Annotated in this window: 61 protein-coding genes (1 of these 61 only partly in view); 13 read left to right on the top strand and 48 right to left on the bottom strand. The window is 67.5% G+C overall.

What is annotated here, in order from left to right:
* The 24 genes from EU513_RS07165 to EU513_RS07050 all read right to left on the bottom strand — a co-directional run.
* Positions 1–378, bottom strand: partial view of a TlpA disulfide reductase family protein gene (locus EU513_RS07165; RefSeq protein ID WP_129625213.1) — the 5' portion only. It extends 222 nt beyond the left edge of the window; the window shows 378 of its 600 coding nt (coding positions 1–378); the start codon lies at positions 376–378; its stop codon lies beyond the left edge, outside the window.
* Positions 375–1016, bottom strand: a complete 642-nt coding sequence (locus EU513_RS07160; RefSeq protein ID WP_129625212.1) for a histidine phosphatase family protein — start codon at positions 1014–1016, stop codon at positions 375–377. The genes EU513_RS07165 and EU513_RS07160 overlap by 4 nt, the downstream gene beginning before the upstream one ends.
* Positions 1016–2332, bottom strand: coding sequence for a glutamate-1-semialdehyde 2,1-aminomutase (gene hemL / locus EU513_RS07155; RefSeq protein ID WP_129625211.1), 1317 nt, complete (start codon positions 2330–2332; stop codon positions 1016–1018). The genes EU513_RS07160 and hemL overlap by 1 nt, the downstream gene beginning before the upstream one ends.
* A 73-nt stretch (positions 2333–2405) precedes the next feature.
* Positions 2406–2861, bottom strand: a complete 456-nt coding sequence (locus EU513_RS07150; RefSeq protein WP_129625210.1) for a MarR family winged helix-turn-helix transcriptional regulator — start codon at positions 2859–2861, stop codon at positions 2406–2408.
* Between the two features lie 72 nt (positions 2862–2933).
* The gene (locus tag EU513_RS07145; RefSeq protein ID WP_240795959.1) at positions 2934–3845 is read right to left on the bottom strand and encodes a M15 family metallopeptidase; all 912 of its coding nucleotides are present in this window, start codon (positions 3843–3845) and stop codon (positions 2934–2936) included.
* Positions 3846–3902: 57 nt separating this feature from the next.
* On the bottom strand, positions 3903–4874 hold the full coding sequence (hemB, locus tag EU513_RS07140) for a porphobilinogen synthase (RefSeq protein ID WP_129625209.1): 972 nt from the start codon (positions 4872–4874) through the stop codon (positions 3903–3905).
* Between the two features lie 111 nt (positions 4875–4985).
* Complete coding sequence (locus tag EU513_RS07135; protein WP_129625208.1) at positions 4986–6608, bottom strand: bifunctional uroporphyrinogen-III C-methyltransferase/uroporphyrinogen-III synthase; 1623 nt, start codon at positions 6606–6608, stop codon at positions 4986–4988.
* A 3-nt stretch (positions 6609–6611) separates the two neighbouring features.
* The gene (hemC, locus tag EU513_RS07130) at positions 6612–7727 is read right to left on the bottom strand and encodes a hydroxymethylbilane synthase (protein ID WP_129625207.1); all 1116 of its coding nucleotides are present in this window, start codon (positions 7725–7727) and stop codon (positions 6612–6614) included.
* The gene (locus EU513_RS07125; protein WP_129625206.1) at positions 7724–9013 is read right to left on the bottom strand and encodes a glutamyl-tRNA reductase; all 1290 of its coding nucleotides are present in this window, start codon (positions 9011–9013) and stop codon (positions 7724–7726) included. The genes hemC and EU513_RS07125 overlap by 4 nt, the downstream gene beginning before the upstream one ends.
* Positions 9010–9681 (bottom strand): redox-sensing transcriptional repressor Rex, encoded by a 672-nt coding sequence (locus tag EU513_RS07120; protein ID WP_129625205.1) that lies wholly within the window; start codon positions 9679–9681, stop codon positions 9010–9012. The genes EU513_RS07125 and EU513_RS07120 overlap by 4 nt, the downstream gene beginning before the upstream one ends.
* 173 nt (positions 9682–9854) lie before the next feature.
* Positions 9855–10091, bottom strand: coding sequence for a glutaredoxin family protein (locus EU513_RS07115; protein WP_129625204.1), 237 nt, complete (start codon positions 10089–10091; stop codon positions 9855–9857).
* The gene (locus EU513_RS07110; RefSeq protein WP_129625203.1) at positions 10091–11323 is read right to left on the bottom strand and encodes a lysophospholipid acyltransferase family protein; all 1233 of its coding nucleotides are present in this window, start codon (positions 11321–11323) and stop codon (positions 10091–10093) included. The genes EU513_RS07115 and EU513_RS07110 overlap by 1 nt, the downstream gene beginning before the upstream one ends.
* Positions 11316–12296, bottom strand: a complete 981-nt coding sequence (locus EU513_RS07105) for an NAD-dependent epimerase/dehydratase family protein (protein ID WP_129625202.1) — start codon at positions 12294–12296, stop codon at positions 11316–11318. Before EU513_RS07105 ends, EU513_RS07110 begins: the two co-directional genes overlap by 8 nt.
* Positions 12297–12391: 95 nt before the next feature.
* Entirely contained in the window at positions 12392–12490 is a 99-nt protein-coding gene (locus EU513_RS07100) for a 30S ribosomal protein bS22 (protein WP_003792170.1), read from the bottom strand.
* 97 nt (positions 12491–12587) lie between these two features.
* Positions 12588–12788: a helix-turn-helix domain-containing protein gene (locus EU513_RS07095; protein ID WP_129625201.1), complete on the bottom strand. Its 201-nt coding sequence runs from the start codon at positions 12786–12788 to the stop codon at positions 12588–12590.
* 214 nt (positions 12789–13002) lie between these two features.
* Positions 13003–14214, bottom strand: a complete 1212-nt coding sequence (locus EU513_RS07090) for an acetoin utilization protein AcuC (protein WP_129625200.1) — start codon at positions 14212–14214, stop codon at positions 13003–13005.
* A gap of 53 nt (positions 14215–14267) precedes the next feature.
* On the bottom strand, positions 14268–14807 hold the full coding sequence (locus EU513_RS07085; RefSeq protein WP_129625199.1) for a GNAT family N-acetyltransferase: 540 nt from the start codon (positions 14805–14807) through the stop codon (positions 14268–14270).
* Positions 14808–14913: 106 nt separating this feature from the next.
* On the bottom strand, positions 14914–15744 hold the full coding sequence (proC, locus tag EU513_RS07080) for a pyrroline-5-carboxylate reductase (protein WP_255407428.1): 831 nt from the start codon (positions 15742–15744) through the stop codon (positions 14914–14916).
* 29 nt (positions 15745–15773) lie between these two features.
* Positions 15774–16727 carry a proline dehydrogenase family protein gene (locus tag EU513_RS07075; RefSeq protein WP_205744694.1) on the bottom strand — a complete coding sequence of 318 codons (954 nt, stop codon included), beginning with the start codon at positions 16725–16727 and terminating at the stop codon, positions 15774–15776.
* Positions 16728–16753: 26 nt separating this feature from the next.
* The gene (locus tag EU513_RS07070; protein ID WP_129625198.1) at positions 16754–17593 is read right to left on the bottom strand and encodes a transglutaminase family protein; all 840 of its coding nucleotides are present in this window, start codon (positions 17591–17593) and stop codon (positions 16754–16756) included.
* A gap of 2 nt (positions 17594–17595) precedes the next feature.
* Positions 17596–18522, bottom strand: a complete 927-nt coding sequence (locus tag EU513_RS07065) for an alpha-E domain-containing protein (protein WP_129625197.1) — start codon at positions 18520–18522, stop codon at positions 17596–17598.
* Positions 18523–18525: 3 nt separating this feature from the next.
* The gene (locus EU513_RS07060; protein ID WP_129625332.1) at positions 18526–20292 is read right to left on the bottom strand and encodes a circularly permuted type 2 ATP-grasp protein; all 1767 of its coding nucleotides are present in this window, start codon (positions 20290–20292) and stop codon (positions 18526–18528) included.
* A gap of 137 nt (positions 20293–20429) precedes the next feature.
* The gene (locus EU513_RS07055; RefSeq protein ID WP_129625196.1) at positions 20430–21233 is read right to left on the bottom strand and encodes a sugar phosphate isomerase/epimerase; all 804 of its coding nucleotides are present in this window, start codon (positions 21231–21233) and stop codon (positions 20430–20432) included.
* The gene (locus EU513_RS07050) at positions 21234–22160 is read right to left on the bottom strand and encodes a Ppx/GppA phosphatase family protein (protein ID WP_129625195.1); all 927 of its coding nucleotides are present in this window, start codon (positions 22158–22160) and stop codon (positions 21234–21236) included.
* A 33-nt stretch (positions 22161–22193) separates the two neighbouring features.
* On the opposite strand from EU513_RS07050, the gene EU513_RS07045 reads away from it, so the two are divergent.
* Both EU513_RS07045 and EU513_RS07040 read left to right on the top strand, forming a co-directional pair.
* Positions 22194–22997, top strand: coding sequence for a hypothetical protein (locus EU513_RS07045; RefSeq protein ID WP_129625194.1), 804 nt, complete (start codon positions 22194–22196; stop codon positions 22995–22997).
* 2 nt (positions 22998–22999) lie between these two features.
* The gene (locus tag EU513_RS07040; RefSeq protein ID WP_168990179.1) at positions 23000–23692 is read left to right on the top strand and encodes a class I SAM-dependent methyltransferase; all 693 of its coding nucleotides are present in this window, start codon (positions 23000–23002) and stop codon (positions 23690–23692) included.
* Positions 23693–23698: 6 nt separating this feature from the next.
* Here EU513_RS07040 and EU513_RS07035 read toward each other — a convergent pair whose 3' ends face one another.
* Entirely contained in the window at positions 23699–25426 is a 1728-nt protein-coding gene (locus EU513_RS07035) for a potassium channel protein (RefSeq protein ID WP_129625192.1), read from the bottom strand.
* Between the two features lie 26 nt (positions 25427–25452).
* Positions 25453–25839, bottom strand: coding sequence for a DUF6394 family protein (locus EU513_RS07030; protein WP_129625191.1), 387 nt, complete (start codon positions 25837–25839; stop codon positions 25453–25455).
* 87 nt (positions 25840–25926) lie between these two features.
* On the opposite strand from EU513_RS07030, the gene radA reads away from it, so the two are divergent.
* The 5 genes from radA to EU513_RS07005 all read left to right on the top strand — a co-directional run bounded on the left by radA (position 25927) and on the right by EU513_RS07005 (position 30624).
* Positions 25927–27351: a DNA repair protein RadA gene (gene radA, locus EU513_RS07025; protein ID WP_129625190.1), complete on the top strand. Its 1425-nt coding sequence runs from the start codon at positions 25927–25929 to the stop codon at positions 27349–27351.
* Positions 27352–27585: 234 nt separating this feature from the next.
* Positions 27586–28662: a DNA integrity scanning diadenylate cyclase DisA gene (disA, locus tag EU513_RS07020; RefSeq protein ID WP_129625189.1), complete on the top strand. Its 1077-nt coding sequence runs from the start codon at positions 27586–27588 to the stop codon at positions 28660–28662.
* A 14-nt stretch (positions 28663–28676) separates the two neighbouring features.
* Positions 28677–29561 carry an A/G-specific adenine glycosylase gene (locus EU513_RS07015; RefSeq protein WP_370447350.1) on the top strand — a complete coding sequence of 295 codons (885 nt, stop codon included), beginning with the start codon at positions 28677–28679 and terminating at the stop codon, positions 29559–29561.
* Positions 29562–29593: 32 nt separating this feature from the next.
* Complete coding sequence (locus EU513_RS07010; protein ID WP_370447349.1) at positions 29594–30271, top strand: hypothetical protein; 678 nt, start codon at positions 29594–29596, stop codon at positions 30269–30271.
* Positions 30268–30624 (top strand): MGMT family protein, encoded by a 357-nt coding sequence (locus tag EU513_RS07005; RefSeq protein ID WP_129625188.1) that lies wholly within the window; start codon positions 30268–30270, stop codon positions 30622–30624. The genes EU513_RS07010 and EU513_RS07005 overlap by 4 nt, the downstream gene beginning before the upstream one ends.
* Before the next feature lie 33 nt (positions 30625–30657).
* Here the strand turns inward: EU513_RS07005 and EU513_RS07000 are convergent, their stop codons facing one another.
* The 4 genes from EU513_RS07000 to EU513_RS06985 form a co-directional block, all read right to left on the bottom strand.
* Positions 30658–30987, bottom strand: a complete 330-nt coding sequence (locus tag EU513_RS07000) for a type II toxin-antitoxin system PemK/MazF family toxin (RefSeq protein WP_240795958.1) — start codon at positions 30985–30987, stop codon at positions 30658–30660.
* Between the two features lie 19 nt (positions 30988–31006).
* Entirely contained in the window at positions 31007–31234 is a 228-nt protein-coding gene (locus EU513_RS06995) for a toxin-antitoxin system protein (RefSeq protein WP_129625186.1), read from the bottom strand.
* A 49-nt stretch (positions 31235–31283) separates the two neighbouring features.
* The gene (locus EU513_RS06990; RefSeq protein WP_239702477.1) at positions 31284–31790 is read right to left on the bottom strand and encodes an amino-acid N-acetyltransferase; all 507 of its coding nucleotides are present in this window, start codon (positions 31788–31790) and stop codon (positions 31284–31286) included.
* A 111-nt stretch (positions 31791–31901) separates the two neighbouring features.
* Positions 31902–34448, bottom strand: a complete 2547-nt coding sequence (locus EU513_RS06985) for an ATP-dependent Clp protease ATP-binding subunit (protein WP_129625184.1) — start codon at positions 34446–34448, stop codon at positions 31902–31904.
* Between the two features lie 230 nt (positions 34449–34678).
* On the opposite strand from EU513_RS06985, the gene EU513_RS06980 reads away from it, so the two are divergent.
* A complete protein-coding gene (locus tag EU513_RS06980; protein ID WP_129625183.1) occupies positions 34679–35791 on the top strand; it encodes a PqqD family protein in 1113 nt (370 codons plus the stop codon).
* Here the strand turns inward: EU513_RS06980 and EU513_RS06975 are convergent.
* Positions 35772–36263, bottom strand: a complete 492-nt coding sequence (locus EU513_RS06975; protein ID WP_168990184.1) for a hypothetical protein — start codon at positions 36261–36263, stop codon at positions 35772–35774. The genes EU513_RS06980 and EU513_RS06975 overlap by 20 nt on opposite strands.
* A gap of 32 nt (positions 36264–36295) precedes the next feature.
* The gene (locus EU513_RS06970) at positions 36296–37090 is read right to left on the bottom strand and encodes a Ku protein (protein WP_129625181.1); all 795 of its coding nucleotides are present in this window, start codon (positions 37088–37090) and stop codon (positions 36296–36298) included.
* Between the two features lie 16 nt (positions 37091–37106).
* On the opposite strand from EU513_RS06970, the gene EU513_RS06965 reads away from it, so the two are divergent.
* Together EU513_RS06965 and ligD are read left to right on the top strand one after the other, a co-directional pair.
* Complete coding sequence (locus tag EU513_RS06965; RefSeq protein ID WP_168990183.1) at positions 37107–38066, top strand: DNA ligase; 960 nt, start codon at positions 37107–37109, stop codon at positions 38064–38066.
* A complete protein-coding gene (ligD, locus tag EU513_RS06960) occupies positions 38066–38974 on the top strand; it encodes a non-homologous end-joining DNA ligase (RefSeq protein WP_129625180.1) in 909 nt (302 codons plus the stop codon). The genes EU513_RS06965 and ligD overlap by 1 nt, the downstream gene beginning before the upstream one ends.
* 4 nt (positions 38975–38978) lie before the next feature.
* Here the strand turns inward: ligD and EU513_RS06955 are convergent, their stop codons facing one another.
* The 4 genes from EU513_RS06955 to EU513_RS06945 all read right to left on the bottom strand — a co-directional run bounded on the left by EU513_RS06955 (position 38979) and on the right by EU513_RS06945 (position 41388).
* Positions 38979–39302: an Lsr2 family protein gene (locus tag EU513_RS06955; RefSeq protein ID WP_129625179.1), complete on the bottom strand. Its 324-nt coding sequence runs from the start codon at positions 39300–39302 to the stop codon at positions 38979–38981.
* A gap of 100 nt (positions 39303–39402) precedes the next feature.
* Positions 39403–39564, bottom strand: coding sequence for a hypothetical protein (locus EU513_RS15805; protein ID WP_168990178.1), 162 nt, complete (start codon positions 39562–39564; stop codon positions 39403–39405).
* A 73-nt stretch (positions 39565–39637) separates the two neighbouring features.
* Positions 39638–40519: a pantoate--beta-alanine ligase gene (panC, locus tag EU513_RS06950; RefSeq protein WP_129625178.1), complete on the bottom strand. Its 882-nt coding sequence runs from the start codon at positions 40517–40519 to the stop codon at positions 39638–39640.
* Positions 40516–41388: a Rossmann-like and DUF2520 domain-containing protein gene (locus EU513_RS06945; protein ID WP_129625177.1), complete on the bottom strand. Its 873-nt coding sequence runs from the start codon at positions 41386–41388 to the stop codon at positions 40516–40518. Before EU513_RS06945 ends, panC begins: the two co-directional genes overlap by 4 nt.
* Positions 41389–41442: 54 nt before the next feature.
* On the opposite strand from EU513_RS06945, the gene EU513_RS06940 reads away from it, so the two are divergent.
* The gene (locus EU513_RS06940; protein WP_168990182.1) at positions 41443–42408 is read left to right on the top strand and encodes an SAM-dependent methyltransferase; all 966 of its coding nucleotides are present in this window, start codon (positions 41443–41445) and stop codon (positions 42406–42408) included.
* On the opposite strand, the gene EU513_RS06935 is transcribed toward EU513_RS06940, so the two are convergent.
* Positions 42383–43321, bottom strand: a complete 939-nt coding sequence (locus EU513_RS06935; protein WP_129625175.1) for a hypothetical protein — start codon at positions 43319–43321, stop codon at positions 42383–42385. The genes EU513_RS06940 and EU513_RS06935 overlap by 26 nt on opposite strands.
* A gap of 188 nt (positions 43322–43509) precedes the next feature.
* Here EU513_RS06935 and EU513_RS06930 point away from each other — a divergent pair, with 188 nt between their 5' ends.
* Positions 43510–44613 carry an NADH-quinone oxidoreductase subunit D gene (locus tag EU513_RS06930; protein WP_240795970.1) on the top strand — a complete coding sequence of 368 codons (1104 nt, stop codon included), beginning with the start codon at positions 43510–43512 and terminating at the stop codon, positions 44611–44613.
* 86 nt (positions 44614–44699) lie between these two features.
* On the opposite strand, the gene EU513_RS06925 is transcribed toward EU513_RS06930, so the two are convergent.
* The 10 genes from EU513_RS06925 to EU513_RS06880 form a co-directional block, all read right to left on the bottom strand.
* Complete coding sequence (locus EU513_RS06925) at positions 44700–45182, bottom strand: DUF3180 domain-containing protein (protein WP_129625173.1); 483 nt, start codon at positions 45180–45182, stop codon at positions 44700–44702.
* Positions 45182–46063 carry a 2-amino-4-hydroxy-6-hydroxymethyldihydropteridine diphosphokinase gene (gene folK / locus EU513_RS06920; protein ID WP_129625172.1) on the bottom strand — a complete coding sequence of 294 codons (882 nt, stop codon included), beginning with the start codon at positions 46061–46063 and terminating at the stop codon, positions 45182–45184. The genes EU513_RS06925 and folK overlap by 1 nt, the downstream gene beginning before the upstream one ends.
* Positions 46060–46899 carry a dihydropteroate synthase gene (folP, locus tag EU513_RS06915; RefSeq protein WP_168990181.1) on the bottom strand — a complete coding sequence of 280 codons (840 nt, stop codon included), beginning with the start codon at positions 46897–46899 and terminating at the stop codon, positions 46060–46062. The genes folK and folP overlap by 4 nt, the downstream gene beginning before the upstream one ends.
* Positions 46896–47489: a GTP cyclohydrolase I FolE gene (gene folE, locus EU513_RS06910; protein ID WP_129625171.1), complete on the bottom strand. Its 594-nt coding sequence runs from the start codon at positions 47487–47489 to the stop codon at positions 46896–46898. Before folE ends, folP begins: the two co-directional genes overlap by 4 nt.
* The gene (gene ftsH / locus EU513_RS06905; protein ID WP_129625170.1) at positions 47461–49476 is read right to left on the bottom strand and encodes an ATP-dependent zinc metalloprotease FtsH; all 2016 of its coding nucleotides are present in this window, start codon (positions 49474–49476) and stop codon (positions 47461–47463) included. Before ftsH ends, folE begins: the two co-directional genes overlap by 29 nt.
* A gap of 247 nt (positions 49477–49723) precedes the next feature.
* Positions 49724–50275, bottom strand: a complete 552-nt coding sequence (gene hpt / locus EU513_RS06900) for a hypoxanthine phosphoribosyltransferase (RefSeq protein WP_129625169.1) — start codon at positions 50273–50275, stop codon at positions 49724–49726.
* Between the two features lie 4 nt (positions 50276–50279).
* A complete protein-coding gene (gene tilS / locus EU513_RS06895) occupies positions 50280–51254 on the bottom strand; it encodes a tRNA lysidine(34) synthetase TilS (RefSeq protein WP_129625168.1) in 975 nt (324 codons plus the stop codon).
* Between the two features lie 14 nt (positions 51255–51268).
* A complete protein-coding gene (locus EU513_RS06890; protein ID WP_129625167.1) occupies positions 51269–52306 on the bottom strand; it encodes a zinc-dependent metalloprotease in 1038 nt (345 codons plus the stop codon).
* A gap of 26 nt (positions 52307–52332) precedes the next feature.
* Positions 52333–53736 carry a D-alanyl-D-alanine carboxypeptidase/D-alanyl-D-alanine-endopeptidase gene (dacB, locus tag EU513_RS06885; RefSeq protein ID WP_129625166.1) on the bottom strand — a complete coding sequence of 468 codons (1404 nt, stop codon included), beginning with the start codon at positions 53734–53736 and terminating at the stop codon, positions 52333–52335.
* A 55-nt stretch (positions 53737–53791) separates the two neighbouring features.
* Positions 53792–55108 carry a nitrate/nitrite transporter gene (locus tag EU513_RS06880; RefSeq protein ID WP_129625165.1) on the bottom strand — a complete coding sequence of 439 codons (1317 nt, stop codon included), beginning with the start codon at positions 55106–55108 and terminating at the stop codon, positions 53792–53794.
* 41 nt (positions 55109–55149) lie between these two features.
* Between EU513_RS06880 and EU513_RS06875 the strand changes: the two genes are divergently transcribed.
* Positions 55150–56007, top strand: coding sequence for an alpha/beta fold hydrolase (locus tag EU513_RS06875; RefSeq protein ID WP_129625164.1), 858 nt, complete (start codon positions 55150–55152; stop codon positions 56005–56007).
* Between the two features lie 155 nt (positions 56008–56162).
* Here EU513_RS06875 and EU513_RS06870 read toward each other — a convergent pair.
* A partial coding sequence (locus EU513_RS06870; RefSeq protein WP_205744693.1) for a hypothetical protein occupies positions 56163–56430 on the bottom strand: 268 nt, incomplete at its 5' end.

Here is a 56430-nt window from a genome sequence, read left to right as displayed (position 1 = left end):
GTCACGCTGGTTGATACCGAGCATCACCACCGGCTTGCCGGAGTCCTGCCAACCGGTCCACGCCTTCTGCAGGTGCGGAAGTTCTTCCTGGCACGGCGGGCACCAGGCTCCCCACACGTTGAGGACGACGACCTTGCCGGTCGCTTGGTCACTGCTCCACTGCGTGCCGTCGAGCAGCTTGCCGGACAGGCTCACCGGCTTGCCCCGCTCACCCGAACCGATCTGTTCGATGGTGCCGTCACCGGCGACGTACCCCTTGGAATCGCCCTTGTTGGCCTGCGCGCCGATCGAATTGGGGTCGTCCGAACATGCAGCCAACGACCCGGCCAACAGAACGGCAACAGCACCTGCGGTCAGACGACGAAACACTGGGGTCATGCTCCGGGCACCTTGGACGCGCGCGCCAGCAACTCACCGGCCGGCTCGGAGTACTGGATGCTCAACAGTTCGTCACCGGCGAACGTGAGGCTGGTGACGGACGCGAGCGCACACTCGCGCTTACGCGGGTCGTGCCACAGGCGGCGTCCCTCGAAGGACAACCGCGCCGTCCAGACCGGCAACTGGTGGCTGACGATCACGGCTTCGTGACCGGAGGCGGCCACCCGGGCGTCGTGGATCGCAGCGCGCATCCGGGTCGCGATCTGCTCGTAGTGCTCGCCCCAGGACGGCTGGATGGGGTTGACCAGTTTGGGCCACAGGCGCGGGTTGAGCAGCTGTTTGGGGTTCGAACCGACGGTCATGCCCTCGAAGTCGTTGGCCGCCTCGACGACGCGATCGTCGAGGGTGACCTCCTGGCGCAGCGTCTCGGCCAGCGGCTCCATCGTCTCCTGGGCGCGCTCCAGTGGAGAGCTCACCAGGTGGGTCACGTCGTGCGACTGGAGGTACTCCCCCACCCGTACGGCCATCTCGCGACCGAGCTGCGAGAGATGGAAGTCGGGCATCCGTCCGTACAGCAGCGCCTCGGGGTTCTCGACCTCGCCGTGACGGACCAGGTGGACGACGGTACGAGCAGCCATCAGCGGCTTCCTTCCGTGACGGCGCGGACCGCGCCCGGCAACGCCTCGATCACCTTGGACACTGCGGCGTCGTCGTGGGACGCGCTGACGAACCAGGCTTCGTACGCGCTCGGCGGCAAATGGACGCCCTGGTCGAGCATCCCGTGGAAGAACCGTCCGAACGCCTCGGTGTCCTGGGCCTTGGCGTCGTCATAGTTGCGCACCGGGCGGTCGCGGAAGAAGACGCTGAACATCGACCCGGCCCACTGCACGACGTGCGGCACTCCGGCCTTGTCGAGTTCCTCGCTCGCGGCTGCGGCGATCGCACGGGCGGCCACCTCCAGACGTCCGTAGACGTCGGGGGTGCAGCCCCGCAAAGTAGCCAGTCCGGCCGCCGTGGCAACCGGGTTACCCGACAAGGTGCCGGCCTGGTAGACGGGGCCGTCGGGAGCCAGGCGGCTCATGATGTCGGCGCGACCACCGAACGCGGCGGCCGGGAAGCCACCGCCCATCACCTTGCCGAACGTGAACAGGTCGGGCACGCCCTCGCCCTGCGGACCTTCCAGGCCGAACCAGCCCGCCTGCGAGCAACGGAAGCCGGTCATGACCTCGTCGCTGATCAGCAGCGCGCCGTGGTCGCGGGTGACGCGACGCAGCGCGGCGGTGAAGCCCTCGGCCGGCGGGACGACGCCCATGTTTCCCGGGCTCGCCTCGGTGATGACGCAGGCGATCTCGTCACCGTGCTCGACGAACGCAGCCTGGAGCGCAGGAATGTCGTTGTAGGGCAACACGATCGTGTCGTGCGCATTCGATTCGGGGACACCCGCGGAGTCGGGCAGCGCGAACGTCGCGACACCGGAACCGGCCTGGGCGAGCAGAGCGTCGACGTGTCCGTGGTAGCAACCGGCGAACTTCACGACCTTCGTCCGGCCGGTGAATCCGCGCGCCAGCCGCAGCGCGCTCATCGTCGCCTCGGTGCCGCTGCTGACCAGGCGCACCTGCTCGACGGGCTCGACCCGGCGGACGATCTCCTCGGCGAGCGCGACCTCGTTCTCGCTCGGCGTGCCGAAGGAGAACCCCTTCGCCGCAGCCTCGCTCACCGCACGCTCTACGTCGCGGTGGGCGTGGCCGAGGATCATCGGGCCCCAGGAGCAGATGAGATCGACGTACTCGTTGCCGTCGACATCGGTCAGCCACGGACCCTTCGCCGAGGCGATGAAGCGGGGCGTGCCACCGACGCCACGGAACGCGCGGACCGGGGAGTTCACACCGCCGGGCGTGACCCGGCGGGCTCGGTCGAGCAGAGCAGCGGAAGCCGATGTCGAAGCGGTGGACATGAGGCCAGTGTCCCAGGTGGGAGCGGTCAACCGAAATCCGCCCCCACGACGTCAGCCCGGGTTCACAGTCGGTTCACAGCGACGCGCGAACCTTCATCATCGCGGCACCGAGCTCCACCAACTCCAGGCGCTCCAGCACGTCGATTAGATGCCGGCGAACACTCATCACGTGCACCTGGGCGGCGACCACGACGGCCTCCATCCCGGCTTCGGTGAGGACCAGCTCGACGCCGCGGCCGTCGTCGGCGGCAGCACGCCGTTCGACCCAGCCCCGGCGTGCCAGACGGTTGGCGGTGTGCGTGACCCGGCTGCGTGATTGGACGATGAGTTCGGCGAGGGTGCTCATCCGCAGCGCCCGGTCAGGTGCCTCCGACAGCATCGAGAGCAATTCGAACTCCGACAGCGACATGCCTGCCTCGGTCTGTACCTCGTTGTCGAGCACAGTCTCCAACGCACGTGAACCGCGGATGTAGTGCCGCCACGCGAGCTGTTGTTCGTCGTCAAGCCACTCGACCCCAGAGCCACTCATGCAGATAACTTACGCGCAGGCCGGCCCTCAGGGGTCTCGGCCCTACAACGATCAACTGGACATCGGTGCTGGTCAGGCCACGGGTCGGGGGTAGTCGGCTGCATCGTCGAGGTCGAACGCTTCCTCGAGGGTGGCGGTGCCGGAGTCCTGCAGGTAGATCGCCAGCCAACGTCCGACGTAGCGCAGGTGCCACGGTTCGTACCGGTAGCCGGTGACCTTGTCGCTGCCACGGGTGTACCGGACGACGAAACCGTGCTCGGCCGCGTGCTTGGAGGCCCAGCGTCCGGCCGCGGTCTCGGCGAAACAGCGTTCGAGATTGCAGACGCCGTTCGCGATGTCGATCACCAGGCCGGTCTGGTGCTCGCTGTGGCCAGGACGGGCCGAGTAGGTATCGGCCTTCTCGGCGCCGTCGCGCCGGACGTAACCCTCGTACAGCTGCTTCTGTCGCTCCGCGGAGCGGTAGCTGCTCGCCACCCAGAAACCGGATCCGTCCTTGCCGGCGGCCTTCGCCATCGGCCGATAGGCATCGAGAGCACGAACGTCGAGACGCCCGCCCTCGAACTCCTTCAGCTTCTTCGGTACGTACCTGGCGGCGCCGTGTCGCTTGTTGACCACGAACCACGGGCTGCGCTTCAGGTCGCCGGTGTCGAGGGCGATCGTGACGGTCCTGCGGTGGTCGCCGACCACGACGGCGATCGAGCGGGGCGCGGATTCTGCTCGAAGCGTGTGCTGGATCGGCACAACGGCCTTCCCCTTCGCGACTTCGCCGGTGCCGACCAACCGTCCGCGGTCGTACGCCTTCACCGCCGTGTCATCGGCGGCGTGCTTCACCTCCACACCGAGCGCGACGCGATCAGCGGTGACGGGCACAGGGACGACGCGGGTCAGCTTCGGCGCCGCTCCAGGAGCAGCCACGGCGGAGCCGGCAACTGTGAGCATGCTTGCTGCCGCGGTGGCACCGGCGGCGATGGAGAGCAGTCTCATCGGGTGGCCTCCCAATCGAAGGTTCGAGCGGACTCTTCCAGGTCGAGGGTACGCGGGTCAGCCCAGACGGCGCGCGACCTCGGCGGCGTAGTACGTCAGGATGATCTGCGCACCCGCACGCTTGATCGCGGTCAACTGCTCGGTCACCATCCGGTCGCGGTCGATCCACCCGTTCGCGGCAGCGGCCTCGATCATCGCCATCTCGCCACTGACGTGGTACGCGGCGACCGGCACGTCGGACGTCTGCTTCACCGCGGCGATGACGTCGAGGTAGAGAGTCGCCGGCTTCACCATCACGATATCGGCGCCCTGTTCGATGTCGAGGCGTACTTCGCGCAACGACTCGGTGAGATTGCCCGGGTCCTGCTGGTAGGTCGCACGGTCACCCTGCAGCGCGGAGTCGACGGCCTCGCGGAAGGGTCCGTAGGCGGCGGACGCGTACTTGGCGGCGTACGCCAGCACAATCACGTCGGTGAAGCCCGCGTCGTCGAGTGCGGCCCGCACGACCTCGACCTGGCCGTCCATCATGCCGCTCGGGCCGACGACGTGAGCGCCGGCTCGTGCCTGCGCAACCGCCATCCGTCCGTAGATCTCCAGCGTCGCGTCGTTGTCGACGGCACCGGTCTCGGTGAGCACACCGCAGTGTCCGTGCGAGGTGAACTCGTCCAGGCACAGGTCGGCCATGAGCACCGTCGACGCACCGAATTCGTCCCGCAAGCGACGCAGCGCGACATTGAGAATACCGTCCGGATCCGTTGCGCCCGAACCGATCTCGTCACGCTCGGCCGGAACGCCGAACACCATCAGGCCACCGACGCCGGCGTCGATCGCCTCGCGTGCGGCCTCCACCAGCGAGTCGAGCGTGTGCTGCACGACTCCCGGCATCGACGAGATCGGCGCCGGCTCGCTGATGCCCTCCTTCACGAAGAGCGGGAGCACCAGGTCAGCCGGGTGCAGACGCGTCTGCGACACCCACCGGCGCACAGCCGCACTCTGCCGCAGACGGCGCGGACGGACGATCGGGTTCACGGCTTCTCCTTGCTCTGTCGGACAAACGCCGAGTGGCCGGGCTATGAACGGGCGGCCGGGCCATAGCTCGGCCACTGGTTCATAGCCCGGCCACTCGGTGAAGGTTTCGGATCAGGCCTTGGCCTTGCGGCGCGAGGTGGTGCGCCGCTCGCTCGGGCGACGGACCGCCTCACCGGCCTCGGCGGCCGACAGGGCGAGGCTTCGACCGAAGTCGGCCAGCGCGTCCACCAGTGCTTCGGCGGACGGCTCCGGCGACATGACGTCGACGCGCAGGCCGTGCTCCTCGGCGGTCTTGGCGGTGGCCGGACCGATGCACGCGACGATGGTCGTGGCGTGCGGTTTGCCCGCGATGCCGACCAGGTTGCGCACGGTCGAGGACGAGGTGAAGCAGACCGCATCGAACTTGCCGGTCTTGATCGCCTCACGCACCTCGGGGGCCGGCGGCGCGGCGCGCACGGTGCGGTACGCGGTCACGTCGTCGACCTCCCAGCCGATCTCCTGCAGACCGGCCACAAGGGTGTCGGTCGCGATGTCGGCGCGCGGCAGGAAGACCCGGTTGATCGGGTCGAGCAACTCGTCGAACTCCGGCCATTCCTCCAGCAGGCCCTTGGCCGACTGCTCGCCGGACGGGACCAGGTCGGGCTGAAGGCCCCACTCGCGCAACGCTTCTGCGGTCACGCCACCGACAGCGGCGATCTTCAGACCGGCGAACGCCCGGGCGTCGAGACCGAACTCATCGAACTTCTCGCGCACGGCCCGAACCGCGTTCTGGGAGGTGAAGCCGATCCACTCGTAGCGGCCGGTCACCAAACCCTTGATCGCGCGCTCCATCTGCTGCGGGGTGCGCGGCGGCTCGACGCTGATCGTCGGAACGACGTCACTGGACGCCCCGAAGTCGCCGAGGCGCTCGGTCATCGGACCGGCCTGGTCCTTGGTGCGCGGCACCAGGACGTTCCACCCGAACAGCGGCTTGTTCTCCCACCACGACAACGTCTCGCGGTAGTCGACCGGTGAACCGACGACGGCGACCAGTTGGGCATCGTCGGCGAGCAACTTCAGGCCGGCGTCGACGGTGTCGAGGGTGAAGGTGTGCGTCTTCTGGTGGATGGTCGTGCCGTCGACGGTCACCGCGACCGCGGTCTCGGCGTCCCGTCCGGCTTCGAGGAGTCGGGCGAAGCTGGTGCGCAGGGTGTCCACGGTGCCGAACAGCACGACGGTCGTGTCAGCTGCGACCGACTTGGCGTAGTCGACCTTGGAGTCGCCCGGCGAGAGCAGGTGCACCGCGCGAGAACCGTTGTGCGTCAGCGGAATACCTGCGTATGTCGGCACTGCGGACGCAGCGCTGACACCGGGGACGATCTCGAACGGCACCGCAGCCTTGTGCAGCGCGGACGCCTCCTCGGCGAGACCGTTGAAGGTGGCGGGGTCGCCGTCCATGAGGCGGACGACAAGAGCGTCCTTGCCCAGCTTGGCCGCGGCCTTGGCCGTCTTCACGACGAGCTTGGCACGCGAGGCGGTGGTGAGAGCCTGGCCGGCCTCGCCGTGGCCGGCGTCGACGATCTCGGTGTCCTCGCGGACGAACTTCGCGACGAAGTCCTCGCGAGCCACCCGGTCGAGGACGACGACGTCGGCGCGGCGCAGCAGGCTGGCGGCTCGCACGGTCAGCAGACCCGGGTCGCCGGGGCCGGAGCCCACGAAGGCGACTGCTGCAGGCGTCTTGGCGGTGGTGGTCACTTGTCACGCTCCATGGCGTCGGTGTTTGTTGTTCGGACTTTCGGGGCCGCCGGCCGAGCCGGCGTTGGTTGGTCGCCCGGGAGGGGGTTCGCACGCGTCGGCGACGATTTCGTACGCCCCGTGATGCTGCGCCTGTGCTTTCTGCCGGTGCTCCTCCTCGGTGCCGGCTCGCACGCTCCCCGCCACCGCATCGTCACCACCGGCGTCGGCGATGATCCGGTCCGCCCCGTCCTCCAGCAGCATCTGTGCCAGGTCGAGGCCCAGTTGTTCGGCCTTGTCGAACGGGCCGGTGATCGAGCGGCGCAGGTCATCGCTGCCGTCGGGTGCTCCGACGAACGCCCGAAGCGAGATCTCCAGGCTGCCGTCGACGTCCTCGACGACTTCGGCGAGCGCACCGACGGGTGCCGAGCACCCTGCCTTGAGTCCGAGCAGAACGGCTCGTTCGGCGGTCACGGCGGCGCGGGTGTCGGCGTCGTCGAGTGCGCCGACGATGTCGATCATCCGCCGGTCGTCCGCGCGCACCTCGATGGCGAGTGCACCCTGCCCCGGGGCCGGCAGCATCTGCAGCGGGTCGATCGCCTCGGTGATGCGGTCCTGCCGTCCGATCCGGCGAAGCCCGGAGCAGGCCAGGATGATCGCGTCCAGTTCGCCGTCGCTGACCCGCGCCAAGCGGGAGTCGACATTGCCGCGCAGCGGCCGCACCTCGAAGCCGAGGCCGAGCGCGTTCAACGCTGCGACGCGGCGCGGCGAGCCGGTGCCGATGCTCGAGCCGGGAGGAAGTTCGCCGAGGGTCAGTCCGTCGCGGGCTACCAAGGCGTCACGCGGGTCCTCTCGTCGCGGGATACCGGCGACCGTGAGGCCGGGGTGCCCCGCAGCAGGGAGGTCCTTGAGCGAGTGCACCGCGAGGTCGACCTCGCCCTGCAGCAGCGCTTCGCGCAGGGCGGCTGCGAAGACTCCCGTGCCACCGATCTGGGTCAGCGGGGCGCGGTTGGTGTCGCCCTCGGTGACGATCTCGACCAGTTCGACCTCGTGACCGAGCGCACGCAGCGCGTCGGCGACATGACCGGACTGGGTCATCGCCAGGTGGGACCGGCGGGTGCCGAGCCGAAGTGCGCTCATGAGTCGCCTCCTACCTGTCGCGGGATGGACGACACCTTCGAGACGAAGGGGTCGATGTCGAAGAGCGTGCGCAGCAGGGAGGTGTACTCACTGCCGTCCTCGGAGCCCGCGAGTTCTTTCATCCGCACGGTCGGGGTGTGCAACAACTTCTCCACGATGCGGTGGACGCTGAGCTGCACCTGCGCGCGTTGGCGGTCGTCCAGTTCGACGCGGGAGTCCAGGCGTTCCAGTTCGGTCGCGACCACGTCGGCGGCGTACCGGCGGATCGCGGCGACGGTCGGGCCGACGGATGCGGCGCGCCGATTGAGCACGAACTCGGCGACCTCGGCGGTGACCATCTCCTCGACGGCGTGCACCTGCGAGCGCGAACCCTCGGACTCGGTGACCTCGCGCAGGTCCTCGAGCCAGAGCACGGTGACTGCGTCGAGGACGGCGACCGCGGGGTCGACGTCGCGGGGCAGGGCGAGGTCGAGGAAGACTTTCGGACGGTCGCCGCCGGTGACGTGCTCGATCTCGACGACATGTCCTACGGCTCCGGTGCAGGACACGACGAAGTCGGACTCGGCGATCGCGTCGGCACGCTCGTCCCACTCTCGCGCGGTGGCGCCGGTGGCCGCAGCCAGGCGGCGCGCGTTCTCCAGCGTCCGGCTGACGATCGTGATGTTCTCCACGCCCATCCGGCTGAGGGTGTGGGTGGCGAGCGCACTCATCGCACCCGAACCGATGACCGTCGCACGGGCCCGCTGGATCGGGCCGATCCGGTGTTCGGCGAGCGCAACTCCACGCTCGATCAGGCCCTTGCTGACCCGGTCGATCTCGGTCTCGGCGTGCACCTTCTTGCCGACGCGCAGCGCCTGCTGGGCGACGTTCTCCAGCGCACTCCCGAGGTGCCCGTGTTCGCGGCCGTCCTGCAGGGAACTGCGCAACTGACCGAGGATCTGGCTCTCGCCGATCGCGAGCGAGTCGAGCCCGGCGGCCACGGAGAACAAGTGCGCGATCGCCCGCTCCTCGTAGTGGGCGTACAGACTGTCGCCGAGCTCTTCGAGGCTGAGTCCCGTTACCGCGCAGAGCGATTCGCTGATCTGGGTGACGGCACCGTGGAAGGTGCCGACCTCGCCGTAGATCTCCACCCGGTTGCAGGTGGACACGATCATCCATTCCTCGACGTGGTCGCCGCCGCGCAGCACGGCGTCCAGCCGCGCGCCGCGCTCACCGGACAGGGCGGCGCGCTCGAGCAACTCGACGGGCGCCGAACGGTGCGACAACCCAACGACCAGGAGACTCACGAAGGAACCTCCACAAGGGGAGCAGGTTCGGGACGGGTGCGCTGATCGTGGAAGGCCAGGATCTGCAGTTCGGTGGCGAGGTCGACCTTGCGCACGGCGACCGATTCCGGCAGATCGAGCGGCTCGGAGGCGAAGTTCAGGATGGAGCGGACGCCGCGGGCCACGAGATCATCGGCGGCGGCCTGCGCAGCGTGCGGCGGCGTGGCGATCACCCCGATGACCGACTCGTCGGCGGCAGGGCGGAAGCCGTCGAAGTCGACGATCGCCAGAGCACCCACATGCATGCCGGTCAAGGCCGGGTCGTTGTCGATGAGCCAGCGCACCTCGAAGCCGCGAGTGGCGAATCCGCGGTAGTCGGCCAACGCGCGGCCGAGGTTGCCCATGCCGACGATGGCGACGGCGAAGTCGCTCTGTAGGCCCAGTTCGCGGGTGATCTCCTCCGACAGGCGCTCGACGTCGTAACCGACACCACGCACGCCGTAGGAGCCGAGGTAGGAGAGGTCCTTGCGCAGACCGGCGGAGCGAACGCCTGCGGCGTCAGCCAGTTCGTCCGAGGACACGACGTCGATCCCACGGCCGCTGAGGGCACGGAGCACCCGCAGGTACACCGGCAGCCGAGCGACGGTCGCATCCGGGATGTCCCGGCGCGACGCGGACGTGTTGGTCACAGGGAACGAATCTCCTCCCGATGAGATGGCGGCGTATACCAAACGCTCGTCATCCCTGGCACATGACCCCCCGAGAGTAAGTCCTCGTGAACGCAGGCACAAAGTCGCATGAACGCGCGAAACGTGCTACAAGGCCTCTGTGGTATAGCCACCCCCGGCCTTCGCGAACAGTTTCAGGCGGTGAGGGCAGTACGCAGTCGGGACTCGCTGACCCGCCAGTAGTCGTGCTGCTTGCCGTCGATGAGCGTGACCGGGATCAGTTCGCCGTACGTGTGCATCAGGTCGGCGTCGCCCTCGATCGAGAACTCCTCGTACTGCTCCCCCAGATCGGCGCAGACCCGCTGGATCACCGTGCGGGCGTCGTCGCACAGGTGGCAGCCGGGCTTGCCGTACAGGGTGATGCGCGCCATCAGAAGAAGACCGAACGTCGTTCCAGCAGTAGGGAGTACAGCGTCTGCTGGATGGTCTCGCGCACCTGGTCGGTGACGTCGAACAACACCATCGGGTCATCGGCGGCGGCAGAGCCGTGGTGCTCGGTCTCGATCGGCGTGCCGAACTCGATGATCCACTTGCTCGGCAACGGGATCGCACCGAGCAGGCCGAACAACGGGAACGTCGGGGTGATCGGGAAGTAGGGGAAACCGAGCAGCCTGGCCACGCTCTTGGCGTTGCCGATCATCGGGAAGATCTCCTCTGCTCCGACGATCGAACACGGGATGATCGGGGCGCCGGCACGGACGGCGGCGGACACGAAGCCACCGCGACCGAAGCGCTGCAGACGGTAGCGGTCGCTGAACGGCTTGCCGACGCCCTTGAACCCCTCGGGGAAGACGGCGACCAGTTCGTCCGATTCGAGCAAGCGCTCGGCGTCGGGGTTGGCCGCCAGCGTGGTGCCGGACTTACGGGACAACTCTCCGATGAACGGCGACTGGAAGACCAGGTCGGCTCCGAGCATCCGCACGAAACGGTGGTTCGGGTGCTCGTCATGGATCGCGACCTGGGTCATCAGTCCGTCGACCGGAACGGTGCCGGAGTGGTTCGCGACCACCAGGCCCCTGCCCTCGGCCGGGATGTTCTCGATGCCACGCACCTCGACCCGGAACCAACGCTTGTACAGCGGCCGCAGCAACGGGATCCAGATCTCGCGGGTGAACTCCTCGTCGAAACCGAAATCGTCGATCGCGTAGTCACCGTTGAGCCGTCGCCGCAGGAAGGCCAGCGCGGACGCGACCCGGCGTTCGAGGTCATCACCCGACAACCCGGCGGCAGTGCCTGCCGCGCGCAGCACCGAGATCAGCGTCTGGACGAAGATGGCCGGGTCGACCGGCAGTCCGAAGGGCAGCTTGTTCTCGAACGGATTGCCGGTGGCGGCGAACCCCTCGTCCTGATCGGGCGCCGGGTCGGGCACGACGTGCAGCGCCGGACGCGGCGACTTCGCCTTCGCCTGTACTGACGACCGGGTGGGCCGACGGGTCGTCTTCGAGCCGAGCGAGTCATCGGTTCGCGCGGCAGCACGCAGTGGCTTGGCCGCGGTCTTGCGCGGCGTCGACGCCTTGGTGGCGCGCTTGGACGCCGGTTTGGCCGATGGCGCCTGCTTCGCAGCGGATTTGGCAGCCGGCTTGCGGCCCTTGGGCTCAGCCATGCGCAGCTCCGACCAAGGCCGCGCGTCGTGATGGTGAAGCGAACACGTCGGCGAACGCCTCACGTGTGGTCAGTGCGGGCTCGAACCCGAGCTCAGTGCGCATTCGACTGGTGTCCATTCCTCGCCCGTAACACAGGAAGTCCATCTGGGACGCCGCGAAGCCCTTGAGTCCGACCCGGCGAGTGAGCTGCTCGACAAGACCGCTTGTCTGAGGCACGACCGGGACGATCGGCTTGCCTGCGATCCGCGCAGCCTGGCGGACAGTGAGCAGTCCGTCGGCCGCGATGTTGATCGTGCCGTCGAGATCGGACAATGTCGCGGCGCGCAACGCCTGCAGCGCGTCGTCGAAGTGCAGTAGTTGCATCCGTCCGTCGAACCCCATCGGTACCGGCATGATCGGCATCGAGAAGTAATCGGACAGCTGGCTACTGAAACCGCGTCCGACGACATTGGCCATGCGCAGGGTGGCGACCTGGACGTCGGGACGACGGCGCGCGAAGCCGCGCACGTAGTTCTCGACCTCCGCCGAGTCCTTGCCGAATCCACCGGCGGGCATCCGCCTGGCCTGGAGTTCTTCGGTGAACATCGCGGGGTCGCGCGGCGAGGAGCCGTAGACCGCGGACGACGACTTCACGACCAGCCGCTGCAGGGAGGACGCGCGCTGGCAGGCGGCCAACAACTGCATCGTCCCGATGACATTGATCTCCTTCTGGGAGGTGCGTCCACCGGCCTGTTTGGGGGTGAGGATCACGCCGAGATGCAGCACTGTGTCGACGCCCTCATGGGCGATCACCTTGCCGACCATCGGGTTGCGGATGTCGGCGCGCACGAACTGGGCACGGCCCAGGCTGTGCGAGGGCGGTACCGCGTCGACCGCGATGACCTTCTCGATCTCGGGGTCACTGGACAGCAGTTCGGCGGTGCGACCACCGATCCGGCGCGAAACGCCCGTGACGAGGACGATCCGTCCCATGCTCACCCCTTTCGACGCCCCGATCCTATGCGTTCGGGACCCTACGCAAGAGGCTCCGTCCGAATCGGACGGAGCCATCTTGTGGCGAAGAAGCCTTACTTCTTGTTGCGGCGCTGGTGACGCGTCTTGCGCAACAACTTGCGGTGCTTCTTCTTGGCCATGCGCTTACGGCGCTTCTTGATCACGGAACCCATGCGTCAGCGGTGTCCTAACTGGTTATCGAGGAACAGAAAAGTCAGTGGGCGCGAGCCCTTCGGGCTACTTTACGCCATCGACGGCGAGGCCGGAAAATCAGGCGGTGCCCATGTAGGACTGCTTGAGGTATTGGTGCACCGCGTCCTCGGGTACCCGGAACGACCGACCGACACGGACGGCCGGCAGTTCACCGGCGTGCACGAGGCGGTAGACCGTCATCTTGGAGACTCGCATGATCGCGGCCACCTCGGCGACCGTCATGAATGTGGTCTCGCCGATCTGACGCTCTTGCTCCATTTAGGATCCCAGCCCTCTCGTGGCAATGGAAGCCATGGCCCAGGGCGGTCTGCGCTGAACTCATGTGGTTGATGTTGCCTTGGAGCACCTTAGGGGCAGATGTGCTCCCTTGGAAAGTTCTCGGGGAATTTGTCCATCCGACACGCCGACAGTGGCTGAAATCGCTCAAAATACTGCCCGGCCGCTCCGCGTCGGTGCCCTGTGGGGTGCGATCTCAATCGAACCAGATGTCCAGGCCATGGTGCGGGAAGACCGCTTCACGGGTGGCCATGACGGCACGGTCGACCGGGTTGTCGGGGTCGCTGCCGGTGGCCCAGGAACGGAACCAGACATGCCCGCCCTCGGCCACGCCGTCGCCCATCCGCGGCGGGCCCGGGCGCCCGACGCGCGCTGTGACGTGGTCGCGCCACTCCTGCGGGACGGGCATCTCAAGATCGATCGGCTTGTGCGCGGCGATCGCGGTGAGGTGCGTCCACGAGCGCGGGACGACGTCGACCAGTTCGTAGCCTCCTCCGCCGAGCGCGACCCAGCGTCCGTGACAGACCTCGTGCGCCAGGTCGTGGATGGTTTCGAACGCGGTGCGCTGAGCGTCGATGCTGATCGCCATGTGCGCGAGCGGGTCGGAGTAGTGAGAGTCGCAGCCCTGCTGGGTCACCAGGATCTGCGGCTTGAACGCGCGCACCAGCGACGGCACCACCGCGTGGATCGCCCGCAGCCAGGCAGCGTCTCCGGTGCCCGCCGGGAGTTCGAGGTTCGCAGCCGAGCCCTCGGCGTCCGGACCACCGATGTCACCGGGAAAACCGGTGCCGGGGAACAGGATTCGCCCGGTTTCGTGCACCGAGATGGTCAGCACCCGCGGGTCGTTCCAGAAGATCTGCTCGACGCCGTCGCCGTGGTGGACGTCGACGTCGATATAGGCGACGCGTTCGGCGCCGTTGTCGAGCAGCCACTTGATGCCGAGAGCGGCATCGTTGTAGATGCAGAAGCCGGCGGCGCGGTCAGCCATCGCGTGGTGCATGCCGCCGCAGTAGTTGACGCCGTGGTCTATCTCGCCCTGCCAGACGGCCTTGCACAGGTCGCGGGTCGCGACGGCGATGCGGGCGGAGGTCTCATGGATGCCGACGAAAGCCGGGTCGTCCTCGGTGCCGAGCCCGAAGCGCTCGTCGGCATTCGCCGGATCCAGTGAGGCGGCCTTGACCGCTTCGACGAAGTCTGGGCCGTGCACCCCCGTGAGAAAGGCGTCGAGATCGGGTTCGTCGTCGACACCGGCAACTTCGACGCCAGGCAGGTCGAGCACGCCGAGCGCGCGTGCCAGCCGGGTGGTGAGGTCCAACCGGACCGGGTTCATCGGGTGCGTTTCCCCGAAGTCGTACTGGGTGAGTCGGTCATCCCAGACGACTCGGACCGACGGCGTTGTCGATGCCATGGGCGCCTGCGGCTTCTACGAGTGGGTGGTGTTCCTGCGCCGGCGACGAAGGATCAGTCGAGGACCGACGACGGCACCGAGGACGGGTCGTCGCCGAGGGGGTAGACCATCGCCATCTCCTCGTCGTCCTGGGTGTCTTCGGTGGCACCCTTCATCGGACGACGCGAATCGGTGGGACGGAATCCGAAGCTGCTCGCGAAGGCGACGGCCCGACCGTTGTCGGTGCCGACCCAATAGAGCAGGAACTTGTAGCTCTCCTGTTTGGCCTTCTCGACGCCGGCCTCGACCAACTTCCAGGCCACACCCTGGCCACGCAGGCGCGGGGTGACCCAGAGTCCGAACAGTTCGCCCACACGCGCCTCGTCGGTGCTGCGGTCTCCGACGGAGACCACTCCGACGATGTCGTCACCGTCCTGCGCGATCAACCGACGGGAGCGCTCCAGGCGAGTACGCCAGAAGTCCTCGTCGTAGTCCTTCTCCTGGGCTGCGGAGGCGGCGAAGGCCTCGGGCGACTCCTCCAGCGAGCTCAGGCGAACGGAACGGTAGGTCTCCCACTCGTCCGTACCAAGCGCGCGAATCGTGATTTCGCTCATGCGGTCCACCTTTCCATGCCAAGCATTTCCTTCCGGCTCCGGGAGGGAAGTCGCGGCTGCAGCCTATCCGGCAGGACCGACGACACGCCCGGCCAGGTGGGCGCGGTCAGCCCTGGGCCAGTTCGGCGGAGCGATGTGCGGCGGCTTCCATCGCGGTCAGGAACGCTGCGCGCACCTTGTGGTCGTCCAGTTGCCGCAACGCCGCCATCGTCGTTCCCCCGGGTGAGGACACCTGCTCGCGCAGCACGGTCGGGTGCTCACCTGTCTCTTTGAGCATGGTGGCCGCGCCGACGACGGTCTGGACGACGAGCTCGGTGGAGGTGTTGCGCGGCAGCCCGAGCAGCACGCCGGCCTCGATCATCGCCTCGACCACGTAGAACAGGTACGCGGGGCCGCTGCCGCTGATCGCGGTGATCGCGTCCATGTGGTGCTCGGCAACCGTGACCACCTTGCCGCAGCCCTCGAGCAGACGGGTCGCCTCGGCGAGATCGTCGGCGCCGCAATGAGTTCCGGGACTGACCGCGGCCATGCCCTGATCAACGAGCGCCGGGGTGTTGGGCATCGCGCGGGCGACCGGGGTCCCTTCGGGCAACCGCGCCTCCAGGTACGCCGTGGCGATTCCGGCGGCGATCGAAACCACCAGCGCTCCCGGTTCGAGCCGGTCGCGGATCTCGTCCAGCAGCGCACTCATGTCCTGTGGTTTCACCGCGAGCACCACTGTTTCGGCGCCTACGACGGCGTCCGCCGGGGACGCGGCCCGGACACCGTGCGTGGCGAGGATCTGATGCGTGCGGGCCTCGTACCGGTCACCGACCACGACGTGATCAGCGGGCTGACCGCTGCGCAACAGACCGGCGAGCAGGGCCTCCCCCATCACGCCGACGCCGAGTACGGCCAGGCGACGCGGGGTGCCCGCGGGTGCCGAGGATTCTGACACTGGTACCTCCGGGATGGAACGGACGGGGTTCAGCTGCGGCTGCTCAGCGCACGCAGGAAGAACGCCGTGTTCGACGGTCGTTCGGCCATGCGACGCACCAGGTAGCCGTACCACTCGTCGCCGTACGGGACGTACACGCGCACCTGGTTTCCGGCGTCCGCGAGACGCTGCTGCTCGTTCGGGCGGATGCCATAGAGCATCTGGTACTCGAACGAGTCGGGGGCGCGGAGGTTCTTGGTCGCGAGCGAACCGGCGATCTCGACGATGCGCGGGTCGTGGCTGGCGATCATCGGGTAGCCCTCGCCCTCCATCAACACCCGCATGCACTTCACGTAGTTCATGTCGATCTCGCCCTTGTCGGCGAAGGCGACGGACGCCGGCTCGGCGTACGCGCCCTTGCACAGGCGGACCCGGCTGCTTTCGTACGCGAGGTCGCGGCAGTCACCCTCGGTGCGGCGCAGGTAGGCCTGCAGCACGGCACCGGTGTCGGGGAAGTCCTTGCGCAACTCGGCGAGGGTCTCCAGCGTCGCGTCGGTGGTCGTGTGATCCTCCATGTCGAGAGTCACCGTGGTGCCGGCGATCGCCGCGGCCTCGCAGATCGAGCGAGCGTGCTCCAGGGAGATCTTGCGACCGTCCTTGGGCAGGGCCTGGCCGAGTGCGCTGAGCTTCACGCTGACCTCGACACGTCCGCCGTCGGTGAGGCAGGCGTCGGCGAGCTCGGCGAGCAGATCGAGGTAGGCGTCGCGGGTGTGGATCGCCTGCGCACGGTCGAGGGTGTCCTCGCCGAGGAAGTCGATGGTGGCGAGCTTGCCCTCCACGTCGAGCTCACGGCTGACCCGCACGGCGTCCTCGGTGGAGGTGCCGGCGACGAACCGCTTGACGACGTCCTTGCTGACCGGCGCCTTCTCGACGACGTCACGCACCTTGGTGTTGCGGCTGAGACCCATCAGTCCGCTGCGCAGCACAGCACTCGGGTCGACCATGACTTCTCCTTCAGCTCGTTCGGTGGTCAGGCCAGTCGGCTGATTTCCACCGTGACGGACATCTTGCTGCCGGGCGTCCCGGTGAAGATGCCCCGCAATGGCGCGACGTCGGTGTGGTCGCGTCCATGTGCGACCTCAATGTAGAAGTCGTCCGGCTCCCGCTGCATCGCAGGGTCGTACGCCATCCATGTGCCGTCCCACCATTCGATCCACGAGTGACCGTGACCGGTGATCACTTCGCCGATCGGCACCTCGCTGTCACGCAGCAGGTAACCAACGACGAAACGGGCCGGGATCCCGGCGGATCGAAGCGCGGTGATCATCATGTGCGCGAAATCGGTGGAGCCGCCCTCCCCCGCGTCCCAGACCTTCGCGGCCTGGGGTGCGTGCGAGAAGCGCTCCGGGCGGTAAGTCACCTTCTCGTGCAGCGCGGCAACGACGGACTCGACGAACGTCGCCGGGGTGTCGGCCTCGTTCCGGATCCGCTGAATGGCCGCAGCGAACTCGCCGACCGCGCCACAGTGGCCCGAACACTCCAACAACTCGCCGCACTCGTCGCTGACCGACTTCTCCTGCATCTGGTCCCAGCCGAGGTGCTCGCCCTCCTGCGGGGTGCGGTGGACGGTGACCGTGCTGATGGCGACGACCTTGAGTTCACCGTGCGGTTCGTGCAGCTCGAAGGTGGTGACATTACTGCCCCAGTAGTCGACCCAGGAGTCCTGCCACGGCGTCGGGGTGATCTCCATCCTGGTGTGCGAAACCGTTTGTGCCAGAGTCGATCTGGGCACCATGCGCGCCTCGTTGTACGACGCGACGGCGGGTCCGGAGTAGGTATAGCCGGCCCGGTGGACCAGGCGAAGGGTCACGCTCACGATTCACCTCGGATCCACTCGGGAGGGAGAGCTCCCTCGAAGTAACGCTTGGACACTGCCTCGGTCGCCTGTGCGCACACCCGCTGCAGCGACTCCATCTCGCTGGCGACGTCGCCGAGCAGGTCGCTGATCGAGCGGTACTCCAGCTGGGCGAGGGCCTGCCCCACGATGCGGCGCGCATCGCCGGAAAAGCCGGTGCGGTGCTGCTTGGGATTGAGTTCCTCGAGGCAGGTGGCCGCCTCGTTGAGTGAGTACCTGACAGATCGCGGGAACAACCGGTCCTGCAGCAGGAATTCGGCGGCGGAGCGGGGAGATTCGGACGCCCGGTAGATACGGGTGAACGCGTGTGCGGCACCGCAGGCGCGCAGGGTGACCTGCCAGGACGCTGCCGAACCGGTGCCGTACGTCGTCATCAGGATGACCCGGGCGGTCATGTCGACCCGCTCGATCATCCGGCCGAGGCGGATGAACTGCCACCCGTCGTCGTGGCTCTGGGTGTTGTCGGCGAGCGCTGCAATCATGTTCGCTCGCTCCCGAACCAGACGGAACGCGTCCGCCGGTCGCATCGAGGCGAGCTGGCCGTCGGCGACCTGCAGGTGGGTGGTGTTGAGCGCCTCCCACAGTTCGGTCGAGACGATCTCGCGCGACCGACGCGCGTTGTCGCGGGCCATTGTGAGCGCGTACGCGATCGCGGACGGCTGCTGGGAATCGGTCAGCAGGTAGCGCAACACCTCGTCCACGTCGGCCGGACCGTCGTGCCCGACGGCCATGGCCGCGAGCAGCGACTGGCAGGTGGCGTCACGGTCGAGCACCGGGTCCTCGACGAGCAACTGCAGGTGCACGTCGAGGATGCGGGCGGTGGCCTCGGCGCGCTCGATGTAGCGACCGATCCAGAAGAGGGATTCAGCGATTCGACTCAGCATGATCTAGAGCGCCCCCTCGTCCTCGACGTCCGGATCTAGTTCGATCTGGGGTTGCTCCTGGGGTCCGGCTTCGACCGGCTCGTCCGACTGCGACGATTGCGACTGGGACTGGCTCTGCGAGCCACCACCGCTTTGCGACTGGCTCTGGGCCTGTCTCTGCATCCGGCCGTCCAGACCGGGGTGAGCCGGCTGCTGCGCCGAACCCTGGGACTGTGACTGGGACTGTGACTGGGCCTGTGACTGCGAGAAGCCAGGAGTGACGACCTCCGCCGTCTCTGCGGCTTCCTCCGCCGCCTCGCGTTCAGCGGCAGCGCGCGCCGTCCGCTGTGCGGGGTGCAGGACCGCCGACTCGTCGGCGGGCTCGGGGGTCACGATCGGGTCGCCGGGCTCGGGAGCCAGCACCCAGGTGTCCTTCGAGCCGCCACCCTGACTGGAGTTGACGATCAGCTCGCCCTCGGGCAGCGCGACGCGGGTCAGGCCGCCGGGCAGCACCCAGACCTTCTCCCCGTCGTTGATCGCGAACGGACGCAGGTCGACGTGACGCGGCGCCAACTCGCTGCCGATCAACGTCGGCACGGTGCTCAGCTGGACGACGGGCTGGGCGATCCAGCCGCGAGGGTCCTCCAGGAGGCGGGCGCGCAGTTCGTCGAGTTCTTGCATGGTGGCCCGCGGGCCGATCACGATGCCCTTGCCGCCGGCCCCGTCGACGGGCTTGACGACGAGTTCGTGCAGTCGGTCGAGCACCTCTTCGCGGTGGTCCTCGTCCTCCATCCGCCAGGTGTCGACGTTGGGCAGGATCGGCTCCTGCGCCAGGTAATAACGGATGAGATCGGGCATGTAGGTGTAGACGAGCTTGTCGTCGGCGACGCCGTTGCCGACCGCGTTGGCGATCGCGACATTGCCGCGACGGGCCGCGTTCAGCAGGCCGGGCACGCCGAGTACCGAATCCCGTTTGAAATGAACCGGATCGATGAAATCGTCGTCGACCCGGCGGTAGATCACGTGCACCGGTAGGAGGCCGTTGGTGGTGCGCACGCTGACCCGTCCGGCCTGTGCGACGAGGTCGCGTCCTTCGACGAGGCGGACCCCCATCAGACGAGCGAGCAAGGCGTGCTCGAAGTAGGCCGGGTTGTAGGAGCCAGGAGAAAGCACGACCACGCTCGGATCGCCGATGCCGGACGGAGCACTGGCGCGCAGGGCGGCGAGCAACTTGCCGGGGTACTGCGTGACCGGGCGAATGCGGTGGTGCGCGAAGGCTTCCGGCAGACCGGCGGACATTGCGCGCCGGTTCGTCATGACGTAGGAGACACCGGAGGGAATGCGGACGTTGTCCTCCAGCACCCGGAAATCGCCCTTCGCGTCCCGGATGAGGTCGATGCCGGCGACGTGCACGCGCACGCCGGCAGGAGGGTTGATGCCCTTCGCGGCGCGCAGGAAGTGCGGGCTGCTGGTGACGACGCGACGCGGGATCACGCCGTCGTTGAAGACCTGGCCCTCTCCGTAGATGTCACCCAGGAATGCCTCGAGTGCGCGAACCCGTTGCGCCACACCGGCTTCGACGTGCGACCAGGCCTTGTTGTCGATCAGACGGGGAATGATGTCGACCGGGAACGGCCGCTCCTCGCCACCGATGTCGAACGTGACGCCCTGGTCGAGATACGTGTGCGAGAGGTAGTCGGCTCGCGTACGCATGTCGTCCGGGGTCAGCCGTTCGACCTGACGCCTGAGCTCGACATACGCCGGACGCGTGGTGGCGTCCTCGGCGTACATCTCGTCGTAGGTGTCGGGGCGGTTCCGGTACGCCTCGAAGATCCCTTTCACGCATGCGAACCTAGCGCGGTTTGGTTACCGCCATGTTTCTGCGCGACATTCGCCTTGCCACAGTGGCCGCAGGGCCCGGCGGGGGCTCAGCCCGCAGGCGCCGCCAGGTGCAATCGGGCGAAGGCGAGCGCCTCGGCGAGGTCGAGTTCGCGATCGTCGTCGGTGAGCTTGCGTGTGCCGACCTCCACCACGACGTCACCGGAGAATCCTTGGGCGGCAATGAGTTCCAGCACTTCCGCGCAGGGCTGGCCACCGCGTCCGGGCACGAGGTGTTCGTCCTTGAAGGACCCGAGGCCGTCAGCGAGATGGATGTGGCGCAGCCGCTCGTCGAGGTCGTGCACCATCTGCACGGCGTCCGACCCGGCAGTCGCGGTGTGCGACAGGTCGAGTGTCACATTGCGGTAGGACTCGCCGACCGGATCCCAGTGCGGCAGGTAGGCCTGCATCTCACGCCCACGGGCCCGCCAGGGGAACATGTTCTCCACCGCGATCGCGATGCCGGTCTCGTCCTCCCGCTGCGCGATGCCCTCGACGAACTCCGCGGCGTACTCCTTCTGCCACCGGAACGGCGGGTGCACGACGACCACCTCGGCGCCGACCTCCTGGGCCAGCTTCACCGAGTTGTCGACCTTGCCCCAGGGTTCGGTGCCCCACACCCGCTGGGTGAGCAGCAACGTCGGAGCATGGATCGAGACGACCGGTAGTCCGTAGTGGTCGATGAGGCGCTTGAGTGCACCCGACTCCTGGCTGATCGGGTCGGTCCAGACCATGATTTCGATGCCGTCGTACCCGAGCCGGTCGGCGAGATCGAACGCACCGACGACCCCCAGCGGGTAGACCGACGAGGTCGACAGCGCCACGCGGGAGTCCGGCACGTCAACGACGCCCACTCAGTCGTCCAGCCAGTCCAGCCGGCGCAGGATCACGCCCTCGCGCATCGCCCACGGACACAACTCGAGTTCGGCGATGTCGAGCAGGTCCATCACGGCCTCGATGACCATGGCACCGGCAAGCACCTGGTGGGAGCGGCTCTCGGAGACACCGGGCAGCGAAGTTCGTTGTGCCGCAGTCATCGTCGACAACTTGGGCACCATCGTGCGCAGGTCGTCGCGCGAGAGCGTGCGGCGGACGTACGGCCCCTCGTCCGAGGGCGCGGCGCCACACATGCGAGCCAGCGAGCGAATCGTCTTGCTGGTGCCGATGACCCGGTCGGGCAGACCGGCCTTGGTCAGCGGACGGATCTCGCGGGCGATGTCGGACCGGATCTGCTTGCGCAGCACCTTGAGTTCGGCGGCCGAGGGCGGGTCGCCGTGCATCGTTCGGGTCAGGCGTCCGGCGCCGAGCAGCAGACTCATGGCGACGTCGGGCTCCTCGTCCGTACCGGTGACCAGTTCGAGTGAGCCGCCGCCGATGTCGACCACGAGCAGGCGCCCGGCCGACCAGCCGAACCAGCGACGTACCGCGAGGAAGGTCAGGCGTGCTTCGTCCTCACCCGGCATCACCTGGATGTCGAGACCCGAACGCGAGCGCACCTGCTCGATCACGTCCTCGCCGTTCGGCGCCTCACGGATCGCGCTCGTGGCGAACGGGAGGAGTTCCTCGATGCCGTGGTCGTCGGCGATCGCCTGGCACTCCCCGATGAACGTGACCAGTTCATCGATGCCCGCGTCGGCGATGTGTCCGCTGTCGTCGGTGTACTCCGACAGCCGCAGTTCGCGCTTGTGGGAGAACGCCGGCAACGGACGTGCGCCCTGGTGAGCGTCGACCACGAGAAGGTGCACGGTGTTCGATCCGACGTCGATCACACCCAGGCGCATGAGGCGAGGTTACCGGTAAGGGAGAATGCGCCGGTGACCGAGACACCCCTTCGTGCCCCGCGGGTCTGGGCCGAGTTCGACAACCCGGACGACGCGACCGAACGGTTCCGGGTCGACCTGACCTGGCTCACCTCGTCCTACATGTGCATCTTCGGCCAGGGCTGCCAGGGCATCTACGAGGACCGCCCGGACGACGGGTGCTGCACGCTCGGCGCCCATTTCAGCGACAAGGACGATCTGAAGAACGTCAAGCAGGCCGCGAAGAACCTCGGTCCGGACGAATGGCAGTACTACGACGAGGGCCGCTCCAAGAAGGGCTGGACGCAGAAGGAGGACGGCGCCACCAAGACCCGCGTGGTCGACGGCGCATGCATCTTCCTCAACCGGCCGGGCTTCCCCGCCGGCGCCGGATGCGCTCTGCATCAGCACGCGATGGCCGAAGGTATCGAGCCGCACACGATCAAGCCGGACGTCTGCTGGCAGCTGCCGATTCGGCGCGACTTCCGCACCGTCACGCACAACGACGAGTCGACGTACACCGAGGTGACGATCACTGAGTACGACCGTCGCGGCTGGGGTCCGGGTGGACATGACCTCGACTGGTACTGCTCGGCCAACCCCGAGGCGCACGTCGGCAAGAACCCGCTGTACGTCTCGAATGCCGGAGAGCTGAAACATCTGATGGGCGAGGCCGGTTATGCAGAACTGGTTCGGCGATGCGAGGCCCACCTGGCCGCGGTTGCGGTCGCGCGTCGTCCGGGCAACCGCAAGATGCTGCCCCTGCTCGTCCACCCTGCAACTCTCGCCGCGGAGAAGCAGAATCGTCGGAAGATCTGAACTTGCCTGATTACCAAGCGATTCCGTCACCGAACATCTGGAACCACCCCGACATCTACGAGATCGAGAACCGCGGGGTCGATCCCGACGGGCTGATCTGGGACGCGATGCGTTCGGTGCGTTCGTTCGACGGTGCCCGGGTGCTCGACGTCGGCTGCGGCACCGGCTTCCACCTGCCCGAGCTGGCCCGCACGGCAGAGTCCGTGATCGGGGTCGAGCCGCACGAACCGTTGGTGCGCACCGCGCAGGCACGGGTGCGCGGCATCCGGAATGTCGACGTCCGGCTCGGTGGGGCGGAGATGCTGCCGGTCGAGGAGCACTCGGTCGACGTGATGCACAACCGGTGGGCGTACTTCTTCGGCGGCGGCTGCGAGCCGGGGCTGGAAGAGCTCGACCGCGTCATGGCGCCGGACGGTGTCGCGTTCGTCGTCGACAACGACGCGTCCCGCTCGACCTTCGGGCGGTGGTTCCGCGAGGCATGGCCGACCTACGACCTGGTGTCGGTCGAGCGGTTCTGGGAACGTCAGGGTTGGTCGAAGATCCCGGTGTTGATGCGCTGGAAGTTCGAGACCCGCGCGGATTTCGAGGCGGTCGTAGGCATCGAGTTCGACAGGCACCACGCCGAGCAGATCCTTGCCTCGCACGAAGGCGCCGAGGTCGACTACGCGGTCTGGGTGCGCTGGAAAAAGTACTGACCGGCGTCAAGAACGCCGGCTGCGCAGGGCCCGCCAGACCCAGGTGGAGGGCACCTGGTTGCCGGTGGCGATGTACTCGAGCGTCGCTGAGTAGAACAGCGCGTCGTACAGGTCCATGAGGCCGCGGCCGGTGCCGGCCAGCAGCACCTGATCGCCGGCCTGCACCAGCAGGTCGTCGTCCGGGGCCAGAAAATGCTCGTCATCGCGCAGCACCATCAGCGGCACCAGGGCGAGCATCTCGTTGCGGTCGTCCGGGTGCCGCAGCAGGTCGCCGAGTCGAAGCTCGTGACCACGCTCGAGCCACGCGGACACAGCCGGCGCATGCTCGGGATCGAGTCTGAACAGATCCCGTTCGGGCGCGCGCTTGCCGCACTTGTCCACCAGACGGTCGCGCAGCCCCACCGCGAACCGCTCGTCCTGCTGCAACAGTTCCTCGATGAACTGCCAGAACACCGGCGTCAGCACACGGGCCAGCACCTCACGGGCCACCAACTCGGTCGAGATGTAGATGGAGTCGATGTCCATCGCATGACACAGCGCCGCATAGGAGTTCGTGCGCTGCCGCACGCACAGGTAGGTGTCAGGGTTGGTCAGCCGAACCCGTTCCGCCAGAGCGATGTTCGTCAGGTCGTTCGTGCTGGCAGCGACGAACCCCGCGACATCGTCGAACGACTCGGGCATCCGGGACGCGTCCACGTGGTCGACCGACAGTCCGGCTCCACGTAGGTCGCGAGTGACCTCATCTCCGAACTCGCAATCACCGGCGACCACCCAGCGTCCGAGGGCAAGGCCCTCACGCAGCTCGGGAAGTTCGTGCTCGTCGTTGTCCATCAGCCACTGCACGAGTTGGTCGGTGACCGGCTGGTGCAGGGACAGCGCGAGGTAGCCGCCGTACCGGCCGTCCGGGTTGATCAGCGCGGTCGGTCCGAAATCCTCGATCCGCGACTGGACAGTGTGGTCGACACAGCGCGCGATCACCGGCAGGTCCGGACGAAGCAAGGACACACTCATCGTGATTGCCAGGTTCGCCTCGTCGTCGTCGGTCAGCGCGAGCACGGCCTCGCACTGCGGGTGTCCGAGCCCGGCGAGTCCGAGTGCGGCCGGCACCTTGCCGTCCGACTCCAGCGCCGGGACATCGGCGGTGAGTTCGTCGGTCCACACGGTCTCGACCCGGCTCCGCGACTCCTCCACGACGACGAACCTGCGGCGTCGCTTGTCGAGTTCGTGGCCCACCGCCTGGCCCGCCGCTCCGTACCCGACAACGAGCATGAACGGCTCGCGCATGTTGCGCACCTTGCGCCGAAACCGTTGTGTGGCAAGGGCTTCCTGAAAGGCCGTGTCCTGCATCATCGAGAAGATGACGGCGATCGCGTAGGCCCAGCTGACCACCAGCATGAAGATGGACGCGGTCATCCACATGCGCTGCGGGTAGCTGAAGGCATGCGGGGCCTCGGTGAATCCGACCGTCGTGACCGTCATCGTCATCTGGTAGAACGCATCGAACGGCGTCAGGTGATAGGTGTTGCCGTTGACGTCCTTGCCGGGCACCAGCGTCATGCCGAGGGTGGCGATGCTGAACGTCGTGATGAGCACGATGAACGGCATTCGCATCCGGCGCAGCAGCAGGAAGACGGCGTCCGTCGCCGGAAGCCCGGTGGGGATCGGCACCGGCCGGCGCCGCGCGCGCCGCACGTGGCGATGACGCAGGTTGAGCAGATGCAGCAGGTTGACCATGAAGGTTCAGTCGACGACGGCGCGGATCAACGTCGCCGGAACGACACCGTCTCCACGACCAGCAGCACCACCGAGACCACGTTCGCCAGCAGTGCGCCACCCGACAGCGAGACGACGCTGGACGTGGCCTCCCCATCGAGCCCGTGGGCGGAGACCTGACTCGCCCATACCCACACCGACGCCGCGCCGATCAGCTGCAGCAGGGCGACCAGGCTGGTCGCCAGGTGCACGGCGCCGACCTGCGTCCGGTCGCCGAACTTCAGCACGGTGGCGATGCAGTTGACGACGATCGCAGCGAACAACTCGTACACGTTGTGCACGTGCGGGTTGTCGATGTCGCCGAGGAAGAAGCCGAAATTGAGTGTGGCCGCCAACAGGACGAAGAATCCGAAGACCACCTTTTCGAGGTTCACCCAAGCAGCGTAGGCCCCACACCAGGTGAGGTCGGCCACTTAGGACGTCCGAAGTTGCTGTCGTACCCGTCTCGTACGGTTACCACCATGGCAGCGAAGAAGGGCTCGGCACCGGCGTACAAGTGCACGGAGTGCGGTTGGACGGCGATCAAGTGGGTCGGCCGGTGCGGTGAATGTCAGGCCTGGGGCACGGTCGTGGAGGCGGGCACGGTCAAGCCGCGGACGGCTCCGGCGCGCACCGTCGAGCGGCCGGCTCTGCCGATTGCCGACGTCGATGCGAGCCTGGCCGAGGCTGCCCCGACCGGCGTGGGTGAGTTCGACCGGGTGCTCGGTGGCGGGCTCGTTCCGGGTGCTGTGGTGCTCGTCGCCGGCGAACCGGGCATCGGCAAGTCCACGCTGCTGCTCGACGTCGCGGGGCGGGCGGCGCGCGGGGGTCGTGAGGTGTTGTACGTCAGTGGGGAAGAGTCCGCGGCTCAGGTGCGACTGCGCGGCGAGCGCATCGAGGCCATGGCCGACACCCTCTACCTCGCATCCGAGACCGACCTGTCCACCGTGCTCGCGCAGATCGAACAGGTACAGCCGACCTTCCTGATCATCGACTCGGTGCAGACCATCGCGTCCGCCGACATCGAGGGCGCGCCCGGCAATGTCAGCCAGATACGTGAGGTCGCGACCAGCATCATCCAGGTGGCGAAGGAGAGAAACATCGCCACGCTGCTGGTCGGCCACGTCACCAAGGACGGTTCGATCGCCGGTCCGCGGATGCTCGAACACCTCGTCGACGTCGTCGTTCAGTTCGAGGGCGAGCGCCACTCGCGCCTGCGCATGGTGCGGGCTGTGAAGAACCGCTACGGCCCCACGGACGAGGTGGGTTGCTTCGATCTGTCCGATGTCGGAATTGTCGGCCTGCCCGACCCGTCCGGGTTGTTCCTGACCCGCACCGCGAATCCCGCACCGGGCACCTGCATCACGGTGACGCTCGAAGGACGCCGCCCCTTGGTCACCGAGGTGCAGGCGCTGCTGGCGAAGTCGGAGCAGGGCGGCTCGCCGCGGCGCACCACCAGCGGGGTCGATTCCTCGCGCGTGGCGATGATCCTCGCCGTCCTCGACCGGCACTGCCAGGTGCCCACCCGCAACTCCGAGTGTTATGTCTCGACCGTCGGCGGCGTGCGCCTGGCCGAGCCGGCCGCCGATCTTGCGCTTGCTCTCGCGATGGCCAGTTCGCTGGTCGACGCGCCGTTCACCAAGGGCACGGTCGCGCTCGGAGAGGTCGGACTGGCGGGCGATGTGCGCGCGGTCCAGGGGGTGCCGCGCCGGTTGGCCGAAGCGGCGCGCATCGGTTTCCAGCGGGCGATCATCCCCAAGGGCTCCCTCGGCGAGGAGAAAGCACCCGACGGGATGGACGTGCGCGAGGTGGCCGATCTGGCGTCCGCAGTTCGCCTGCTCAACCTGGCGACCGTCACCGAACTGCGCCCCCGCGAAGGAGCACCCGGACGGTCGCGGGCCACCTGAGCCGTCTGAGGCACTGAAACTGACTGCGAACGGTGGCATCGCCCGGCACCACGACGCGTACCGCATCTACCGAGAGGCCGTCGGCCGTGCCGAGGCGAGCGGCCTGCCGACCGACCCGTTCGGCATCGAGAGGCCGCAGCGATCGCGCGGCGAGACGGGTTGGTCTGACCGCTCACGTCGGCCGGAACCGGCGTGCATCCGCGCGATCCGACCTCTGTCACCTAGTCTGTGCGGGTGGAGCGCACACCCGAAGAGATCCTGCACGACACCCTCGCGCTCGTCGCCCCGGGCACCGTTCTGCGTGAAGCGTTGGAGCGCATCCTGCGCGGGCGCACGGGCGCGCTGATCGTGCTCGGCAACGACCCGGTCGTGGAGCAGATCAGCACCGGCGGATTCCCGATGGACATCGAACTCACCGCCACCCGACTGCGTGAACTGGCCAAAATGGACGGCGCGATCGTCGTCGACGGCGATGTCAGCCGAATCGTCCGCGCCGCAACGCAATTGGTGCCGGACGCCTCCATCGAGACGTCGGAGTCGGGCACCCGTCACCGTACCGCCGAGCGCGTGGCCAAGCAGACCGGTTACCCGGTCGTCTCGGTCAGCCAGTCGATGCACATCTGCGCCTTGTACGTCGGCAACCTGCGTCACGTCATTGAGGACTCCACTGCGATCCTGTCCCGCGCCAACCAGGCATTGCAGACCCTGGAGCGTTACAAGGAGCGGCTGGACGAGGTCGCCGGCACCCTCAGCGCCCTGGAGATCGAAGACCTGGTCACCATCCGCGATGTCGCGAGCGTCGTGCAGCGGATGGAGATGGTCCGCCGCATCAGCGAGGAGATCGCCGAGTACGTGATCGAACTCGGCGTCGACGGGCGCCTCATGGCACTCCAGTTGGATGAACTCGTCACCGGCCTCGGCGACGACCGCACGCTCGTCGTGCGCGACTACGTCGAGTCGGCCAAGGAACCGCTGTCCGTCGACCAGGCACTCGACCGCCTCGGCGCGCTGTCCTCGTCCGACCTGCTCGACCTGTCGGCGGGCGCACGGGCGATGGGCTTCTCTGTCAGCGGAGACTCCCTCGACAGCGCGGTCAGCCCCCGCGGATACCGCCTGCTCAGCCGCATCCCACGCCTGCCCGGTGCGATCGTGGAGCGCCTCATCGACCACTTCGGTTCGCTGCAGGCCCTGCTCGCCGCCGACTTCGACGATCTGATGGCCGTCGACGGCGTCGGTGAGAGCCGGGCCCGTGCAGTGCGCGAGGGGATGTCGCGTCTCGCCGAGAGCAGCATCCTCGAGCGTTACGTCTGACCCAACCGAAACCGTTGAACATCGACGATCTCGGCGAGATCCACTGTCGGATCATCGAGTGGTACCGCCGCGAGCAACGTGAGCTGCCCTGGCGCAACGCCGACTGCTCGGCCTGGGGCGTGCTGCTGTCGGAAGTGATGTCGCAGCAGACTCCGGTCGCCCGTGTCGCTCCGATCTGGCTCGAGTGGATGGAGCGCTGGCCGACCCCCGCCGATCTCGCCACGGCACCTCCGGGCGAGGCCGTCCGGCACTGGGGACGCCTGGGCTACCCACGACGCGCGCTACGCCTGCACGAAGCAGCCACCGCCATCGCGCGCGATCATGACAATGTCGTGCCGTCCGATCCCGTTGTGCTGCAATCACTTCCGGGTATCGGCACCTACACGGCGGCAGCCGTGGCCGCGTTCGCCTACGGCGTCCGAACCGTCGTCGTCGACACGAACATCCGCCGGGTCGAAGCGCGTCTCTTCACCGGAGACGCCCTTGCCGCACCGACCCTGACCGCCGCCGAGTCCCGGCTGGCCGCAGCGGTTCTGCCGGACGACGACGAGGACGCCGCCGTCTGGAACGTCGCGTCGATGGAACTCGGTGCCGTCGTCTGTACCGCCAAGAATCCGACCTGTGGTTCGTGCCCGGTGCTCGACCTGTGTGCTTGGCAACGGGCGGGCGCGCCACCGTACGACGGCCCGGCACGCACGGGTCAGAAGTGGGCGGGCACCGACCGCCAGGTGCGCGGCAAGTTGCTGCAGACCCTGCGCGATGCGCACGGTCCGGTTTCCCGCGGCACGCTCGACCTGGTGTGGAGCGATGAAGCACAACGGGATCGCTGTCTCGCCGGGCTCATCGAGGACGGCCTGGTCGAACCGCTCGACGGAGAGCAGTTCGCGCTACCGACCTGACAAGCGAACCAGGGACGCGTAGGGTCTTGCTGTTGTGTCTTCCCTCCCCCTGGCTGCCGTACTGGCGCCTGTTCGTGGCAAGGATCAGACAGCAGGCAACCTCCCGGTTGGCCATGGTCGGTGGACTCATCGCAAACGCCACCTTCGGCTTTCTGAAGACCGCCATCCTGTCGGCGACGGTCGTCGCCGGCGGCGGAACGGGGATGCGTGCCGAGGTCGCGGCGGCGCTGCTGCACTCCCCCGAATTGGTGATCCTGGACGAGCCGACGATCGGTCTCGACGTGCTGTCCAAGCAGCGGCTGCGCGACTTCCTGATCGCCGAGCGCGCGCAGAACGGCACCACGCTGCTGCTCACGACCCACGACATGGGCGACATTGAGCGACTGTGCGACCGCGTCCTTGTCGTCGACCACGGAAAGCTGGCGTACGACGGCCGCCTGCCGGGACTGTCGGCGCGGGTGGGTGCGCAACGCGTCCTCGTGCTCGACCTGGCGGACGCCGGTCCGGACCTCCTCGACATCCCGAAGACCCAACACATGGGTAGTGAGGCGGACGGCATGCGCCAGCGACTCGCGTTCGACCCCGCCGCCACGACCGCGGCCGCCCTGCTGGCCGCCGTCGGTGAACGGGCGGAGGTGCGCGACCTGACCATCGAGGAACCCGACATCGAGGACGTGGTGCGGCGTATCTACCTGGCGCAGCGGACATGAACGAGCAGCTACGGGAGCAGGTGTACGCCGTCGTCCGTCTCGTTCCACCCGGACGCGTGATCAGCTACGGCGACATCGCAGAACTCTTCGGCATCAATCCGCGACTGGTCGGACGCCTCATGTCGATCAGTGAGCCGGCCGACGAGTTGCCGTGGTGGCGCGTGACCAACTCCTACGGCGACCCGCCCAAGCGCCTGCTGGACGAAGTGGTCCCGCGCTGGGCGGAAGAGGGAATCACCTTGAAACCCAATGGCATCGGATGCCGTATCAAGGAGTACCGCGCCGACCTGGCAGCACTCGCGGACGATGCCGAGCGTCTCCTCGGTCCGATGCCCGGACTCCGGGACGACTGACCGATCAGCTCGCTCGGCAGCACACGGCGTCGGTTATGCGAATGCTTGGGGCAAGGCCAGGAAGTCGCGCAGCCAGCCGTCGACCTCTCGCATCGTGGCGGAGTCAACCACTCCGATCCGGGCGGCCAGTCGATCCCGAGTCACTGTGCGGGGCTGTTCCGTCATCGCGAAGGTCGGCTTCGACAGCCCGACCTTCGCACCGCGGAGCAAGATGTGGTTGGGCCAGCCGCGATCTACGGTCGTCGCAGGAACGATGATCGCGAACGTGTCGGCTTGCTCGAGGTACAGATCGCTCGCGATTACCAGCGCCGGGCGGCGGCCGAACTGCTCGCGCCCGCGCACCGGGTCGAGTTCAGCCCACACGACGGATCCGCGATGCAGATCATTCGCCGGGCCGCCCGTCCGGCAGCGTCACGTCCCAAGACCTGAAGTCATCCCAGTAGGACGCGTCGGCGCCACGGACAGCGCGGCCGAAGGCCTCCATGCGCTGACGCCGTTCGTACCCGTCGAGCAGCCCCTCGATCAATCCGGCTGCGGTCACTCCACGTTCGCGCGCATCGCGATTGATCCGATCGCGAAGTTCGGCACTCACCTTGATCGTCGTGCTCATACGCCGACCATACGGCGGCGGATACCGATCGGTATACCTCGACGAGGACTCAGAAGGTGAGCAGCATTCTGGTGTTTCCCAGGGTGTTCGGCTTCACCCGGTCGAGGTCGAGGAACTCGGCCACACCCTCGTCGTAGGACTGCAGCAATTCGGCATACACAGCCGGCTCCACCGGCGCGCCCTCGATCTCCACGAACCCGTGCCGCCCGAAGAACTCGGTCTCGAAGGTCAGACAGAAGACCCGCTCGACTTCCAACTGCCTCGCCCGATCGAGGAGTTCGCGGACGATGCGGCTGCCGACCCCGTGCCCCTTCGCGCTGCGGTCGACCGCGAGCGTGCGGATCTCGGCGACGTCGTCCCACATCACGTGCAGCGCGCCGCAGCCCACGATGACCCCGTCGATCTCCGCGACCAGGAACTCCTGCAGCGACTCGTAGTACGACACCGCCGGCTTGGGGACGATCGCGCGGGAATCGACGTACGGCGACGTGACCTCCCGGATGCGGCGGACGTCCGTCGCGCGGGCCGGCCGGACGAGAACCTGCGTTTCACTCACCCGCCCAACGCTAATACCCACACCGGACTCACGCGGACGCGTCCGCGCACAAGACATGCGAAGGGGCGCCCATCCGAAACCGGATGAGCGCCCCCTCGAAACGAACCGACCTTATTCGCCCTTGCCCAGGTCGATGCCGTCGGCGATGGCCGCCGTCTCGGCCTCGAGGGTGTCGGGTGCGGTGGCCCGCGGCGAACCCTTGAAGGTGAACGTGTCGTCCTTGCCCTCGCCGGTGGCGTCGACCAGGACGATCTGGCCCGCACCGAGGTCGCCGTAGAGCAACTTCTCGGACAGCTGGTCCTCGATCTCGCGCTGGATCGTGCGACGCAGCGGACGGGCACCGAGCGCAGGGTCGTAGCCCCGCTTGGCCAGCAGCGCCTTGGCGAGGGGGGTGAGCTCGATCGCCATGTCCTTGTCCTTCAGACGCTCGTCCAGACGAGCGACCATCAGGTCGACGATCTCGACGATCTCCTCCTGCGACAACTGCGGGAAGACGATGGTGTCGTCCACACGGTTGAGGAACTCGGGGCGGAAGTGCTGCTTGAGTTCCTCGTTGACCTTCGCGCGCATCTTGTCGTAGCCGGTGGCGGTGTCGTTGCCGGACGCGAAGCCCAGCGAGACGCCCTTGGCGATGTCACGCGTACCCAGGTTGGTGGTCATGATGATGATCGTGTTCTTGAAGTCGACGACCCTGCCCTGGGAGTCGGTCAGGCGACCGTCCTCCAGGATCTGCAACAGCGAGTTGAAGATGTCGGGGTGGGCTTTCTCGACCTCGTCGAACAGCACGACCGAGAACGGCTTGCGACGCACCTTCTCGGTGAGCTGACCGCCCTCTTCGTAACCGACGTAACCGGGAGGCGAACCGAACAGGCGCGACACGGTGTGCTTCTCGGAGAACTCCGACATGTCGAGTGTGATCAGCGCGTCCTCGTCGCCGAACAGGAACTCGGCGAGCGCCTTGGCCAGTTCGGTCTTACCCACGCCGGTCGGGCCGGCGAAGATGAACGAACCGCCCGGACGACGCGGGTCCTTCAGGCCGGCACGGGTGCGGCGGATGGCCTGGGAGAGCGCCTTGACCGCGTCGTTGTTGCCGACGATGCGCTTGTGCAGCTCCTCCTCCATCCGCAGCAGACGAGCCGACTCCTCCTCGGTGAGCTGGAACACCGGGATACCGGTGGACGCAGCGAGCACCTCGGCGATCAGCTCCTCGCCGACCTCGGCCACGAGGTCCTGGTCGCCGGACTTCCAGGCCTTCTCACGCTCGGCCTTGGCGTCGATGAGCTTCTTCTCGTCGTCGCGCAGGGACGCGGCCTTCTCGAAGTCCTGGCCGTCGATGGCCGACTCCTTCTCGCGGCGCACGTGCGCGATCTTCTCGTCGAACTCGCGCAGGTCGGCCGGGGCCGTCATGCGACGGATACGCAGGCGCGCGCCCGCCTCGTCGATGAGGTCGATCGCCTTGTCCGGCAGATGCCGGTCGTTGACGTATCGGTCGGCCAGGTTGGCCGCCGACACCAGCGCGGCGTCGGTGATCGTGACGCGGTGGTGCGCCTCGTACCGGTCGCGCAGACCCTTGAGGATCTCGATCGCGTGCGGGATGGACGGTTCCTGCACCTGGATCGGCTGGAAGCGGCGCTCCAGCGCGGCGTCCTTCTCGATGTGCTTGCGGTACTCGTCGAGCGTCGTCGCGCCGATCGTCTGCAACTCACCGCGAGCCAGCATCGGCTTCAGGATGGATGCGGCATCGATCGCGCCCTCGGCGGCACCCGCACCGACGAGGGTGTGGATCTCGTCGATGAACAGAATGATGTCGCCGCGGGTGCGGATCTCCTTGAGCACCTTCTTCAGGCGCTCCTCGAAGTCGCCGCGGTAGCGCGAACCGGCCACCAGCGAACCGAGGTCGAGGGTGTACAGCTGCTTGTCCTTCAGCGTCTCGGGGACGTCGCCGCGGACGATGTCTGCGGCGAGGCCCTCGACGACGGCGGTCTTGCCGACGCCGGGCTCACCGATGAGCACCGGGTTGTTCTTGGTGCGGCGAGACAGCACCTGCATGACCCGCTCGATCTCCTTCTCGCGCCCGATGACCGGGTCGAGCTTGCCCTCGTGGGCAGCCTGCGTGAGGTTGCGACCGAACTGGTCGAGCACCAGCGAACCGGCCGGCTGACCGGCCTCGGGGCCGCCCTGGCCGACGCCTGCGCCGGCCTTCTCGCCCTTCTCACCGTTGTTGAAACCGGAGACGAGCTGGATGACCTGCTGGCGCACGCGCGGCAGGTCGGCACCCATCTTCACCAGCACCTGGGCGGCAACACCCTCGCCCTCGCGGATGAGGCCGAGCAGGATGTGCTCGGTGCCGATGTAGGAGTGGTTCAGCTGCAGACCCTCACGCAACGACAGCTCCAGCACCTTCTTGGCGCGCGGAGTGAACGGGATGTGTCCCGACTGCGGCTGGTTGGAGGGGCCGATGATCTCCTGGACCTGTTCGCGCACGGCCTCCAGGGAGATACCGAGCTGCTCCAGGGCCTTGGCGGCGACTCCTTCGCCCTCGTGGATGAGGCCGAGCAGGATGTGCTCGGTCCCGATGTAGTTGTGGTTGAGCATGCGCGCCTCTTCTTGCGCAAGCACGACAACCCGGCGGGCACGGTCGGTGAACCGTTCAAACATCGTCTTCTCCCTCGGCTGCTTCTTCGCTCGATGCTAGTCGTCACCCTGGACGCCGGTGGAGCCCCTGGGGACACCGGTGGAGATTCGGGGTGGCGAACTCTGCCGGTGACAACGCGAGCCCCGCCGCCTCTGTTCCGAGATCCGTCCACCGAATGCCGATCACGCGTTACGCCCAGGGCTCAATCGTCGCGCAATCGGTGCGCCCGCGACCTGCCCATAGGATCGGGGACATGGCCAGCTTCGTCGTCGATGCGTTCGGCACGGCGGTGTCCGTGAAGTGCCATGCCAGTGATCTCGATCGCCTTCGGCAGCAGTGGTCACGCTGCCTCACCGAACCGGTCCACGAGCCGAAGCAGATCGAGCGAGTCGAACACAGCGGCGGCGAGCTCGTCGATACGGCCGACTACGCGCTCTCTTCCGCCGTCACACTCGCCGCGATCAACGCACAAGCCGGGGAACGCCTCATGTTCCACGCCTGCGGCCTGGCCGATCCAGAGTCCCGGGACGTCGCGGTCCTCGTGGCCGCGTCCGGCACCGGCAAGACGACGGCCTCGGTACGGCTGAGTCAGGTCGGACTCGGCTACGTCAGCGACGAGACGATCGCGGTCGACGACGACCTGAGCGTTCGCGCCTATCCCAAGCCTGTGTCGGTGGTCATCGATCCGGCGCACCCCACGCAGAAATCGCAACACGGTCCGGACGAGTTGGGCATGGCTCCGGCGCCGGAAGGACACCTCGGGCTGGGTGCCGTCGTGCTGCTGACGCGGCGCCGTGACGAACATGTCGCCCCGACGCTGACCCGAATCGACCTGATCGACGGCTTGGTCGACCTGCTCCCTCACACCTCCGCCCTGCCGCGCATCACGCATCCACTGCGCACTCTCGCCTCCGCCGTCGCGCGAGTCGGCGGACCGCTGCGGCTGGAGTACTCGGAGATCGAGGAGTCCATCGAACTGTTGCGTGAAGCGCTCGGCTTGACCGCACCCGAGGTCGAGTTCGTGCATCTGCCACCGACCGCGGAGTTGTTCACCGCCGAGACGGTGGCCGCGCAACCGGTGACCGACCCACGGGTCGTCCAGCGCAGCCCGTATCTGGACGCCGTCGAAGCGGACGGGCGCGTCATGTTGTTGCTGGGCAGTCAGAGTATGGTGCTTGACGGCGTCGGTGCGCTGCTGTGGCGGCACGCCGAACAGCCGACCCGGATCGAGGATCTTCTGCAGCGATGCCGCGCGGAGTTCGGACCGCACCCGGACGACACACAGATCGTCAACTCGTCGGTCGAACAGTTGATCAGCCATTCGGTACTGCGCGAATGCGACGAAGTCACCCCTCCAGGGCGATGACCACCTGCCGGACGTGCTGAGCCAGGACCTCGGCCGCCAGTGCCGCGGCTTCGTCACCTTGGCGATACGGGTCGGCGATGTCCTTGACTCCCCGCGGAATCGGCTGTGTCAGAGCCGCTTTGACGATCTGGTCACCGCGCAGCGCCGGCTGCTGCGCAGCAACCGCGGTGAAGTGGGTGAGAAGGGTCGTACGACGCAGGGCGACCGGTGCCTCGTCCACGACCCACAGCCGGTGCCGAGACTCCATGCACAGCAGCAGATCAGCTTCGCGCACCATGGAAGCGGTGAGTTGGTGTCCGGCGAAACCTTCCGACGTCCCTCCCCGGGCCGACAGTTGGTCGGCCATCGGTCGATCCATCGGCTCGCCGTGGAGCGCCTGGATGCCGGCGGACGCGTACTCGACCGAGCCGTCGGACAGCAATCGGGCCAGTCGTTCGGCGAAAGGGGAACGACAGACGTTCCCGGTGCACACGAAAAGCACCTTGGGCACTGGGCAGGCTCCGTTCAGCTGGCCTCGCCGCGCGATTTCTTGGCGCGATCCACGCTCTGCTGCAACGCTGCGAGAAGGTCGATGACTTCGCCCTCGGATTCTGCCGCAGCGGCCGGCTTCTTGACCTCACCGCCCTTGAGCTTCGCCTTCACGACCTCCTTGACCGCCTGCTCGTAGTCGTCGGAATACTCGTCGGGCTCGTAATCGCCGGCGAGTGACTCGACCAGCATGTGAGCCATCTCGAGCTCAGCCTTCTTGATCTTCGTGTCGTCGTCGTCCAGCACCCCGAACTCGGGCTTGCGCACCTCGTCCGGCCACAACATCGTCTGCAGCACGATCACGTCGTCGCGGACCCGCAACAGCGCCACGGTGGAACGGGTACGCAGCGAAACCGTCACCAGGGCAACGCGATCGGTCTGTTCGAGTGCCTCACGCAGCAGCACGTACGGCTTCACCGCGCTCTTGTCGGGCTCCAGGTAGTACGACTTGTCGAGCACCAACGGGTCGATCTGCTCGGCAGGAACGAACTTGTCGACCGCGATCTCCTTGGTGGTGCTGATCGGCAGGTCGGCGAGATCGTCGTCGTCGAGCACCACCATCTCGCCGGAGTCGGTCTCGTAACCCTTGGCGATGTCGTCGTACGAGACCTGCTCGCCGTCGATCGAACACACCCGCTGGTACTTGATCCGGCCGCCGTCGGTGCGGTGCACCTGACGGAACTGGACATCATGGTTCTCGGTGGCCGAGTACAACCGCACCGGCACATTGACAAGGCCGAAGGAGACCGCGCCCTTCCAGATCGCTCGCATCCGTCAAGATTGCCCCATGCGCCCCATGCTCGCCACCCCCGCCGAGGTCCTTCCTCGCGGCGACGAGTGGCGACACGAGATCAAGTGGGACGGGATGCGCGCCCTGATCGACGTACGTGATCACCGCGTCCGCGTCTTCAGCCGCACCGAACGGGACGTCACGATCGCCTTTCCCGAGTTGGCATCGCCCGCCTCCGGGCTCGCTGATTTCGAGGATCTGCTGCTCGACGCCGAGATCGTCGTCATGCGAGCGGGCCGGCCCTCGTTCGCGGCGCTCGCCGAGCGGTTCAATGTCGTCGACCCGAACAGCGCCGACGAATTGGCCTCGACCGCGCCCGTCACCGCCATGGTCTTCGACGTGCTGCGCGTGATGAGGAGCCCGGTCACGGGCCGAACCTGGCGGGAACGACGCGACCTGCTCGACTCCATCGCCCCGACGTCGAAGTGGGTGTCGGTGCCGCCCGAGTTCGCCGACGGCGAGGCCCTGTTGGACGCCACCGCCGACCAGGGCATGGAGGGCATCGTCTCCAAACGGGTCGGCTCGAAATACTCGCCCGGTCTGCGCAGCGACGACTGGCGCAAGACGCTGCACCGGCGCACCGGTAGTTACGTGATCGTCGGGTGGCGGCGTCAACAGGCCGGGTCCGTTCTCGGATCGGTGCTGCTCGCCGAGCCCACCGAGGTCGGGCTCGCCTATCGCGGACGCGTCGGCTCCGGCCTGGCCGGTCGCAAGGGGGTGACGCTCGCCCGCGACCTGCTCCCGCTGCGTCGCGAGACTGCGCCGGTGGTCACCGGTGTGCCGGACGTCGACGCGCGCGATGCGATCTGGGTCGAGCCGCACCTTGTTGCCGATGTCGAGTTCCACGGCCTTTCCGACGCCGGCCGCTTGCGGCAGCCCGCCTGGCGCGGCTTGCGCTCGGATCTGACCGTGGCCGACCTGCAGATTCGTGCGGCTTCCCCGAACGGAGACGAATGATGGCACCGGAGAAACAGACCGTCACGGTCGAGGTGGACGGCCGCAAACTCGGCCTGTCGAATCTGGACAAAGTGCTGTTTCCGGCGACCGAAACGACAAAAGGTGAGGTGTTGCACTATTACGCCACCGTCGCCCCGGTGTTGTTGCCGCAACTCGAGCACCGGCCGTTGACCCGGATCAGATTTCCCGAGGGCGTGGGTGGGATCAGCTTTTTCGAAAAGAATCTGCCCCAAGGTGCACCGGACTGGCTGGGGCGGGTGACCATCGACTCGCGTGGTTCGCGCGGCGGAGATCAGGTGACTTACCCGCTGGTGGAAGATGTGGCCGGGCTCACCTATCTGGCCAATCTCGCCTCCATCGAGTTGCACGTGCCGCAGTGGCGGGTCGACGCAAACCTCACCCCCAAGAATCCGGACCGCCTGGTCATCGATCTCGACCCCGGCGCGCCGGCCGGTCTGCACGAATGCGCCGTTCTCGCCCTGGCTGTCCGCGAACGACTGACCGACCTCGGACATGACACCAGTGTTCCGGTCACCTCGGGCAGCAAAGGCCTGCAGTTGTACGCGCCTTTGGATGGTTCCCGTTCGAGCGACGAGGTGAGCGATTCGATGCGCGAGGTGGCGCAGGCGCTCACCAAGGACATGCCCGATCTCGTGGTGTGGAAGATGACGACCAATCTGCGCAAGGGCAAGATCCTGCTGGACTGGTCGCAGAATGTCGCCGCCAAAACGACGGTCTGCCCGTACTCGATGCGCGCGAAGGAGCGTCCCACGGTGGCCGCGCCACGCACGTGGGACGAACTGGAACGAGAAACGCAGCACCCGGGGGTGCTGCGTCAACTCGATTTCGAGGATGTGCTCGAGCGCCTCGACCGCGACGGCGATCTGATGGATGCGATCGAACACTGACCATTCAGTTGTTGGCGGCTGCGTAAGCTTCCTGCACCTCGCGCGAAACACGACCGCGCTCACTGACCTGGAAACCGTTCGCACGACCCCATTCACGAACCTTGTTCAGGTCGTCCTTCACACCGGCAGGGCGTGCACTGCGCGAGGCGCGACCCTTGACCCGACGTGCATTTCCGACCCATTTCGCGAGGTCATCGCGCAACTGGGCCGCATTCGACTGCGAAAGGTCGATCTCGTAGACGACTCCGTCGAGTCCGAACGACACGGTCTCGTCGGCGTCCGCGCCATCGAGGTCGTCGATGAGTTTGATCTGAACCCGCTGCGCCATCATTTCCTCCATCTGATCGGTCTTCCAGAATTACGGAGGCCAATTTAGTCACGAATCACCGCAGAAAGAAACTCCGGCCAAAAAAGGGATGCGGTGGTTCTCAGGAATGATCCGACGGCGGCGGACCGACCTGCTGATCGCGCTCCCACTGAGCCTGCGCAATTCGCTCCCGGCGATCGCCCTCGAGGATGTGCTTCATGATGACGTAGAACAGATAGAGCAGCCCGATGGACGGCAGGAGGGTTGCGATGTAGGGCCACACAATCACCAAGGATAGAACGCCGTTCGGCGCACCCCTTCACGCGGCGTGACCGACACCCTCACCGAGCGGCCGGTCAGTCGGTGTATTCGACCACCGGGCGCGCACCGCCGCCGGGGCCGACGACCAGGGGCAGATTGTCGATCAGCCGGGTCGTGCCGACCTTCGCCGCGACCGCGAGCAGGGCGGGACCGCGGTACCACTCGGGCACCTCTTCCAGCGTCGTCGGGTGCACCAGCACCAAGTAGTCGACGATCGCCAGCGGTTCGCGCACCAGCACGTCGCGGGCCGCGCGACGGATCGCGGCCGGTCCGGTCTGCGCCATGTCGGCACCGGCCTTCAACGCCGCCGACAGGCTGAGCGCGACCTCGCGGTCGGACGGCGACAGATAGGTGTTGCGGCTGCTGAGTGCGAGGCCGTCGTCCTCACGCACCGTCTCGACGGGAACGATGTCGACCGGGAAGTCGAGATCGCGCACCATGCGCCGGATCAGCAGCAGCTGCTGCGCGTCCTTCTGGCCGAAGAACGCCTTGTCCGGCCGCACCAGGTGCAGCAGTTTCGCCACGACGGTCAGCACTCCGTCGAAGTGCCCCGGACGCGACGCACCTTCCAGCACAGAACCCAGTGGTCCGGCCGAGACCCGGATTCCCGGCTCCCCCTCGGGGTAGACGACGTCCGGACTCGGAGCGAAGACGATCGCCGCACCGTGTTCACGGCAGATCTCCACGTCGGACTCGAACGTGCGCGGGTACCGCGACAGGTCCTCCCCCTGAGCGAACTGCAGCGGGTTGAGGAAGATCGTGACGATCACATGATCCACCCTGGAGCGCGCCTGCTCGATGAGTTCGGCGTGACCGCTGTGCAGCGCACCCATGGTCATCGTCACCCCGACGGTGCCGGTCAGCTCGCGGCGAGCGTTCGCCAACTCCTCGCGGGTGCGCGCGATCGTCAGGGTCATCGGTTCTCCTTGGAAAGCAGGTCGGTCATCGGGTCTACTTTTTCGGCCGGCAGGACGCGTCGCGTCGCCGCCCGCTGCGTCGTTGCCAGAGCCATCGCACGATAGGCCATCAGCGCGTCGTCCGTCAGTACGCCGAGATGGGCACGCACTGTTTGAAGGTCACCGCGGGCCACCGGCCCGGTGAGTGCCTTGTCGCCCCGCTCCAGCGCGTTGTCCAGGCTCGCCTCGAGCAACGGGCGCAGGATGCGCGACGGATCGTCGATACCCACCTCCCGCAAGACCTGCTGAGCCTGGGCGACGAGCGTGACCAAGTGGTTCGAGCCGTGGGCGAGGGCCGCGTGATAGCGCGGCCGATCGACCTCGGCGAGATAGAACGGATCACCCCCGATGTCGACGACCAGTGCCTCACCGATCAACTGCGCCCCCGGCGATGCCGTGACCGCGAAGGGCGTGCCGGCCAGGCGGGGCAGGTCCTTCGGCCCACCGGTGAACGTCATCGCGGGGTGCATCGCGACGACGTCCCCGCCGGCGTCGAGCACCGCCTGCAGAACCGAGGGGCCGTGAAATCCGCTGGTGTGGACGACCAGTTTCCCACCGGCCCAGGCATTTTCGGCTCCCAATCCGTCCGCGAGTGGGCCAAGCGCGTCGTCCGGGACAGTCATCAGGATCACGTCCGCGCAGGCGACCACCTCGGGGATCGGGACGATCGGCACGCCGGGAAGCATGGCCCCAGCCCGTTCGAGGGAGGCCTCACTGACCGCCGAGACAGCGACGATCCGGTGGCCGGATGCGGCGAGCGCAGCCCCTAGAACAGCACCGACCTTGCCGACGCCGACGAGTCCGATGCGCAGGGCAGGGGGCGAATTCATCACCTGCACGACGTTACCTGTGGGCCGACCCGACCCACCTCGTACGCTGCGCTGGTGCCGAATTCACCGTCCACGCGCCCGCTGCGCCAGGCGTGGCACGAGGCGTTGTACGGGGCTGACGGGTTCTACCGGCAACCCGGCGGACCGGCGGCCCACTTCAGCACCTCGGCGCAGGGCCTGCCCGGGGTGGATGAACTCCTCGCCGAGTGCATCATCGCGATCGCCGAAGAGCACCGGCTGGATCACGTGGTCGAAATCGGCTGTGGCAGAGGTGAACTGCTGGCTTTGATTGCTCAGCGGTCGAAGCGCCTTCAGCTGACGGGTGTGGACGTCGTCGATCGTCCGGCCGGACTGCCTGCGTCCGTGGAGTGGGTCCGTTCGCCCGGCGGCGAAGGCCTCCCGGACGAACTGACCGATCTGAGGTCGACATTGGTGCTGGCGCACGAATGGCTCGACGTCGTGCCCTGCGAGATCGCCGTGACCACGTGCGACGGCCTTCGCGTTCTGGAGGTCGCGCCCGACGGTGGGTCGCGTCCGGGCCGAGAACTCAGCGACCGGGAGCGTGAGTGGTGCGAACAGCACTGGCCCGACGCGCAAGCAGCCGAGATCGGCACCACGCGCGACGACGCCTACTGCGAACTGCGATCACGGATCGCCGACGGACTGCTGATCTGCGTCGACTACGGGCACACGATCGAGGACCGGCCGACGGACTCGACCTTCACCGGCTACCGGGCCGGCGCCATCTGCGAGCCCCGCTTCGACGGCTCCACCGACCTCACCGCGCACGTGTCGATGGACTCGCTCGGTGTACCGGAACTGTTGCAGCAGAAGGACATCGCCGCGCGATACCTCGTCATTCCCGATCGTCCCGATCATGAGCTCGCGCGCATGGATCCGACGAAGTACCTGTTGATGCTGCGCCGACGCTCCGCCTACGCGACGTTCACCGAGCCGGCAGGACTGGGCGCGTTCTACTGGTCGCTGGAGCGGGTCACTTCTTCGGACGCAACGAGTTGATGATGTCGAGGATGTCCTGGTCGGACATCTTCTTCTTGGTGTCCATGTCGCGTGAGATCAACAGCATCACCGATACCCCGCTACCGGAGAAGGCGACGACCCGGGCCTCGGCCTTCTTCCCCTCGCACCTCTTCGCTTCGGGGTTCGCGACGTCCATCGTCATCAGCGACTCGATCGCAGGCGTCTTCCCGCCGTTCACGGTGATCTGACGCGTTCGGGCCGGGCTGTACTTCAGGTACTTCTTCGTCTTCTTGTCGTACGTGATCAGCTTCGCGACGTTCTCGATGACGGACGGGGCGGCTTCCGCCGGGTCGCGGGTGCCGATGTTCACGAAGCCGATGAATCCGGTGGCGGCGGCCTTCGCCGTCGGACAGTGACCCTTGCCGTACTCGGACGGCGCGCTGGCGACCACGCCCTTGTCCTCCTTGTTGTCGGCGAGCCAGCCCTGCAGGTCACCGGGGTGCTGCGGTGGTTCCCACTCGTCGTTGTCCGGAACGTCATAGGCGGCGTTCGACTTCGAGGTGCCGGCGACGATCTTCCAACCCGGCTTCAGTGCCGGTCCGTACTGCTCGGCGCGAACCTGCTGCAGATCGACAGTCGGCGAACTCGACGTGGTGGTGCTCGTCGTCGACGCCGATGTGGTCGTGGTCTGTGTCGTCGTGGTGGCGGTGGTCGTCGGCGAAGCCCCGCCCTGGACCTGCTCGTCGTCACCGCCGGTCAACGCCCAGATGCCGACTCCACCGAGCGCGAGCGCAGCGATGACGCCTGCGGCGATGAGCGCGTTGCGGCCACCGGTGCCTGCTCCACCCGAACTCCGAAGCGTCGGGTCGGTGTCCTGCAGGTACCGCTGGTAGTAGCGGTCCTGCGACGGCGGCGGCGTGTGCGGCCCCTGGTCCCCCATCTGATCGTTCACGCCGCCCACGGTACCTTCCGCCACCCTCAGCGAGGCGGCTTGCACGCCGCGCCCGGGTGGGATGAACTGGCCCCATGCCCTCCAGCTCCGACGACGAACGCTTTGCGGGCAACCGGTCGGACACAGGACCACAAAGTTCTCCGTCGGTGACCGCGACGGTGGGCGGCACCGGTTTCTCCACCACCGACATGGTGCTCAACATCGGTCCGCAGCACCCCGCGACGCACGGCGTCCTTCGTCTGCGGCTCACCCTCGACGGCGAGCTGATCAAGCACGCCGAACCGGTCATCGGCTACATGCACCGCGGCGCGGAGAAGCTGTTCGAGGTGCGCGACTACCGGCAGATCATGGTGCTGGCAAATCGACACGACTGGCTGTCGGCGTTCAGCAACGAGATCGGTGTCGCCCTCACGGTCGAGCGGATGCTGGGCATGGACGTGCCCCAACGGGCCACCTGGACGCGCACTCTGCTGGCCGAACTCAATCGCGTACTGAACCACCTGATGTTCGCCGGCTCCTACCCACTCGAGCTCGGTGCGATCACCCCGATCTTCTACAGCTTCCGCGAGCGCGAGGAGTTGCAGGCCGTCATGGAGGAGATCTCCGGCGGACGGATGCACTACATGTTCTCCCGCGTCGGTGGCCTGCGTGACGACCTGCCGGCCGGCTGGTTGCAGCGGGTGGACGCGGCGATCGAGGCCGTCCGCCGGCGCCTGCCCGAACTCGAATCGCTGCTGATCGGCAACGAGATTCTGCGTGCCCGCACGCGTGGGGTCGGCGTGCTGTCGGCCCGCACCGCGAAGGCGTACGGAGTCAGCGGGCCGATCGCACGAGCCAGCGGGCTCGACGTCGATCTGCGTCGCGACCAGCCCTACCTTGCCTACGGTGAATTGTTCGCGCCCGGCGGCCCCGGACGCGTGGTGACCCGCACCGCCGGCGACTGCGAGGCACGCCTGGAAGTGCTCCTGGAGCAGATCCATGTCAGCCTCGACCTGGCCGAAGCCTGCGTGGATCGGTTGCGCTCGATGCCGGCCGGACCGGTCAACGTGAAGCTGCCGAAGGTGCTGAAGGTGCCCGAGGGCACCGACTACTTCGCGACCGAGAACCCGTTGGGGTTCAACGGCTACTACCTCGTCTCCCGCGGTGACAAGACGCCATGGCGCCTGAAGCTCCGGTCGGCATCGTTCAACAATGTGGCCGTCCTGAGTGAAGTGCTCGAGGAGACCCTGGTCGCCGACATGGTCGCGATCCTGGGATCGATGTTCTTCGTCGTCGGCGACATCGACCGCTGATTACGGGAAGGGATTTTCCTCACCGGCAGGGAAATTCTCCTGCTCACGGAACAATTCTCCCTCGATCTGTCCGCGCACGGACGGCCTCACGCGGGAGTGGCGTCGCCCTTCGGCTTCTTGTCGTCGTCGTCCTCGTCGATGCGGCACCACTGCTGCACCACGAAGCCGATGATCGCCAGACCGACGGACGCGAGAGCCGAGGCCGCCGCGACGATCGCGATGCCGCGCAGACGGTCGGAGTCGAGGTTGTGCAATGCCGCCGCTGCGTGACCCGCATACCAACCGGCGAGCACGCCGCCGACGAGGGCGGACGCCTGTGCGGCGACCAACGTCCGACGGGCCACCTGGGGCGCCGGCATCCGGCGCGCGGTGTGCCGGCGGTACGAGCGGATCTGCCAACCGCCGGCGGCGACCAGCCCGCCCATCAGCGCGATGACCGCGACAGTGAACCAACTGATCTGCGGGATCGTGTTGCCCTGCGTGCTCCAGAAGCGCAGGAAACCGTAGGACAGCACGAAAGCGATGACGCCGGCGATCACCGGGTGTCGTACCTGGACACCGTCCTGCATCAGTCGTTCACCGCCCGGACTCCGGTGGTGTCGACCTCGGCGGCGAGATCGCTGACCGCGCGGACGCCGTCCGCGGTGCGCAACCGGGCACCCGGGTCGAGGTTCCCCCAGGGCACCAACACGAAACCGCGCTCGCCGGCTCGCGGGTGCGGCAGGGTCAGCTCGTCGGTGTCACTGGTCAGATCGGAGCCGTCGGACGGGTCGCCGACCTGAATCAGATCGAGGTCGAGCGTCCTTGCCCCCCAACGGCCTTCGCGGGTGCGGTGGTGCCAGCGCTCGATCTGGTGCAGCCGGTCGAGCAGCGTCTGCGGCGCCAGGCGCGAGCGGCCCAAGATGACGGTGTTGAGGTAGTCGGGCTGGTCAGGTCCGCCGACCGGGTCGGTCTCGACGAGTGGCGCGACCGCGACGACGGTGAGTCCGTCGGTCTCGTCCAGCGCGCGGATCGCGGCCTTCAGCGTGGCCTGCCGGTCGCCGAGGTTGGCGCCCGCTGCGATGACGACAGGGCGGTCGTGCTCGCGGTGCACGGTGACCGCGGGCCCACCCAACCGGGCGTCGTGGAACGGGACGCCGGCAGGAGCCTGCGGCTTGCGAATGGTCACGGTGGCGGACTCGACCCCGGGAAAGGAAAGCGTGGACGCGGCGATGCGCTCGGCCAGAGTCTCGATGAGATCGACCGGTTCGCCGCGCAGGACGGCCTCGGCCGCCTGGGCGACGTCGGCGTAGCTGACCGACCTGGTGAGGTCGTCGGACTCGCCGGCCCGGCGGACGTCGATGCCGAACGTGATGTCGGCGAGGAAGCGCTGCGGCTCGACCTTCTCGCTCGCAAGCACGCCGTGGCAGGTGGTGACCTCGAGGCCAGTGATCGTGATCGTGTCGCTCATCGCGCCGCCCGCAGCGAGCCGACGACGTCGCAGGCCGCCCTGGTGGAGCGCACCTCGTGCACGCGGATCGCCCAGACCCCGGCCTGGGCCAGCACCACGCTGACCGCAGCCGTCGCGGCATCACGCCGGTCGGCGGGCAACGGCGAACCGTCCACCGATCCGACCGGACCGAGGAAGGACTTACGGGAGGCCCCGACCAACAATTCGTGACCGAGTTCCATGAAGCGCGGCGTGGCACGCAACACCGCCCAGTTCTGAGCGGCTGTCTTGGCGAAACCCAGGCCCGGGTCGAGCACCAACAGCTCAGGACGGATCCCGCTGTCCAACAGTGCGTCCCGGCGCTCGCTCAGCTCACGCAGGACGTCCTCGACCACATCGTCGTACTGCGTGCGGGTCTGCATGTCGTGACTGTGACCGCGCCAGTGCATGGCGACGTACGCCGCCCCGACCTCGGCAACCATGGTCGCCATTTCCGGGTCGGCCAGGCCCCCGCTGACGTCATTCACGATCGCCGCTCCGGCCTCGACGCACGCGTGCGCCACGGATGCGCGCATCGTGTCGACCGAGATCGGCACGTCGGCAGCAAGAGCCTCGACCACCGGCAGCACGCGGGCCTGTTCATCCTGGGCGGACGGTCGTTCGGCACCTGGACGGGTCGACTCGCCACCGACGTCCAGGATGTCGGCACCCTGGGCGATGAGGTCGCGACCGTGCGCGATCGCGGCTTCGTGGTCGAACCAGCGTCCGCCGTCGGAGAACGAATCGGGGGTCACGTTGACCACGCCCATGACCAACGGGCGGTCGGCGGGCCGCTTCGGCAACGACCGGGCGGTCATCGGTGGGAGGAAGCCTTCATCAGGCTCATCGCCTCGGACCGGGTCGCCGGGTCACGCAGCACGCCTCGCACCGCGGAGGTGATCGTCGTGGCGCCGGGCTTACGCACGCCGCGCATCGACATGCACAGGTGCTCGCATTCCAAGACCACCAGCACGCCCTGGGCATCCAGGTGGGTGATGATCGCGTCGGCGATCTGCGTGGTCAGCCGCTCCTGCACCTGCGGACGCTTGGCGAACACATCGACCAGGCGGGCGATCTTCGACAGCCCGGTCACTCGTCCGTCCTTGGCCGGGATGTATCCGACGTGTGCGACGCCGTGGAAGGGCACCAGGTGGTGCTCGCAGGTGCTGTAGAGCTCGATGTCCTTGACGATGATCAGCTCGTCGTGATCGATCTCGAAGGTGCGCGAGAGCACCTCGGCGGGATCCTGATCCAGGCCGGAGAACACTTCCTCGAACGACTTGGCGACCCGCATCGGGGTGTCGACCAGGCCGTCGCGGTCGGGGTCCTCCCCGACCGCGATCAGCAGTTCACGCACCGCCGCGGCGGCGCGATCACGATCAAATGCCCGGCGGGTCAATGCGTCCACCGTCCGGCACCTCGACGATTGCCTCCACCGGACGCTCCTCGTCCTTGTCGAGGTCGACGCCCTGGGCCAGCGCACGCTTCTCGGCCTCGGTCATGACCGGCGGGCGGTCGCTGACGAACCGGCGGTCGCTGGACAGCCACACCTGACGCTTCGGACGCTTGTGCACGTTCTTGAAGATCTCGGCGAGCTGCTCGGCGTTCAGCGTCTCCTTCTCCAGGAGTTCGAGCACGAGGGCGTCGAGGATGTCGCGGTTGTCGTTGATCGCGTGCCACGCCTCGTCGTGCGCGGCCTCGATGAAGCGGCGCACCTCGTCGTCGACGACGCTCGCGAGCGCCTCGGAGTAGTCGCGCTCGTGGCCCATGTCGCGCCCGAGGAAGACCTCGGAGTTACCGGAGCCGAGCTTGACCGCGCCGACGCGCTCGCTCATGCCGAACTGCGTGACCATCTGGCGCGCCATACCGGTCGCCTTTTCGATGTCGTTGGACGCACCCGTGGACGGGTCGTGGAACACGACCTCCTCGGCCACACGTCCGCCGAGCGCGTACGCCAGCTGGTCGAGCAACTCGTTACGGGTGGTGGAGTACTTGTCGTCGATCGGCAGCACCATCGTGTACCCGAGAGCGCGGCCGCGCGGCAGGATCGTGATCTTGCTGACCGGCGCGGTGTGGTTCATCGCCGCGGCGACGAGCGCGTGACCACCCTCGTGGTACGCGGTGATCTTGCGTTCCTTGGCGCTCATCGCACGGGTCTTCTTCTGCGGGCCTGCCATGACGCGGTCGATCGCCTCGTCGAGCGCACGGTTGTCGATGATCTGCGCGTTGCTGCGGGCGGTCAGCAGCGCCGCCTCGTTCAGCACGTTGGCGAGGTCGGCACCGGAGAAGCCCGGGGTGCGACGGGCGACGGCGAGCAGGTCGACGTCGTTCGCCATCGGCTTGCCCTTGGCGTGCACTTGCAGGATGTGATGACGGCCGGCCATGTCGGGCGCCTCGACCGCGATCTGACGGTCGAAACGTCCCGGACGCAGCAGCGCCGGGTCGAGGATGTCGGGACGGTTGGTCGCCGCGATCAGGATGACATTGGTCTTGACGTCGAAGCCGTCCATCTCGACCAGCAACTGGTTGAGGGTCTGCTCGCGCTCGTCGTGGCCACCGCCCAGACCGGCACCACGGTGGCGGCCGACGGCGTCGATCTCGTCGACGAAGATGATCGCCGGGGCGTTCTCCTTGGCCTGGTTGAACAGGTCGCGGACGCGAGAGGCACCCACACCGACGAACATCTCGACGAAGTCGGAACCGGAGATCGAGTAGAACGGGACGCCGGCCTCGCCGGCAACGGCGCGGGCCAGCAGGGTCTTACCGGTACCGGGCGGGCCGTAGAGCAGCACGCCCTTCGGGATCTTCGCGCCGACGTCCAGGAACTTCTTCGGTGACTCCAGGAACTCCTTGATCTCGTGGAGTTCCTCGACCGCCTCATCGGCGCCGGCGACGTCGGAGAAGGTGACGGTCGGCATGTCCTTGGTGGCGAGCTTTGCCTTCGACTTGCCGAACTGCATGACGCGCGAACCGCCGCCCTGCATCTGGCTCAGGATGAACCAGAAGACACCGAGCACCAGCAGCAGCGGCAGGATCGTGAACAGCAACGACACGAAGACGTTCTGCCGGGCCGGGTCGTCGGTGAAGCCCTTCGCCGGCGGGTTCTTCTCCAGCAGCTGGACGATGTGGTTGCCGCGGGCTGTGACGTAATCGGCCTGGACCTTCTTGGCGTCCTTGGCCTCACCACCGGTGTACGCCGTCTTCAGCGTCAGGTTGATGCTGTCGGGCGTGAGCTTGGCCGACTCCACCTGCTTGTTGGCGATGAGCTTCTGGGCTTCTGAGGTGTCGATCTTCTGGTAGCCACCGGCATTGCCGACGGAGAACCAGATGAACGCACCCGCGATGACGAGGGCGATCAGCAGCCAGGGGCCGCGGACGAGACGCTTCGATTTCATGTACGTGCGGGGTGGTCGCCCCGTGCCTCCTGCTCACTGTGCATTACCAGCTGACCGACAGCCGACTCGCTGACCGACGCTACATCGTGGTGGACCGGCGCAAACCGATCGGTCCATCCTCCCAGCCCCAACGGACCAGGGACGAATTGTGTTCCGGCTACCTCACATCGGTGGTCGAGTAGCGAGGGAGGGTTACCGACCGAGCGCGATCGAGACCACGCCGAGGACAGGGCTGAGCCTGCGAAGCCTACGAGTACATGTGCGGCGCGAGCACGCCGATGTCGCGCAAGTTGCGGTACTTCTCGTCGAAGTCCAGGCCGTAACCGACGACGAACTCGTTGGGGATCTCGAAGCCGACGTACTTGCAATCGATCTCGACCTTGGCGGCCTCGGGCTTGCGCAGCAGGGTGCAGATCTCCAGCGAAGCCGGGTTGCGGGACAGCAGGTTGCTGCGGATCCAGTTCAGGGTCAGCCCAGAGTCGATGATGTCCTCGACGATCAGCACGTGCCGGTTCGAGATGTCGGTGTCGAGGTCCTTCAGGATGCGGACGACGCCGGAGGACTTGGTGCCCGAGCCATACGACGACACAGCCATCCAGTCCATGGTCACGGTGCCGGGCAGCGCACGCATGAGGTCGGCCATCACCAACACCGCGCCCTTCAGGACGCCGACCAGCAGCACTTCCTTGTCGTGGTAGGCGGCCCAGATCTCCTTGCCGAGCTCCTCGAGCCGGGCGTGGATCTGCTCCTGCGTGTACAGGACGTGGTCGAGGTCGTCACCGAGGTGCGCGGAATCCATGGGCCTATTCAACCTGACCGCTGGGCTCGACGTGGATCTGCCCGGTGCCTCGTCGCACCCGAAGCCGTCCGGGGACGTCCACGGGTCCTTGCCCGCGCCAACCGGTGAGCAGGGTCTCCAGGGACGCCACGTGTGTCGAGGACAGGTCGGCGATGACCGCGCCCTGCGCCGCAAGCGCTCCGCGCCACCACCGGGTGCGAATCGCGATCGGGACGCCCGTCAACTCCTCCACCGGCCACGGCGCACCACCCAGGCGGTCCTGCAGCGCTGCTGTTTCGGCGTCGAGGTGGTCGGCGTCCTGGCGGGCGAGGTCGGCCGTGCGGGCAAGACCCTTGATCAATCCCGGACCGAGATCACCTTCGAGATGGGCGAGCGCGCGACGCACACGCACCCGGGAAAAGCGTGGGTCGTCGTTGTGCGGGTCGTCCCAGAACACCAATCCCTCGGCCGCGCACGCCTGCCGGGTCTGCTGTCGGCTGATGCGCAGCAGCGGTCGGACGAGGCCGTGCCCGGCCGGTGCCATCGCCGCGATGGACCGGAGCCCGGACCCCCGCACGAGCCCGAGCAGCACGCTCTCCGCCTGGTCGTCCTGGGTGTGGCCGAGCAGGATTGCGTCCGCTTCCGTCCGCCCCGCGGCTTCTCGAAGCGCCGCGTACCGTGCTGCGCGGGCTGCCGCCTCCGGACCGTCCTTGCTGTCGGCGACCTCGACCGCGACCACCTGCGCGGACAGTCCGAGGCGGCGGACGCGTTCGGCCGCGTCCTGCGCGATCTGTGCCGAGCCGTCCTGGAGCCCGTGATCGACGACCATCGCCAGCGCTTCTGCATCCAGCTTGGGTGCCTCGAAGGCGACGGCGGCAGCCAGGGCCGTGGAGTCTGCGCCGCCCGAGCACCCGAGGATCACCCGGCGTAACCCGTTGTCCCGCAGCGCGGTCCGCACGGCCAACCGGATGGCGGCGACCGCGGGGTCAGGCCCGGGCACCGCTGACCGACCACTCAGCCATGGACGCGGGCGAGCCAGCGTTCGGGCTCGGTGATCTCCACGGCGGTCGGGAGGGTCTCCGGTGAGGTCCAGACCTCGTTGAGTCCGTCGACACCGACCTTGTCGATCACCGCGCGGCAGAAGACGGCGCCGTCGCGGTACTGCCGCATCTTGGCCTCGAGCCCGAGCAATCGGCGCAACAACCGGTCGACCGAGCCGGCACCCTTGCGCCGCTGGTCGAACTTGCGCCGGATCTCCTCGACGCTGGGCACGACCTGAGGGCCGACGTCGTCCATCACGACATCGGCGTGGCCCTCCAGCAGCGACATGACGGCGGTCAGCGCAGCGACCCGTTCGCGCTGCTCGGGCGTGACGAACACGTCGGCGAGCCCGCTGCCGCCCTCCTTGAGCGCGGCCGGCAACCGAGAGCTGATCTCCTTCAGCTTCTGCGGCACGGCCTCGGGGTCGGGCACCAGGTCGACCATCAGTGACCTCGAACTGTCGATCATGTGATCACGCAGCCATGGGACGGCAGTGAACTGCACTCGGTGGGTCTCCTCGTGCAGGCACACCCACAGCCGGAAGTCGTGGCTGTCTACGTTCAGTTCTCGTTCTGCCGCAACGATGTTGGGAGCCACGAGCAGCAGGCTCGGCTGTCCACCGGGGGCGAGGTCGTACTGGCCCAGCACCTTCGACGAGACGAATCCGAGCAACCCGCCGGCCTCGGTGCCGGAGACCTTGGACGTCACGGCCCGGGTGGCCCGGCCGCCGGCCCGCTTGGCCAGCAGTTTGTCCATCACCGGGTCGGTCAGCGATGCGAACGAGTTGACGTTGACGTCGATCCAGGTGCCCCGGTCCACGACGTGCACCGGCGAGTGCGGATGACCGGCGGTGTCGAGGCGAGCAGTGGAAGCGACCGGCTCGTAGGCGCGTTCTGCCGCGATTCGAAGATCCTCGGTGACGGCGTGCGCCTCCCCCAGACTCACGGTCGGGCCGTCAACGGCCACGCGTCGTCCGATGCGGCGGGCGACGGTCCAATCCACGTACGACATGTCAGCCAACCTAAGCGACGGTTCGGTCAGAGCTTCGCGAGCGCCGCGACGGTGTTGTCGATCGCGGCGCGGACGCCCCACGCGCCGGCCCCGTTCATCGGGCCGTTGCTGATGATCGCGAAGACGAGAAGGCGTCCGGAATCGGTGACGACCGTGCCGGCGAGTGAGCTGACGTCGGGCAGGCTGCCGGTCTTGGCCCGCACCTCACCGGCGGCCCACTTGTCGGAGTCGAGGGAGTAGCGGTCGTGCAGGGTGCCGTTCCAGGCAGCGACCGACTCGCGGGCGAGCACTTCCTGAAAGGGCTTGCTCCTTCCGGTCGTGCCGGCAACGAGCAGGTCGCTCAACAGCTTCGCCGGGATCGTGGTGCCGTCGGACAGTCCGCTGACATCGGCGAGCTTCACGCCGGTGGTGTCGAACCCGTCCTTCTCGAGCAGAGAACTCACCCATGTCGTGACAGAGTCACTGGGTACGCCCTGACCGAACGCAGCTGCGCGCGTGAGGGATTCGATCATCGCGTTGTCGCTGTCACGCATCGCTTGACCGAGCACGTCGATCAACGGGGCACTCTGCACCGACCCGAGTACGGGGACTCCGGCTGCGGACTTGACCTCGCCGCCGGCGACCGCGGTGATGCCGCGCTTGCCGAGTTCGGAGACCAACGCGTTCAGCACCGACCTGTTCGGGTCGGCTGCGGCAGGCTTCGGGGGCTGTGAGCGCTCGGTGGACAGGCCGAGTTGCGCGATCCGGGCCGAGAATCCCATCCCGAGGTAGTCGGGGTGCCAGGTCCTCACCGCGTCCGGACCGGGTGCGTAGGTGGTGGTGTCGAGGCCGACGGTCACCGAGGTGCGACCCCGCTTCTTCAGCCCGGTCGCGACCTGTGCGGCGAGATCGGCGACGCCGGCGTGACCGACGATCTGGTTCGGATCACCCTTGCCCGGCGCGAGGACCGTGTCTCCGCCGGCAACGAGCACGGGCTGTCCGCCGTGGTCGACCACCTTCGTGGTGAACGGCTTGTTCAGGTCCATGGTCGTGGCGACAGCCCAGGCCGCGAGCAGTTTCGTGGTCGATGCCGGGATGAGGGCGCGCGCGCCGCCTTGGTCGAAGAGGGTTGCGCCGGTCGCCGCGTCGCGTACGACGACCGAGGTGTCCGTCAGGTAGCCCTTGGACGCGAGCGGTCCCTTCAACGCAGCGGCCACCTGCGGGGCGCTCAACGGTTGCCCGGACGCGACGGGCACTGCGGACGGCGCGGACGGCGGTTTCGGGGCGGGGTACGCCGGCGCCGGGGTGGTCTGCGAGGGCAATGGCACGGGTGACGGGCTGGTGCTGTCGAGGGTGAGGATGCCGGGAACCTTGTCGTGAACGTCCAGCACGCCGTAACCGCCGACAGCCAGCAGGACGACGGCGCCACCGGCCAACACTCGTTTCAGCACTGTTTCCCTTCCGCACGCTCGTACGTCAGGTGCGAGCGTAACGGCGGCGGGCTGGTCAGCCGTGCCGCTTGGAGATCCGGCGACGCAGGTGCTCCATCTCGGGGTTGGTGTCGATCTCCGCCCGGGCCAGACGACGCAGCCGCACGATCTGCACGATGCCGATCGTCCAGACGATGTACTGGACGCACCACGCCGCTCGGAAGCTGTTGTTGGTCCAGGTCGCAGGCCCACCCGGGGAGACACGGTCGAGCACCACGCCGATCAGGACGACGGTGCACAGGGATGCGGTGAACCCACCGACGTTGACGATGCCGGTGGCCGAGCCGATGCGGTCCGGCGGGTTGAAGGTGCGGGCGAGGTCGAAGCCGACCATCGATCCGGGTCCGCCGATCGACATCATGATGCCGAGCAGCACGACCAGCGGGGTCGGCGGACGTCCAGGCCACAGCAGCACGACCGTCCACGTCGCCACGATGGCGAGGACGAGGCCGAGCACGAGCGTCGACCGCGAATACGGGAAGCGGACGGTGAACCCGCCGATGAACGGCGAGACCATGATCCCGGTGATCACCATCAGCGTGAGCAGGGCACTCGCCTCCCCCGAGGACATCCCCAATCCGACGGTCAGGTACGGGAATCCCCAGATCATCGCAAAGACCGTCGCGCTGAACTGTGCGGTGAAATGGCACCACAGGCCGAGCTGGGTACCCGGCGTCCGCCAGGCCGAACGCAACGCGCGTCCGACAGCGCGCATGTGCAGCTTCGTGCGATTCGGGTCGAGGTAGGGGGTGTCGCGGACGACCAGCAGCATGACGATCGCGACGACCACACCGGAACCGGACGCGATCAGGAACGATCGCTGCCAGCCGTACGTGTGCAGGGCGGCCGACAACGGACCCGCGGCAAGGATCGAGCCGACCTGTCCGGCCCATCCGGTCGCCTGGGTGACCATCGCGGACCGCGCCGGCGGAAACCACAGCGCGACCAGTCGCAGCACGGACACGAACACCATCGCGTCCCCCATGCCCACGAACACCCGCGCGAGCACGCCGGCTCCGAACGTGTGGGCGAACGCGAACCCGGCCTGTGCGAGGGTCATCATCGCCAGACCGGTGGTCAGCAGGGCGCGCGAGCCGAAGCGGTCGAGCATCGCTCCGACCGGCACCTGCATCGCGGCGTAGACCAGCAGCTGCACCATGGTGAAAGCGGCCAGCTGCGCCGAGGTGATGTGGAAGCGTTCGGCAGCGAGCACCCCCGCGACGCCGAGCGAGGCCCGGTGGAAGACGGCGAGCACGTAGACAAGCAGCGCCGCACCCCAGACGAACCAGGCCCGTCGTCCGCCGAGTGGATACGCAACCGGCGCCGTGCTCACTTCGTCCTCCTTTGTGGGTTCGACGTGTCAGGCTCGTCCCCATGGAGAACTTCGAGCGTGACGGACTGGTCTTCGACGTGACCGACAGCGGCCCCCGCGACGGTGAGGTGGTCGTTCTGCTGCACGGCTTCCCACAGGATGGCACCGCATGGACGGGTGTGTCAGGTCGTCTCAACGACGCCGGGCTGCGCACACTTGCCCCCGACCAGCGTGGCTACTCCCCCGGCGCCACGCCGAAGGGTCGGGCGGCGTACGACATCCGTGAGTTGATCGGCGACATCGCGGCACTGGTCGAGGCGAGCGGCGCCGAGAAGGTGCACCTGGTCGGGCACGACTGGGGAGGCGCGGTCGCGTGGTCGATGGCGGCGCACCGGCCCGACCTGGTCTCGACGGTGACCGTGTTGTCGACGCCGCACCCGGCTGCGATGGCCTGGGCACTGCAGCACGGCGGGCAGTGGCGCAAGAGCTGGTACATGGCAGCGTTCCAGGTGCCTTTCCTGCCCGAACTGCAGATGTCGCGCGGGATGCGAAAGATGTTCTCCCGCACCGGACTTCCCGACTCGTACGCCGATCGCTACGTGGCTCGCTTCAGCACCCGCGAGTCGTTGCACGGACCGCTGGGTTGGTACCGCTCTTTGTCCAGCCGCGCCTCCTTGGTCGCGAACGCCAAGCCCGGACGCAAGAAGTCGGACGGCGGCGGCGCAAAGCACGTGTCGATCCCGGCGACCTACATCTGGGGCAGCAAGGACTTCGCACTCGGTCGTGCGGCGGCGGAGAAGACCGAGGAATTCTGCGACGGGCCGTACCACTTCATCGAGTTGCCGGCCGGGCACTGGTTGCCCGAGACCCGCACGGACGACGTCGCCGAGGCGATCATCGAGCGCGTCAACGCTGGCTGAGCCGAACCACCCACTCCGCTGGCTGAGCCGAACCACCCACTCCGCGGGTTGAGCGCGCTGCCGACGAAGGAGGCAGCGCGCGCCGAAACCGAGGTGCGCTGCGATGCCGAGCCGACTCGGCGTGCAGTGGTGGATCGGCGTCGTCCCGGCAGCACTCAGAGGTTGCCCTGCTCCTTGCGACGCTTGCGCTCCTCGTCCTTCTGCACCAGCACCGGTTTGCGGATCGGCTCCTGACGCGGCTTGTTGCGACTACGGCGTTCGCCGATCATCACCATGATCACGAAGATCGCGACGAACCCCATCGAGAACATGATGAACGTCGGTCCCATCCCGAGAGCTTCGGACTTCGCGGGCAACATGGCGAGCTCGTTCACCCCTCGATGATCGCAGCCCCGAGCGATCGGCCGTAGTCCGGCCGCTCGA

It is taken from the genome of Yimella sp. RIT 621 (genome assembly GCF_004146205.1).
GTDB classification, from domain to species: domain Bacteria; phylum Actinomycetota; class Actinomycetes; order Actinomycetales; family Dermatophilaceae; genus Yimella; species Yimella lutea.
Note: the sequence above shows the minus strand (reverse complement) of the source record. Positions and strands in the feature narration are given on the sequence as shown.

Coding starts and splice junctions, on each gene's coding strand:
- EU513_RS07160 (WP_129625212.1), bottom strand. CDS start 1,016: ATGGCTGCTCGTACCGTCGTCCACCTGGTCCGTCACGGCGAGGTCGAG.
- hemL (WP_129625211.1), bottom strand. CDS start 2,332: ATGTCCACCGCTTCGACATCGGCTTCCGCTGCTCTGCTCGACCGAGCC.
- EU513_RS07150 (WP_129625210.1), bottom strand. CDS start 2,861: ATGAGTGGCTCTGGGGTCGAGTGGCTTGACGACGAACAACAGCTCGCG.
- EU513_RS07145 (WP_240795959.1), bottom strand. CDS start 3,845: ATGAGACTGCTCTCCATCGCCGCCGGTGCCACCGCGGCAGCAAGCATG.
- hemC (WP_129625207.1), bottom strand. CDS start 7,727: ATGAGCGCACTTCGGCTCGGCACCCGCCGGTCCCACCTGGCGATGACC.
- EU513_RS07115 (WP_129625204.1), bottom strand. CDS start 10,091: ATGGCGCGCATCACCCTGTACGGCAAGCCCGGCTGCCACCTGTGCGAC.
- EU513_RS07110 (WP_129625203.1), bottom strand. CDS start 11,323: ATGGCTGAGCCCAAGGGCCGCAAGCCGGCTGCCAAATCCGCTGCGAAG.
- EU513_RS07105 (WP_129625202.1), bottom strand. CDS start 12,296: ATGGGACGGATCGTCCTCGTCACGGGCGTTTCGCGCCGGATCGGTGGT.
- EU513_RS07100 (WP_003792170.1), bottom strand. CDS start 12,490: ATGGGTTCCGTGATCAAGAAGCGCCGTAAGCGCATGGCCAAGAAGAAG.
- EU513_RS07095 (WP_129625201.1), bottom strand. CDS start 12,788: ATGGAGCAAGAGCGTCAGATCGGCGAGACCACATTCATGACGGTCGCC.
- EU513_RS07090 (WP_129625200.1), bottom strand. CDS start 14,214: ATGGCATCGACAACGCCGTCGGTCCGAGTCGTCTGGGATGACCGACTC.
- EU513_RS07085 (WP_129625199.1), bottom strand. CDS start 14,807: ATGAGCGAAATCACGATTCGCGCGCTTGGTACGGACGAGTGGGAGACC.
- EU513_RS07075 (WP_205744694.1), bottom strand. CDS start 16,727: ATGGTCGACCCGAGTGCTGTGCTGCGCAGCGGACTGATGGGTCTCAGC.
- EU513_RS07065 (WP_129625197.1), bottom strand. CDS start 18,522: ATGCTGAGTCGAATCGCTGAATCCCTCTTCTGGATCGGTCGCTACATC.
- EU513_RS07060 (WP_129625332.1), bottom strand. CDS start 20,292: ATGTACGCCGAGGACGCCACCACGCGTCCGGCGTATGTCGAGCTCAGG.
- EU513_RS07050 (WP_129625195.1), bottom strand. CDS start 22,160: ATGCGCCTGGGTGTGATCGACGTCGGATCGAACACCGTGCACCTTCTC.
- EU513_RS07035 (WP_129625192.1), bottom strand. CDS start 25,426: ATGGTCAACCTGCTGCATCTGCTCAACCTGCGTCATCGCCACGTGCGG.
- radA (WP_129625190.1), top strand. CDS start 25,927: ATGGCAGCGAAGAAGGGCTCGGCACCGGCGTACAAGTGCACGGAGTGC.
- EU513_RS07005 (WP_129625188.1), top strand. CDS start 30,268: ATGAACGAGCAGCTACGGGAGCAGGTGTACGCCGTCGTCCGTCTCGTT.
- EU513_RS06995 (WP_129625186.1), bottom strand. CDS start 31,234: ATGAGCACGACGATCAAGGTGAGTGCCGAACTTCGCGATCGGATCAAT.
- EU513_RS06985 (WP_129625184.1), bottom strand. CDS start 34,448: ATGTTTGAACGGTTCACCGACCGTGCCCGCCGGGTTGTCGTGCTTGCG.
- EU513_RS06980 (WP_129625183.1), top strand. CDS start 34,679: ATGGCCAGCTTCGTCGTCGATGCGTTCGGCACGGCGGTGTCCGTGAAG.
- EU513_RS06970 (WP_129625181.1), bottom strand. CDS start 37,090: ATGCGAGCGATCTGGAAGGGCGCGGTCTCCTTCGGCCTTGTCAATGTG.
- EU513_RS06965 (WP_168990183.1), top strand. CDS start 37,107: ATGCGCCCCATGCTCGCCACCCCCGCCGAGGTCCTTCCTCGCGGCGAC.
- ligD (WP_129625180.1), top strand. CDS start 38,066: ATGGCACCGGAGAAACAGACCGTCACGGTCGAGGTGGACGGCCGCAAA.
- EU513_RS06955 (WP_129625179.1), bottom strand. CDS start 39,302: ATGGCGCAGCGGGTTCAGATCAAACTCATCGACGACCTCGATGGCGCG.
- panC (WP_129625178.1), bottom strand. CDS start 40,519: ATGACCCTGACGATCGCGCGCACCCGCGAGGAGTTGGCGAACGCTCGC.
- EU513_RS06945 (WP_129625177.1), bottom strand. CDS start 41,388: ATGAATTCGCCCCCTGCCCTGCGCATCGGACTCGTCGGCGTCGGCAAG.
- EU513_RS06930 (WP_240795970.1), top strand. CDS start 43,510: ATGGTGCTCAACATCGGTCCGCAGCACCCCGCGACGCACGGCGTCCTT.
- EU513_RS06925 (WP_129625173.1), bottom strand. CDS start 45,182: ATGCAGGACGGTGTCCAGGTACGACACCCGGTGATCGCCGGCGTCATC.
- folK (WP_129625172.1), bottom strand. CDS start 46,063: ATGAGCGACACGATCACGATCACTGGCCTCGAGGTCACCACCTGCCAC.
- folP (WP_168990181.1), bottom strand. CDS start 46,899: ATGACCGCCCGGTCGTTGCCGAAGCGGCCCGCCGACCGCCCGTTGGTC.
- ftsH (WP_129625170.1), bottom strand. CDS start 49,476: ATGAAATCGAAGCGTCTCGTCCGCGGCCCCTGGCTGCTGATCGCCCTC.
- hpt (WP_129625169.1), bottom strand. CDS start 50,275: ATGGATTCCGCGCACCTCGGTGACGACCTCGACCACGTCCTGTACACG.
- EU513_RS06890 (WP_129625167.1), bottom strand. CDS start 52,306: ATGTCGTACGTGGATTGGACCGTCGCCCGCCGCATCGGACGACGCGTG.
- EU513_RS06875 (WP_129625164.1), top strand. CDS start 55,150: ATGGAGAACTTCGAGCGTGACGGACTGGTCTTCGACGTGACCGACAGC.